Source organism: Sutcliffiella sp. NC1 (assembly GCF_027594365.1).
Taxonomy (GTDB): Bacteria; Bacillota; Bacilli; order Bacillales; family Bacillaceae_I; genus Sutcliffiella; species Sutcliffiella cohnii.
In genome coordinates this window covers 3,833,879-3,891,549 of the sequence record NZ_CP115153.1, presented here as the reverse complement: position 1 = coordinate 3,891,549, position 57,671 = coordinate 3,833,879, and the positions used below count along the sequence as shown (strand labels likewise).

At 35.7% G+C, this 57,671-nt stretch carries 58 protein-coding genes, 1 pseudogene and 1 other annotated feature (2 of these 60 running past the window's edge); of the genes and pseudogenes, 45 read left to right on the top strand and 14 right to left on the bottom strand.

Going from position 1 to position 57,671, the window contains the following annotated elements; translation table 11 throughout:
- The 3 genes from O1A01_RS20215 to O1A01_RS20205 all read right to left on the bottom strand — a co-directional run.
- Positions 1-881: the 5' portion of a glycosyltransferase family 4 protein gene (locus tag O1A01_RS20215; RefSeq protein ID WP_270064831.1), read on the bottom strand. Its footprint begins 262 nt before the window's first position; only the first 881 of its 1,143 coding nucleotides appear in the window; its start codon is at positions 879-881; its stop codon lies beyond the left edge, outside the window.
- A 15-nt stretch (positions 882-896) separates the two neighbouring features.
- Positions 897-1,436: a phosphatase PAP2 family protein gene (locus O1A01_RS20210; RefSeq protein WP_066415536.1), complete on the bottom strand. Its 540-nt coding sequence runs from the start codon at positions 1,434-1,436 to the stop codon at positions 897-899.
- A 265-nt stretch (positions 1,437-1,701) separates the two neighbouring features.
- Positions 1,702-2,220 carry a gamma carbonic anhydrase gene (locus tag O1A01_RS20205; RefSeq protein WP_066415530.1) on the bottom strand — a complete coding sequence of 173 codons (519 nt, stop codon included), beginning with the start codon at positions 2,218-2,220 and terminating at the stop codon, positions 1,702-1,704.
- 75 nt (positions 2,221-2,295) lie between these two features.
- Here O1A01_RS20205 and O1A01_RS20200 point away from each other — a divergent pair, with 75 nt between their 5' ends.
- A complete protein-coding gene (locus O1A01_RS20200; RefSeq protein WP_066415525.1) occupies positions 2,296-3,096 on the top strand; it encodes an alpha/beta fold hydrolase in 801 nt (266 codons plus the stop codon).
- Positions 3,097-3,098: 2 nt separating this feature from the next.
- Positions 3,099-4,172, top strand: coding sequence for a tetraprenyl-beta-curcumene synthase family protein (locus tag O1A01_RS20195; RefSeq protein ID WP_066415523.1), 1,074 nt, complete (start codon positions 3,099-3,101; stop codon positions 4,170-4,172).
- Between the two features lie 85 nt (positions 4,173-4,257).
- Here O1A01_RS20195 and O1A01_RS20190 read toward each other — a convergent pair whose 3' ends face one another.
- On the bottom strand, positions 4,258-4,386 hold the full coding sequence (locus O1A01_RS20190; protein ID WP_268874271.1) for a hypothetical protein: 129 nt from the start codon (positions 4,384-4,386) through the stop codon (positions 4,258-4,260).
- Positions 4,387-5,134: 748 nt separating this feature from the next.
- Here O1A01_RS20190 and qoxA point away from each other — a divergent pair.
- From qoxA to qoxD, 4 genes are all read left to right on the top strand, one after another.
- The gene (gene qoxA, locus O1A01_RS20185; RefSeq protein WP_066419056.1) at positions 5,135-6,040 is read left to right on the top strand and encodes a cytochrome aa3 quinol oxidase subunit II; all 906 of its coding nucleotides are present in this window, start codon (positions 5,135-5,137) and stop codon (positions 6,038-6,040) included.
- Positions 6,041-6,102: 62 nt separating this feature from the next.
- Positions 6,103-8,052 carry a cytochrome aa3 quinol oxidase subunit I gene (gene qoxB / locus O1A01_RS20180; protein ID WP_066419054.1) on the top strand — a complete coding sequence of 650 codons (1,950 nt, stop codon included), beginning with the start codon at positions 6,103-6,105 and terminating at the stop codon, positions 8,050-8,052.
- Entirely contained in the window at positions 8,049-8,645 is a 597-nt protein-coding gene (gene qoxC / locus O1A01_RS20175) for a cytochrome aa3 quinol oxidase subunit III (protein ID WP_066419051.1), read from the top strand. Before qoxB ends, qoxC begins: the two co-directional genes overlap by 4 nt.
- Before the next feature lies 1 nt (position 8,646).
- Positions 8,647-8,931: a cytochrome aa3 quinol oxidase subunit IV gene (qoxD, locus tag O1A01_RS20170; protein WP_066419047.1), complete on the top strand. Its 285-nt coding sequence runs from the start codon at positions 8,647-8,649 to the stop codon at positions 8,929-8,931.
- A gap of 53 nt (positions 8,932-8,984) precedes the next feature.
- On the opposite strand, the gene O1A01_RS20165 is transcribed toward qoxD, so the two are convergent.
- The 3 genes from O1A01_RS20165 to O1A01_RS20155 all read right to left on the bottom strand — a co-directional run bounded on the left by O1A01_RS20165 (position 8,985) and on the right by O1A01_RS20155 (position 10,891).
- Entirely contained in the window at positions 8,985-9,221 is a 237-nt protein-coding gene (locus O1A01_RS20165; protein ID WP_328225855.1) for a hypothetical protein, read from the bottom strand.
- Between the two features lie 141 nt (positions 9,222-9,362).
- Positions 9,363-9,932 carry a tRNA 5-(aminomethyl)-2-thiouridylate-methyltransferase MnmM gene (locus O1A01_RS20160; protein WP_066419044.1) on the bottom strand — a complete coding sequence of 190 codons (570 nt, stop codon included), beginning with the start codon at positions 9,930-9,932 and terminating at the stop codon, positions 9,363-9,365.
- A complete protein-coding gene (locus O1A01_RS20155) occupies positions 9,929-10,891 on the bottom strand; it encodes a tRNA modification radical SAM protein MnmL/YtqA (protein WP_066419041.1) in 963 nt (320 codons plus the stop codon). The genes O1A01_RS20160 and O1A01_RS20155 overlap by 4 nt, the downstream gene beginning before the upstream one ends.
- Before the next feature lie 128 nt (positions 10,892-11,019).
- Between O1A01_RS20155 and O1A01_RS20150 the strand changes: the two genes are divergently transcribed.
- The 10 genes from O1A01_RS20150 to O1A01_RS20105 all read left to right on the top strand — a co-directional run bounded on the left by O1A01_RS20150 (position 11,020) and on the right by O1A01_RS20105 (position 22,070).
- Positions 11,020-11,283, top strand: coding sequence for a YtzC family protein (locus tag O1A01_RS20150; RefSeq protein WP_270064830.1), 264 nt, complete (start codon positions 11,020-11,022; stop codon positions 11,281-11,283).
- Positions 11,284-11,298: 15 nt separating this feature from the next.
- Complete coding sequence (locus tag O1A01_RS20145; RefSeq protein WP_066419036.1) at positions 11,299-11,460, top strand: glycogen biosynthesis protein GlgD; 162 nt, start codon at positions 11,299-11,301, stop codon at positions 11,458-11,460.
- Between the two features lie 238 nt (positions 11,461-11,698).
- Positions 11,699-12,898, top strand: a complete 1,200-nt coding sequence (locus O1A01_RS20140; protein WP_066419069.1) for an MDR family MFS transporter — start codon at positions 11,699-11,701, stop codon at positions 12,896-12,898.
- Positions 12,899-13,017: 119 nt separating this feature from the next.
- Entirely contained in the window at positions 13,018-14,049 is a 1,032-nt protein-coding gene (locus O1A01_RS20135; protein WP_270064829.1) for a hypothetical protein, read from the top strand.
- Positions 14,050-14,187: 138 nt separating this feature from the next.
- The gene (locus tag O1A01_RS20130; RefSeq protein ID WP_066419032.1) at positions 14,188-15,561 is read left to right on the top strand and encodes a sigma-54 interaction domain-containing protein; all 1,374 of its coding nucleotides are present in this window, start codon (positions 14,188-14,190) and stop codon (positions 15,559-15,561) included.
- Positions 15,562-15,793: 232 nt separating this feature from the next.
- Complete coding sequence (locus tag O1A01_RS20125; protein ID WP_066419030.1) at positions 15,794-17,116, top strand: GntP family permease; 1,323 nt, start codon at positions 15,794-15,796, stop codon at positions 17,114-17,116.
- A gap of 16 nt (positions 17,117-17,132) precedes the next feature.
- Positions 17,133-17,909 carry a 3-hydroxybutyrate dehydrogenase gene (locus tag O1A01_RS20120; protein ID WP_066419028.1) on the top strand — a complete coding sequence of 259 codons (777 nt, stop codon included), beginning with the start codon at positions 17,133-17,135 and terminating at the stop codon, positions 17,907-17,909.
- A 66-nt stretch (positions 17,910-17,975) separates the two neighbouring features.
- Complete coding sequence (locus tag O1A01_RS20115; protein WP_235858225.1) at positions 17,976-18,458, top strand: GNAT family N-acetyltransferase; 483 nt, start codon at positions 17,976-17,978, stop codon at positions 18,456-18,458.
- A 109-nt stretch (positions 18,459-18,567) separates the two neighbouring features.
- Positions 18,568-18,808, top strand: a binding site (T-box leader).
- A gap of 112 nt (positions 18,809-18,920) precedes the next feature.
- Positions 18,921-21,338 carry a leucine--tRNA ligase gene (gene leuS, locus O1A01_RS20110; RefSeq protein WP_270064828.1) on the top strand — a complete coding sequence of 806 codons (2,418 nt, stop codon included), beginning with the start codon at positions 18,921-18,923 and terminating at the stop codon, positions 21,336-21,338.
- A 426-nt stretch (positions 21,339-21,764) separates the two neighbouring features.
- Positions 21,765-22,070: a rhodanese-like domain-containing protein gene (locus O1A01_RS20105; RefSeq protein WP_270064827.1), complete on the top strand. Its 306-nt coding sequence runs from the start codon at positions 21,765-21,767 to the stop codon at positions 22,068-22,070.
- A gap of 132 nt (positions 22,071-22,202) precedes the next feature.
- Here O1A01_RS20105 and O1A01_RS20100 read toward each other — a convergent pair whose 3' ends face one another.
- A complete protein-coding gene (locus O1A01_RS20100; protein ID WP_270064826.1) occupies positions 22,203-22,757 on the bottom strand; it encodes a DUF3231 family protein in 555 nt (184 codons plus the stop codon).
- A 162-nt stretch (positions 22,758-22,919) separates the two neighbouring features.
- Here O1A01_RS20100 and O1A01_RS20095 point away from each other — a divergent pair, with 162 nt between their 5' ends.
- Positions 22,920-23,102 carry a sporulation protein Cse60 gene (locus O1A01_RS20095; protein WP_066419016.1) on the top strand — a complete coding sequence of 61 codons (183 nt, stop codon included), beginning with the start codon at positions 22,920-22,922 and terminating at the stop codon, positions 23,100-23,102.
- Between the two features lie 246 nt (positions 23,103-23,348).
- On the opposite strand, the gene O1A01_RS20090 is transcribed toward O1A01_RS20095, so the two are convergent.
- Complete coding sequence (locus O1A01_RS20090) at positions 23,349-24,626, bottom strand: BaiN/RdsA family NAD(P)/FAD-dependent oxidoreductase (protein WP_066419013.1); 1,278 nt, start codon at positions 24,624-24,626, stop codon at positions 23,349-23,351.
- 131 nt (positions 24,627-24,757) lie between these two features.
- Here O1A01_RS20090 and O1A01_RS20085 point away from each other — a divergent pair, with 131 nt between their 5' ends.
- Positions 24,758-25,123 (top strand): hypothetical protein, encoded by a 366-nt coding sequence (locus tag O1A01_RS20085; RefSeq protein ID WP_066419004.1) that lies wholly within the window; start codon positions 24,758-24,760, stop codon positions 25,121-25,123.
- A gap of 100 nt (positions 25,124-25,223) precedes the next feature.
- Complete coding sequence (locus O1A01_RS20080) at positions 25,224-26,855, top strand: putative polysaccharide biosynthesis protein (RefSeq protein WP_270064825.1); 1,632 nt, start codon at positions 25,224-25,226, stop codon at positions 26,853-26,855.
- Between the two features lie 95 nt (positions 26,856-26,950).
- Here O1A01_RS20080 and O1A01_RS20075 read toward each other — a convergent pair whose 3' ends face one another.
- Complete coding sequence (locus tag O1A01_RS20075; protein ID WP_270064824.1) at positions 26,951-27,175, bottom strand: hypothetical protein; 225 nt, start codon at positions 27,173-27,175, stop codon at positions 26,951-26,953.
- A gap of 118 nt (positions 27,176-27,293) precedes the next feature.
- Here O1A01_RS20075 and O1A01_RS20070 point away from each other — a divergent pair, with 118 nt between their 5' ends.
- A complete protein-coding gene (locus O1A01_RS20070; protein WP_270064823.1) occupies positions 27,294-28,007 on the top strand; it encodes a pseudouridine synthase in 714 nt (237 codons plus the stop codon).
- 74 nt (positions 28,008-28,081) lie between these two features.
- Here O1A01_RS20070 and O1A01_RS20065 read toward each other — a convergent pair whose 3' ends face one another.
- On the bottom strand, positions 28,082-28,303 hold the full coding sequence (locus O1A01_RS20065) for a DeoR family transcriptional regulator (RefSeq protein ID WP_094366159.1): 222 nt from the start codon (positions 28,301-28,303) through the stop codon (positions 28,082-28,084).
- 297 nt (positions 28,304-28,600) lie between these two features.
- On the opposite strand from O1A01_RS20065, the gene O1A01_RS20060 reads away from it, so the two are divergent.
- The 15 genes and pseudogenes from O1A01_RS20060 (at position 28,601) to O1A01_RS19990 (ending at position 46,201) form a co-directional block, all read left to right on the top strand.
- The gene (locus O1A01_RS20060) at positions 28,601-29,317 is read left to right on the top strand and encodes an ABC transporter ATP-binding protein (RefSeq protein WP_270064822.1); all 717 of its coding nucleotides are present in this window, start codon (positions 28,601-28,603) and stop codon (positions 29,315-29,317) included.
- Positions 29,314-30,435 (top strand): ABC transporter permease, encoded by a 1,122-nt coding sequence (locus tag O1A01_RS20055; RefSeq protein ID WP_270064821.1) that lies wholly within the window; start codon positions 29,314-29,316, stop codon positions 30,433-30,435. Before O1A01_RS20060 ends, O1A01_RS20055 begins: the two co-directional genes overlap by 4 nt.
- Before the next feature lie 33 nt (positions 30,436-30,468).
- Complete coding sequence (gene pepV, locus O1A01_RS20050; RefSeq protein ID WP_066418993.1) at positions 30,469-31,884, top strand: dipeptidase PepV; 1,416 nt, start codon at positions 30,469-30,471, stop codon at positions 31,882-31,884.
- Positions 31,885-32,032: 148 nt separating this feature from the next.
- Positions 32,033-33,191 (top strand): annotated as a pseudogene (locus O1A01_RS20045) (MFS transporter).
- A 299-nt stretch (positions 33,192-33,490) separates the two neighbouring features.
- Positions 33,491-34,459 (top strand): N-acetylglucosamine kinase, encoded by a 969-nt coding sequence (locus O1A01_RS20040; protein ID WP_066421018.1) that lies wholly within the window; start codon positions 33,491-33,493, stop codon positions 34,457-34,459.
- Positions 34,460-34,503: 44 nt separating this feature from the next.
- Positions 34,504-35,424, top strand: coding sequence for an N-acetylmuramic acid 6-phosphate etherase (gene murQ / locus O1A01_RS20035; protein ID WP_066421012.1), 921 nt, complete (start codon positions 34,504-34,506; stop codon positions 35,422-35,424).
- Between the two features lie 15 nt (positions 35,425-35,439).
- Positions 35,440-36,759 carry an ABC transporter substrate-binding protein gene (locus tag O1A01_RS20030; RefSeq protein ID WP_066421011.1) on the top strand — a complete coding sequence of 440 codons (1,320 nt, stop codon included), beginning with the start codon at positions 35,440-35,442 and terminating at the stop codon, positions 36,757-36,759.
- Positions 36,760-36,948: 189 nt separating this feature from the next.
- Complete coding sequence (locus tag O1A01_RS20025; RefSeq protein ID WP_066421008.1) at positions 36,949-37,866, top strand: carbohydrate ABC transporter permease; 918 nt, start codon at positions 36,949-36,951, stop codon at positions 37,864-37,866.
- Between the two features lie 15 nt (positions 37,867-37,881).
- Positions 37,882-38,772, top strand: a complete 891-nt coding sequence (locus tag O1A01_RS20020; RefSeq protein ID WP_084380723.1) for a carbohydrate ABC transporter permease — start codon at positions 37,882-37,884, stop codon at positions 38,770-38,772.
- A gap of 10 nt (positions 38,773-38,782) precedes the next feature.
- Positions 38,783-39,889, top strand: a complete 1,107-nt coding sequence (locus O1A01_RS20015) for an ABC transporter ATP-binding protein (RefSeq protein WP_066421006.1) — start codon at positions 38,783-38,785, stop codon at positions 39,887-39,889.
- Positions 39,890-39,908: 19 nt separating this feature from the next.
- Entirely contained in the window at positions 39,909-40,580 is a 672-nt protein-coding gene (locus O1A01_RS20010) for a YesL family protein (RefSeq protein WP_066421004.1), read from the top strand.
- Positions 40,581-40,591: 11 nt separating this feature from the next.
- Positions 40,592-41,752, top strand: a complete 1,161-nt coding sequence (locus O1A01_RS20005) for an exo-beta-N-acetylmuramidase NamZ family protein (protein WP_066421002.1) — start codon at positions 40,592-40,594, stop codon at positions 41,750-41,752.
- A gap of 14 nt (positions 41,753-41,766) precedes the next feature.
- Positions 41,767-43,362, top strand: coding sequence for a beta-N-acetylhexosaminidase (gene nagZ, locus O1A01_RS20000; RefSeq protein WP_066421000.1), 1,596 nt, complete (start codon positions 41,767-41,769; stop codon positions 43,360-43,362).
- The gene (gene anmK / locus O1A01_RS19995; RefSeq protein WP_066420998.1) at positions 43,359-44,528 is read left to right on the top strand and encodes an anhydro-N-acetylmuramic acid kinase AnmK; all 1,170 of its coding nucleotides are present in this window, start codon (positions 43,359-43,361) and stop codon (positions 44,526-44,528) included. The genes nagZ and anmK overlap by 4 nt, the downstream gene beginning before the upstream one ends.
- Positions 44,529-44,977: 449 nt before the next feature.
- Positions 44,978-46,201: an IS110 family RNA-guided transposase gene (locus tag O1A01_RS19990; RefSeq protein WP_270064820.1), complete on the top strand. Its 1,224-nt coding sequence runs from the start codon at positions 44,978-44,980 to the stop codon at positions 46,199-46,201.
- Between the two features lie 270 nt (positions 46,202-46,471).
- Here the strand turns inward: O1A01_RS19990 and cysK are convergent, their stop codons facing one another.
- Positions 46,472-47,401: a cysteine synthase A gene (gene cysK, locus O1A01_RS19985; protein WP_270064819.1), complete on the bottom strand. Its 930-nt coding sequence runs from the start codon at positions 47,399-47,401 to the stop codon at positions 46,472-46,474.
- A gap of 114 nt (positions 47,402-47,515) precedes the next feature.
- Between cysK and thpR the strand changes: the two genes are divergently transcribed.
- From thpR to O1A01_RS19955, 6 genes are all read left to right on the top strand, one after another.
- Positions 47,516-48,076, top strand: coding sequence for an RNA 2',3'-cyclic phosphodiesterase (gene thpR / locus O1A01_RS19980; RefSeq protein ID WP_066413238.1), 561 nt, complete (start codon positions 47,516-47,518; stop codon positions 48,074-48,076).
- Between the two features lie 6 nt (positions 48,077-48,082).
- Positions 48,083-48,481 carry a CidA/LrgA family protein gene (locus O1A01_RS19975; RefSeq protein WP_235858078.1) on the top strand — a complete coding sequence of 133 codons (399 nt, stop codon included), beginning with the start codon at positions 48,083-48,085 and terminating at the stop codon, positions 48,479-48,481.
- Positions 48,478-49,158 carry an LrgB family protein gene (locus O1A01_RS19970; RefSeq protein WP_066413237.1) on the top strand — a complete coding sequence of 227 codons (681 nt, stop codon included), beginning with the start codon at positions 48,478-48,480 and terminating at the stop codon, positions 49,156-49,158. Before O1A01_RS19975 ends, O1A01_RS19970 begins: the two co-directional genes overlap by 4 nt.
- A gap of 83 nt (positions 49,159-49,241) precedes the next feature.
- Positions 49,242-50,174, top strand: coding sequence for an NERD domain-containing protein (locus O1A01_RS19965; protein WP_066413235.1), 933 nt, complete (start codon positions 49,242-49,244; stop codon positions 50,172-50,174).
- A 98-nt stretch (positions 50,175-50,272) separates the two neighbouring features.
- Positions 50,273-52,423, top strand: coding sequence for a type I pullulanase (pulA, locus tag O1A01_RS19960; RefSeq protein ID WP_066413233.1), 2,151 nt, complete (start codon positions 50,273-50,275; stop codon positions 52,421-52,423).
- Between the two features lie 148 nt (positions 52,424-52,571).
- Complete coding sequence (locus tag O1A01_RS19955) at positions 52,572-53,369, top strand: phosphotransferase family protein (RefSeq protein WP_174522356.1); 798 nt, start codon at positions 52,572-52,574, stop codon at positions 53,367-53,369.
- A 4-nt stretch (positions 53,370-53,373) separates the two neighbouring features.
- Here O1A01_RS19955 and O1A01_RS19950 read toward each other — a convergent pair whose 3' ends face one another.
- On the bottom strand, positions 53,374-53,652 hold the full coding sequence (locus O1A01_RS19950; RefSeq protein ID WP_066413229.1) for a YtzH-like family protein: 279 nt from the start codon (positions 53,650-53,652) through the stop codon (positions 53,374-53,376).
- A gap of 174 nt (positions 53,653-53,826) precedes the next feature.
- Between O1A01_RS19950 and trmB the strand changes: the two genes are divergently transcribed.
- Both trmB and O1A01_RS19940 read left to right on the top strand, forming a co-directional pair.
- Positions 53,827-54,465, top strand: coding sequence for a tRNA (guanosine(46)-N7)-methyltransferase TrmB (trmB, locus tag O1A01_RS19945; protein WP_066413227.1), 639 nt, complete (start codon positions 53,827-53,829; stop codon positions 54,463-54,465).
- A 109-nt stretch (positions 54,466-54,574) separates the two neighbouring features.
- Entirely contained in the window at positions 54,575-55,423 is an 849-nt protein-coding gene (locus tag O1A01_RS19940) for a YtnP family quorum-quenching lactonase (protein ID WP_066413225.1), read from the top strand.
- A 115-nt stretch (positions 55,424-55,538) separates the two neighbouring features.
- Here the strand turns inward: O1A01_RS19940 and O1A01_RS19935 are convergent, their stop codons facing one another.
- Positions 55,539-55,862, bottom strand: a complete 324-nt coding sequence (locus tag O1A01_RS19935) for a PepSY domain-containing protein (protein ID WP_066413223.1) — start codon at positions 55,860-55,862, stop codon at positions 55,539-55,541.
- 256 nt (positions 55,863-56,118) lie between these two features.
- Between O1A01_RS19935 and O1A01_RS19930 the strand changes: the two genes are divergently transcribed.
- Together O1A01_RS19930 and O1A01_RS19925 are read left to right on the top strand one after the other, a co-directional pair.
- A complete protein-coding gene (locus O1A01_RS19930; protein ID WP_066413218.1) occupies positions 56,119-57,189 on the top strand; it encodes a M42 family metallopeptidase in 1,071 nt (356 codons plus the stop codon).
- A gap of 69 nt (positions 57,190-57,258) precedes the next feature.
- Positions 57,259-57,671: the 5' portion of a DUF84 family protein gene (locus O1A01_RS19925; RefSeq protein WP_235858076.1), read on the top strand. 115 nt of this gene lie beyond the right edge of the window; 413 of the gene's 528 nt are visible here — the first part of the coding sequence; the start codon lies at positions 57,259-57,261; its stop codon lies off the right edge, out of view.

Genomic DNA, 57,671 nt, shown 5'->3' with positions numbered 1-57,671 from the left:
CCACAGGCTAATGCTTCTAACACTACATTACCGAACGTTTCTGTTGTAGACGGAAATACAAAAACGTTAGCGCTAGCATATACTGCTGCCAACTCTTCCCCTTTTAAAAAACCTGTAAAAGTCATGTTTTTTGGTGCAAGTTTCTTTAATTCTTCTTTAAGTGGGCCATCGCCAACTACTAACCAGTGCGAGTTTTGCTTGATTTCTGGAGGTAGGTTTTCAGCAATTTCAGGTAAGAGTAAAACATCTTTTTCCGGTGCAAGTCTACCTACACATAAGAGGATATATTTTTCTTTAATATTATATTTCCCCCTCACTTCCTGTTCATTAAATAATGGATGAAAAACGGTACTATCTACACCTCGTGACCAAATAGCTAACCTTGTAAAACCTTTTTTTGTTAAATGTTCTTCGGTTTGTATAGAAGGAACAAATATTTTTTCTAACGGCCGATGAAACCATCCCATGTATTTCCAAAGAAGTTTAGAAAACAATTGAAGGTCATAATACTCTAAATATTTATCGAAATCTGTATGATACGAACCGACAATGGGGATGTTTAGTTTTTTCGCATAATGCAATCCACATAACCCCATATTAAAGGGAGTAGCAACGTGTATAATGTCAGGCTTAAATCGAATAAGCTCTTCTTTTACTTGTGATGTTTTAGGTAAGGCGAGTCGACATTCTGGATATAGGAAAAATGGAAAACTAGTAAAACGATGAACATGTGTAGAGAAAAATTCTTTTTCGGTACTTTCCGGTGCAAAAACACGGAATTCAATTTGTTCCTTTGTTAAATAATCTGTATAGCGTTTTAAAGTCTTCGCAACCCCATTAACTTCAGGAAAAAAAGTATCAGTGAAAATAGCGATTTTCATTGTATTCCCTCCAAATTAGATAAAATAGGTGTGTATAAAAGCATGAGAAACATATCCCGCTGTACAGCCTAGTAAACAACCGACAATAACATCTGATGGATAGTGCAGTCCTAAATAAATTCTAGAAAGACCGACAGCACAAGCGACAGGCAGTAATAAAATTGATAATGTAGGATAAAAAATAATAAAAGGAACTACAATGGAAAAGATTGCTGTCGTATGACCAGATGGAAAAGAATGATCTTTTAAAGGATTTTGAGTAACGTTAATATGTTCAATTACTAAATAGGGACGTTTCCTAGGTAATAATTTTTTTAATAGAGCAACTGGAATATGGCTAATAGTAAGAGCAACTGCACTTGCTATTGCAGTAGTATGCAGTGAATGAGAAGAAAAAATAATGAAAAGTAGTGAAATTGAAATAGTAAAAGATGCTCCACCTAAATGTGTAACCCCATGAAAAAATGTGTTTAATAGCTTTCTCTTGTAAAATTGGTTAATATACTTAAAAAGGAAGCATTCGAATGTATAAATGTGAGTGAAAAGCTTAGCCATCTTATAACCCCTTTTCATTTCTTTTATAATCATTTTAATAGAGGAATATTTAGGAAATACTAACATGTTGTAAAAAGAATGTTAAAGCTTTTTTCAACCAAAAAATGACCATGTATGAATACATACATGGTCATGTTAAAGCGACTGGCAACAAAATCGCAACAAAATCATTAATACAAAGCGAAAGATTGTATCATTAGCGTATAATTTGAATTTAATTACGATTCATAACAAAATAGTAATAATAGATAATAGTAGAAAATAATTATGATTGGATGGATTTGTAATATTGGCCTTTTTCCACATATTCTCTTCTAATACGTGCCATATCTTTACGATCTTCGTCATTTAAATCTCGAATTACTTTTGCTGGTCTTCCGAACGCTAGCGTATTAGGAGGAATTACTTTGCCGGGAGGTACTAAGCTACCTGCCCCTATAAAAGCTCCTTCTCCTATTTCAGCACCATCTAAAATAATGGAATTCATGCCTATTAGTGCGTCTTTTCGAATAATCGAGCTATGTAATGTGCATTGATGGCCGATTGTAACGTCATCCTCTATAACTAACGGACGATTTGGACTTTGGTGAAGAAGAGACTGATCTTGAATATTTACTCGGTTTCCAATAATAGTTGGAGCGACATCACCGCGTATTACAGTGTGAAACCATATACTACACTGTTGGCCAATTGTAACGTCACCAGTAATTACTGCGAAATCAGCAATATATGTGGTAGAATCAATATTTGGTTTCTTATCTTTGTAAGGATAAAGTTTATACATGTTGGTTACCCCCAATATGCTTTTTCTTTTATCATAACAAAGAAACTTACATATTTACATGTGGGAGTTGAGAATGTGAGACAATGGTTAACAACTGCTGATAACAAAAAAGGTACAATTGTAATTGTACATAGTGCTTTAGATTATCACGGACGATATGAATTACTTATTAAATTTTTCAACCGTTCTGGTTTTCATGTCATAATGGGTGATCTTCCTGGTCAAGGGTTATCGACTAGAAGGAAAGGTCATATAGAAAGCTTTGAGGAATATATAAATGAAGTGGATAAATGGGTAAAGCAAGCATATTTATTAGAACCGCCAGTATTTGTATATGGCCATAGCATTGGCGGGCTTGCTGTTATTAGAACGTTACAAAAAAGACAGGATTTATTAATTCAAGGTGTTATATTATCATCCCCAAGCCTCGAACTTTCTAAAAAACCTAGCAAAGGGATAGAATTGTTTGCGAAGGGATTAGATAAAATTAAGCCTTCGTTACTAATCTCGACAGGATTAAGTATAGAAGATGTTACAAGAAATGAAGAGATGTATCTTATTGGGAGAGAGGACGCGAAATATAGTGCCAAAATCTCCGTTCATTGGTATCGAGAAGTAACGAACGCAATGAAATTAGCTTTTAATGAACAAGATTATTTTCCTTACGAATTACCACTTTTAGTGTTGCAAGCGGGTGACGATCAAGTGGTGGAAAAAGAATCTACTATTCAATGGTTCGATCGTTTAGCGAGTATAAATAAAAGTTATCGTGAATTTAACGGTTTATATCATGAGCTCTTTAATGAACCAGAAAGAAAACAAGTGTATCGCCATATCCTTGCATTTTTACAATTGAACTTGGAAGGAAGTGATTAATCTTGAAGATTCCTACCCATCCAATTAGTCTAATGAAGCGAGTTTATAGAGATGTATTCCCAATTGTCTACCGTGAATTAAGTTATTGGAAAGCGAGAGCAGAAAAAATCCCTAATGATGAATTACGGACGCAAGCATTAGCTAGTATTGAAACAAAGACGTTTCATTGCGAAGGTGGGGCAATTCTTTCATTATTATCAGAAGATGAACTAGAAAAGTGTATTAAATTTATTGTAGCCTACCAAACGATTAGTGATTACTTAGATAATTTGTGTGACAGAAGTACATCACTAGATCCTATCGATTTTCGAGCTTTACATGATGCAATGCCTGATGCACTAACAGTAGGCGCACCGATAAAAAATTATTATGCCTATAGAGAGGATCAAGAGGATGGGGGTTACTTAGCTGATCTCGTTCTTGCTTGTCAATCGGTGTTAAAGGAAAATAAACATTATGCCAGTATTCGGCAAGAGCTATTACAGTTAGCGAACTACTATTGTGATTTACAAGTGCATAAACATGTAGCGGAAGAAGAAAGAGTCCCAAGATTGCAAAAGTGGTTTACTGAAAATAAAAGTACACTGCCTGAAATGGAGTGGTATGAATTTTCTGCTTGCTCAGGTTCCACTTTAGGAATTTTCTGCTTAGTTTCTTCTTCTTTCCATCAATCATTTCAATTAGAGCATGGCAAGCGAATTGTGAAAGGTTATTTTCCGTATATTCAAGGGCTACATATTTTATTAGATTATTTTATTGATCAAGAAGAGGACCAACTTGGTGGAGATTTGAATTTTTGTTTTTACTACCCAGATGAGACAAAACTTTTGGAACGACTCCAGCACTTTTTAGAAAAGGCAGATGAGTTTACTGCAGGACTACCAAACGAAAAATTTCATCGATTAATAAATCGAGGGTTACTTGGTGTGTATTTGTCGGATCGTAAAGTAGCTGAACGTAAGGAAGTATCTACGTTGGCGAAAAAAATTATCCGCTCTAGCGGAGGAACAGCCTTCTTCTTCTATGTAAATGGACGAGCATATCGGACGATACAAAAATGGAGGAAGTCTTCCTAAATAATAAGAAGAAAAAAGCTTTAAGAGGAAAAAATCCTCTTAAAGCTTTTTTTCATTTTTAAAATAGTAGATGTTAAAACACAAACTACCACTCTTTAGTAGTTTCTAATAAATGATCTATTTCAATAAGTTTTATCACATTTTTAGTATCTATTTTGGTCATTTCAGATGTTGCATCTAGCAGTTCATCTATATCCAACTTGGCCATCTTCATAATTAGACCTCCATAAATATTAATAGTATTTAAACATACTATTCGAAACGATATTTATGTTTCTGGGAGTACAAGTTTCTTTTTCTTAGAAAAACAATCTTAGAAATATTATTCTAATATATTTATAAAATGTAGTTATAAGCGCTTTATTTCGACTAAAAATTTCCTCGTCTAGAAAAAGAGCTTAAATTTTTGAACGAATTGTGGCATTTTAGTCAAAGAATTATTGACTATTTTGTGTCATGTTTCACAAACTATTGTTTTCTAGCAGTCTCAAAGAATAACATGTATTAATGAGTAGTAACTCTATAACGATATAATAATTCAACCAACCGTAAAAACATCCCCATCTGTAAGTAAAGTCAAGGAAGTAAGTGTGGAAGTAACGGTTGGTAACACCCCGATTGGTTCAACTAACAATCATTGGGTCCCCCAATGATTGAAGTTTCACTTTATCCCGGTGTAACCATCCGTAAACTTCCACCATTAGTAAGCAATGTCAAGGAAGTAAGTGTGGAAGTAACGGTTGGTAACACCCCGATTGGTTCAACTAACAATCATTGGGTCCCCCAATGATTGAAGTTTCACTTTATCCCGGTGTAACCATCCGTAAACTTCCACCAATAGTAAGTAAAGTCAAGGAAGTAAGTGTGGAAGTAACGGTTGGTAACACCCCGATTGGTTCAACTAACAATCATTGGGTCCCCCAATGATTGAAGTTTCACTTTATTGAAATGGAGGTCCTAATATGAGATTTAAATGGGCTATTTTATTTTTTGTTCTTACTATTGCAACTGTGTTAACAGGTTGTGAGCAAATGATAGTACTAGACCCGAAAGGTCCACAAGCAGCCGTTCAGGCAAGAGATATCATACTTTCAGCTGGAATTATGTTATTTATTGTCCTCGTAGTATTCGGAATGTTAATTTATATGCTTGTGAAATATCGTGCTTCAAAACAAGGTGACGATTATGAGCCACCACATATTGAAGGAAGCCCGCTTGTAGAGGCAATTTTTATTGGTATTCCAATTGTAATCGTTGCGTTCTTATCGGTCGTTTCTGTTCAAAGTAACTATAAAGTAGAGGCTCCACCCGAAGGTTATGAAGCGGAGCCACTAGTTATTTATGCAGCTTCTTCTAACTGGAAATGGCACTTTAGCTATCCAGAAGAGGATATCGAAACTTTAAACTACTTATATATTCCAACAGACCGTCCACTTGAGTTTAAAATATATTCATTTGGAACGATATCAAGTTTTTGGATTCCACAATTAGGTGGACAAAAATATGGAATGGCTGACATGGTTAATACGTTGCACTTAGCAGCAGACGTTCCTGGTGAGTATATGGGAAGAAACGCCAATTTCAACGGTGAAGGGTTTGCTGAAAATACGTTTAATGTGAAAGCAATGTCTCAAGCAGAGTTTGATAAATGGATAGAAGACGTGAAGAATACTGCTCAACCTCTTACGGAGGAGAAATTTACTGAGCTTCTAGAACATGGGCATCTTGGACAAATGACTTTTACAGGAACCCACTTATCGTTCTTACCGCCTCCTGAAGGAGAACATGGTGGACATAATCACGGTTCAAGTAGTACAAACAACGATCATGATGATCACGATAAAGATGAAGAACATCATCACCATTAATTAGTAAACTGCAAGCTTGATAGATAACAAGCTTCTATACTTCCTGAAAGGAGTTAAATTGTATGGAATTCTTTGAAAGATTTGCCATACCTCATCCAAGTCCCGCAATATATGCGTCGATGGTTGCGATAGGTATTACTGTTATTGCGATAATAGCAGGGTTGACGTACTTTAAAAAATGGGGCTACTTATGGAGAGAATGGCTTACAACTGTTGACCATAAAAGAATCGGTATCATGTACCTTATTTCTGCTCTGTTAATGTTATTCCGTGGTGGTGTGGACGCGATTATGATGCGTGCACAGCTAGCGGTACCAGAAAACACAGTACTAGATGCACAACACTATAATGAAGTCTTTACAACTCATGGAGTTGTTATGATTATGTTCATGGCGATGCCTTTCATTATTGCATTAATGAACTACGTTGTACCGCTACAAATTGGAGCAAGAGATGTAGCATTCCCAAGACTGAATGCACTTAGCTTTTGGTTATTCTTTATGGGCGCAATGTTATTTAATATATCATTCGTCATCGGGGGCTCTCCTGATGCAGGATGGACTTCTTATTTCCCATTAGCGGGTACCGAGTTTAGTAAATCTGTCGGTACGAATTATTATATGATCGCTCTTCAGATTGCTGGATTAGGTACGCTAATGACAGGTATTAACTTTATTGCAACTATATTAAAAATGCGTGCACCAGGCATGACACTAATGAAAATGCCTATGTTTACATGGTCTGCTCTAATTACTAACGTTATCATCGTATTTGCTTTCCCGGTTTTAACTGTAGCACTAGCGATGGGAACGATGGACCGTTTGTTTGCAACAAATTTCTTTACATCAGATAATGGTGGGATGGATATGCTTTGGGCCAATCTGTTCTGGGTTTGGGGACATCCTGAAGTTTATATTTTAATCTTGCCAGCTTTCGGTATATATAGTGAAGTTATTTCAACTTTCGCTAGACGTAACCTTTACGGATATAAGTCAATGGTTTGGTCGATGGTTATCATCTCACTATTGTCGTTTACCGTTTGGGTACACCATTTCTATACGATGGGGCAAGGAGCATTAGTAAATAGTATTTTCTCTATTACAACAATGGCAATCGCAGTGCCAACAGGTGTTAAAATCTTTAACTGGTTACTTACACTTTGGAAAGGGAAAATCGAAGTTACTACTCCAATGCTATACTCATTACTATTTATTCCGATTTTTACAATTGGTGGAGTAACTGGAGTTATGCTAGGGATGTCTGCAGCTGACTATCAATATCATAATACGATGTTCTTAGTAGCTCACTTCCATTTAGTAATTATTCCAGGTGTTGTATTTGCGATGTTAGCAGGGCTAACGTTTTATTGGCCGAAAATGTTTGGCTTTATGCTTAACGAAAAAATCGGAAAAATTTCCGCGTGGATTATTGCTATAAGTACACTTGTGGCGTTTATGCCGATGTTTATTTCAGGTTTAGACGGTCAAGCGCGTAGAATGTACACGTATTCTGAATCAACTGGCTTTACAATTTGGAATATGATTTCTTTTGTTGGGGCAATTGGTCTAGCAATTGGATTTATTCTAATAGTATATAACATTTATTACAGCATTCGTTATGCACCGAGAAATGTCGGCTCAGACCCTTGGAATGCACGTTCATTAGAGTGGGCAACACCAAGTCCAGTACCTGAGTACAACTTTGCAATTGTTCCAAACGTAAAATCAAGTCAAGCATTATGGGATGCTAAAAAGCATGGTCATGAGCTATTTAAAGGTAAAATTGAAAAAATTCACATGCCAAATAATAGTGGCGTTCCATTTATAATGGCTAGCATTTTCTTTATTTGGGGATTCTCGTTCATATTTGCGATGTGGATACCTTTAATCCTTTCGACAATAGCTATCTTTGCATGTATGGCTTATCAGTCATTTGAAAAAGACGATGGCCGATATATATCTGTAGAAGAAGTAAAAGAAACAGAAGAAAAATTGGGAGGTACAAAAATATGAAAATAGATCATTCACTCCCTCTTGAATATAGTACGGAAGAAAATCGTTTGAAAATATTAGGCTTTTGGATTTTTCTGGGTGCGGAAATTATGCTTTTCGCAACGCTATTTGCATCGTACTTCGTTTTAGTCGATCGCACTGGCAATGGGCCATCGGGTGCAGAAATATTTGAAATAACACCTGTATTAATCGAAACTATTTTATTATTAACAAGTAGTTTTACGATTGGTCTTGCTATTCATGCAATGAGACTTGGTAGACAAAAAGCGATGCTAGCTTTCTTCGGAATTACATTAGTTTTAGGTTTAGCGTTCCTAGGAGTGGAGATTTATGAATTCTTCCATTATGTACATGTAGGAGCGGGCCTGCAAACTAGTGCATTTACAGCGATCCTACTAACGACTTTAGGGACGCACGGAGCCCACGTGGCGTTTGGGTTAGTATGGGGATTATTTATCATGCTTCAAGTTAAAAAGCATGGTTTGACATCAAAAACAGCTAATAAGTCGTTTATCTTTTCATTGTATTGGCATTTCTTAGACGTAGTCTGGATTTTCATCTTCAGCTTCGTCTACTTGAAAGGAATGATGTGATATGAAAGAGTTATTTCCTCTCAAGCAAGTAATGGGCTTTATTTTTTCATTAGTTTTGACCGCAGTAGCGTTAGCTGTCTTACTGTTTGATATGTCTTTTGCTGTAGGGATGACTATTCTTTTAGTAACAGCTTTCATTCAAGCTGGTCTACAGTTAATACTGTTTATGCATGCTGGTGAATCAAACGATAAAGCATCCATTTATACAAACGTGTTATATGGGATCATTATTGCAATTGTTACTATTTTAGGTACAATGCTTACAATGGTTTGGGGTTATGTTTAAAAAGAAAGAGCAGGAGCGAATATTCGCTTCTGCTCTTTTTATATGTTGTCATGTTATTTTTGTGGGTTTAATTTTTTCGTTGTTTTTTCTAAAACTTCTTCCGTTATAATAAAAAACATTCCCATAAGAAAAATAAATATACCACCCATAACTGTTCCTATACCAATCGGTGTTAATAAACTGGAACCGCTTGCAAATGCGCCGAAAATAAAAGTAATAATACCTATAATTATGACTGTGCCCCCAAAATATTGTACGGCATTAAACATCCCTTTGTTTACATTCATCATTTTCGACCCCCTTATTATAATAATATTATTTTGTTCACAAAAATGTCAATTATTTTTCTTGATTTGTTCATAATTAGTTATTGACTAGGAATAAAAAAACACCTCAATTGATTAACTATGAGGTGTTGAGAATTTTTATTATTATTTTTTTTCAATAGCTATAATGAAGGGAGGAGCATTCACTTGATTTAGGAACCGATATTGTAGAACATTAGCTTGCTTTTGTTCAATTGTACTCACGTATTCAAGAAGTGCGTCTCGTTCTACTGCTCCTTCAGGATGTCCATGATAAACAACTAAAATAATTAAACCTTCTGAAGGCATTATTTTCAAGAGCCTATTAATAGCGTTTACCGTACTATCAGGCGTTGTTGTAATTGTTTTATCTCCACCAGGTAAATAGCCTAAATTAAATATAGCAGCTTTTATTTTGTGATGCAGTGATGCTTCTAAGTGTTGTGATACATTGGCATGACTATCATGAATAAGTGTTACGTTCGTTACATCCTCTTTTTGTAATAGGGTGGATGTATTAGTTAGCGCTTCTTTTTGTATATCAAAGCCATAAACGTGCCCGCTGTCACCAACTAATCGAGCGAGAAATAATGTATCATGTCCATTACCTACTGTTGCGTCTATAGCAATATCACCTTGGCTTAGAGCTAATGTTAATAACTTTTTACTATAAGGTAATACACGTTCTAATTTCATTGGACCACTTCTTTTCGCTTATAGTATTTACCTTGATAGCTATTGCGTCTTTTTAGTTCTGCATCGATATTATTTAATACGGACCATTTATTAACACTCCACATAGGTCCTACCATCAGTTCAATAGGGCCATCACCTGTTATTCGATGCACAATCATCTCAGGAGGAATAATCTCCAGTTGATCAACGACAAGGTTTACGTAATCTTCTTGTGAAAGGAATTGCAACATTCCTTTTTCATATTGCTTTACCATAGGAGTTCCTTTGAGTAGGTGAAGTAAATGAATTTTAATCCCTTGTACATCAAGCTTGGCCACAGCTTTTGCTGTTTCCATCATCATGTCATAATCTTCAAGTGGTAGCCCGTTAATAATATGAGAACAAACCCGTATTCCGTGTTTACGTAATTTTTCTACCCCTTCCACATAACATTTGAAATCATGTGCTCGATTAATGAAAAGAGCTGTCCGTTCGTGTACCGTTTGTAACCCTAGTTCAACCCATAAATAGGTCCTTTTATTTAATTCCGCTAAATATTCGACAACATCGTCTGGAAGGCAATCCGGACGTGTTGCAATAGAAAGGCCAACAACCCCTTCAAGTTCTAATACAGCTTCGAATTTTTCTCGGAGCTCTTCGACAGGTGCGTGTGTGTTCGTAAAAGCTTGGAAGTAGGCCATATACTTTCCGTCTTTCCATTTTTGATGCATTTTATTTTTAATTTCATTAAATTGAGTAATTAGGTCATCTGCTCGATTTCCAGCAAAATCACCAGAACCTGCAACACTACAAAAAGTACAACCACCATGTGCAACGGTGCCATCCCGATTTGGACAATCAAAGCCTCCATCTAACGCTACTTTAAATACTTTATGTCCGAAATGGTTTCGTAAGTGATAATTCCATGTATGGTACCGTTTATCTTCATTTGAATATGGAAACGGATTATTTACTTTCATCCGTCACAACTCCTTCTATTGGGTTTCATCAAGTCATTGTAGCATGTTTCACCAGTTCCACGCTATTTGAATGTTTAGGAAAAAAATGAACAAAATAAACGTAATGAAATTAGGTGAGGTGATGGAAAGTGGCAACGAGAGATTCAGTAGAACAGTTCATTCAACAATGCGAAGATGCTATACGTTATGCAGAAGACCAATATAGTAACGCGGAACAACAAGAGCATTATAATGACACAGAATTTACGAAGGCACAAGAAATGTTAGAACAAACATATAATGACCTGATGCACTTATCATTAAGTTGTAATGCACAACAAAGAGAGCAATTAAATCGAATGAGACTGCAGTTACAGCAACTTCAAAATCAAATGACATTATTAGACCATTAAAGGAGTGTTTTCCCAATGAAAAAACGTTCCAAGCAAAACAATCCCGAACAAAAGACGAAAAACGGTGTGAACAATAAAGTAGAGGCAGCAGCTGACTACAATGTTGTAAAAGACGTGAAAGAAAAGAATAGTAAAAAGGCTCAACCTGTTCGTTCTGATCATCATAATGGACATTAAGAGAGGGGATTCCCCTCTCTATTTTTAGTTTTGGCCAAAAAATTCAATGTTTTATACTAATCCAAACCATTCAAAAAACACTTTAAAGTCAGTTCTAATATATCTACTCTTTTATGAACAATCCCGCATAAAAACAGTGTCAAAATTTCTTTCTTGCCACGAATACGTTTTGCTATTACAATTATTTAGTATTTCGAAATAAGGGAGAAAAAAGGAGGGCAAAAACTTCATGCTAAAAATGCCAAAAGCCCTTTGGTTACTCGTATTAGGAATGGCTATAAATGTAACAGGAAGCTCCTTTTTATGGCCATTAAATACTATATATATACATGATATTCTAGGTAAGTCACTCTCTGTTGCTGGACTTGTTCTTATGTTAAATGCAGGTGCAAGTGTTATCGGTAATTTAACAGGGGGTTATTTGTTCGACAAAATTGGTGGCTATAAGTCGATATTATTAGGGATAGGGATAACGATTGTAGCCTTAATTGGAATGACGTTCAATCATTCATGGACTTACTATATTATCTTTCTAACAATTATCGGTTTTGGTTCAGGGATTGTCTTTCCTTCTATGTACGCGATGGCCGGTTCGGTTTGGAAAGAGGGGGGACGTAAACCATTCAATGCAATGTACGTATCCCAAAATGTCGGGGTTGCTATCGGTGCGGCACTTGGCGGATTAGTTGCAGATTATCGTTTTGACTATATATTTTTAGCAAATACAGTTACGTATGTAATATTTTTAGCTATTGCTATATGGGGATATAAAGGGATTGTCGCAAATCCATCCAAACAAACGACTTTATTAAATCAAACAACTAAAATAAAAGATTATACGAAGCTATATGCGCTATTAACGGTAAGTGTTGGATACTTCTTATGTTGGGTAGGTTACGTGCAGTGGCAAACTACCATTTCGACCCATACGCAAGGGTTAGGAATTTCTTTAAAACAATACAGTCTCCTATGGACAATAAATGGGGCGCTAATCGTTTTTGCTCAACCAATCATATCTTATATTGTTAATAGGTTTACAAAAACGTTAAAAATGCAAATAAACGTCGGTTTAATCATTTTTATGGTATCCTTTGCGGTAGTTGGAGTAGCAGAGCAGTACATGGCATTCGTTGCAGCAATGATTATACTTACAATAGGAGAAATGTTTGTTTGGCCAGCTATCCCAACAGTAGCAAATGAGCTTGCTCCTAAAGGGAGAGAAGGTTTTTATCAAGGTATTGTCAATAGTATTGCAACTGGTGGCAGAATGATTGGTCCTTTATTTGGTGGCTTACTCGTTGACTTTTATGGAATGAATATGCTGTTTATGATCCTAATAATATTAATGTTTATTGGTATATTTACAACAACAATATACGATCGGAAAATTAAACAAAGAGAACAAGGTACTACAAAATTAACGAAAAGTGTGTCTTAATAGATACACTTTTTTAATTTTTTTTCGTCATGTTTATAAAAAAAGACGTATAATATAATTTGTATAATTGGAAAATTAATGGATTTATAACTATTTACATACAGGTGAAGGGAGTAAAAATGATAAACAAAAATAATTTAAAAAATGATGTATTGTTAGTATCAAAAGGTTATGTTAGTTTATCAGAATTAGAGTTGGAATGTTTAGTAGATATTATTGCAATGGATGAAAGAATAGACTTGGCCTTTTTTGGTACTTCGAGAGAAACGGATGGAGTATTTGTATTTACAGATAAAAGGATTGTTTTTATTGCGAGAACAAGGAGTATGAAAGACTTTTTTTGTCTCTATGAAGAATACGATCGCCTGTGCTGTCTTGATAGGCAAACGAATCCTGATGACCCAAGTCTTAATATTCTTTTTATGTTAACTGAGGATGGTGAGATATTTGACATTGATCGGTTAACTAGTGATAGAGCAGAGCTATTATATCGAAAACTATTAAAACTACTTGGTGAAGAGCCTATAGAACATAAGGATAAAAATAAGCGTTCTATGCCTACAATTGTAAAGTTTATTAGCTTACTCGGAATTGTTTTTGTTGTTTTTAGTGTAATTAATATCGTTTTTGATGGTGATGAAACAGGAACGATGGAAACTTCATCTGATGATGTGGAGTTTGTTTCCCATCAAAGAGAAATTAATTTTGTAGAAGATGGTGTAGTTGAAGTAGAAGGAGAAATGAAATTTGAATATAAGGATTATTTCTTTACTGATGCAATAAAGCCACCGAATAGTGAGGATGATTTTGCAACATATTTGATTGATAATGAATTGTTTACTTACTTAATTGTGGAAGCGGAGGTCACAAATATTTCGAAAAACCCATTAAATATCCAGACTAATAGCCCTTTATTTGTCGAACTTGTCGTAGATGATGTCCACAATTATTACCCGATGGTAGATCATTTAACTAATAACGATAGTGAGTTTTCCTATTCAGATGTTGAGCCTTCCGAGACAGTAACAGCTTACTATATGTTCCGAATACCGAAAAAATTTGTAGATTCAGAGGATAGTTTCGTATTGCATTTTGATCGATCGCATGAAAAATTCATTTTGGAATATATAACAAGCCTTCAAGTACGGTAATAGATAGAGAAATAGTTAAAATGGCAACCGCTTTGAACCGGTTGCTTTCTTTTACAATAAACCGAAATTAACACTTTTTATTATTATAAAAGACTGAAGATTATGATATATTAGCGAAAGGAGAGGTGAGACATTGATATGAAAGTGCGCGGTACTCGCTTAACGGATGAAATGATAGATACGATTATTGCAAATGCGTTTGAAGGAATCGTCGTAGTAGATGAAAAAGGATATATCGTTTATATGAATGAAAGTTATAGTAACTTTGTAGAGGTTGAAAATGACGTAGCTATTGGAAAACATGTAACGGAAGTAATAGAAAATACCCGTATGCATCTTGTTGTGCAGTCTGGTAAAGAAGAACTTGCTGACCTTCAATACATAAGAGGCAATTACATGATTGCAAATAGAATCCCAATCTTTAACAAGCAAGGAAAAGTAATAGGAGCTTTTGGAACAATCCTTTTTCGAGATACGAGTGAATGGGATAAGATGAATAGTCACGTAAAGAGTATGATGTCAAGAATTCAAAATTATCTACAGGAATATGAATCACAAACAGGTGTGAAGTATTCGTTAGAAGATATCATTGGGGATTCGGAAGTCATCGTATCTTTAAAGAATAAGGTTAAACAAATTGCCCCTAGTGATGTGTCTGTATTAATTAGAGGTGAAAGCGGAACAGGAAAAGAGCTATTTGCCCACAGTATTCATCAGTTAAGTAACCGCAGCAGTATGCCATTTATTAAAGTGAATTGTGCAGCTATTCCAGAACACTTGTTAGAATCAGAACTGTTTGGTTATGAAGATGGGGCTTTTACTGGTGCTAAAAAAGGTGGTAAAAAAGGAAAGTTTCAATTAGCTGATGGTGGTACTTTATTTCTTGATGAGATAGGTGATATGTCGTTGCCTATGCAAATAAAGTTGCTTAGAGCTCTACAAGAAGGGGAAGTGGAGCCTATCGGGGCGAGTAGGCCAATAAAAGTGGATGTTAGAATTATTGCAGCAACGAATCGGCCGTTAGAAAAAATGATAGAAGAAAAAAGATTTCGAGAAGATCTATATTATCGAATTCATGTTATCCCTTTTTATATCCCATCATTACGTGATAGAAAAGAAGACTTACCGATTTTAGCTAATCATTTTTTGAGGAAAATTAGTAAAAGAACGGGAAAAAGAGTAAGAAATATTTCTCCTGAAGTTTTACAAATTTTCTCTAAATCTCCTTGGCCAGGAAATATTCGTGAGTTAGAAAATGTAATACAAGCAGCCGTTCACTTTTCGGTAGGGGAAACGTTATTAATACAATCTCTGCCGGATTATTTTAAAGACTCCTTTACAATAAATTTAGGAGTGAAAACGTTAAAGGAAACGTTAGAAGAAACAGAAAAACAAGTAATTATCGGTGCGATAGAAAAAAATGATGGAGATAAATTGTTGGCTGCTAAACAGTTAGGGATTAGTAAATCTAGTTTGTATGAAAAAATAAAAAAATATAAGATCACGGTGTAAGTCCAGAATTATGGAAAGAGTTCCAGATTTCTGGACTGTTTTTAATAATGAGATTAGCCGTGCTTTTCATGCTTTTCATAAGTTAGTCAGATAGGTTAGTCCAAATATTCGGAAAAATAAAAACGTAAAAGTGTCAATTTTATGAACAAATGAACCTTCTTAAAGTTGGCACGCATTTTGCATATATAGAAATGAATATTTTTGAAAGCGTTAACACAAAGGGGGATTTGGAATGTTAAGTATGATTGGTTTGATTGGAGGTTTGGCACTACTAATTATTTTAACGATGCGAGGAATGAACCTGTTAGTAGTTGGTCCTATTTCAGCATTAGTAGTAGCTCTAACCAGTGGTATGCCACTGTTTCCACAGTTGGCAGGAGAAGGGGAAGCGAACTTTGTTGGAAGTTACATGGGTGGATTTTCAGGGTTTGTAACGTCATGGTACTTAATGTTCTTATTAGGTGCGATTTTCGGAAAAGTAATGGAAGATAGTGGAGCAGCAGATAGTGTATCCAAATTTGTGGTTGAAAAATTAGGGATGAAATATGCGGTATTAGCGATTGTTGCTGCATGTGCTATTTTAACGTACGGAGGAGTAAGTTTATTCGTTGTTGCGTTTTCCGTTTACCCGATGGCTATTAGTCTATTTAAACAAGCAAATTTACCAAGAAGATTTATACCAGCAGCGTTAGCGTTTGGTTCGGTTACGTTTACGATGACATCGGCTGGTTCTCCAGAAATTCAAAACTGGATTCCGATTGAACATTTAAACACAAGCCCATATGCAGGATGGGAAGTTAGTTTAATTGTTGCTGTATTTATGATGATTTTCGGTTACTGGTGGTTAAAACGAATGATAACAAAGGCAATTTCTCGCGGGGAGAAATTTGAATCACGTGAAAGTGATCCTGTGATGGATAAAGAGAGAGCACTGCCAAACCCGTTTGTTAGTATGATTCCGTTAGGTGTAGTATTAATAATTTCATTTATATTCCATGATGACTTAAAGCAATCAGCACTTATTATTGCGTTAACTGGTGGAGTAGTTTCTACTTATATACTTGGAAGAAAATATTTTAAGTCGTTTTGGGATGCAGTTTCTGCTGGAACGATGGGAGCATTAATCGCAATTGGTAATACTGCAGCTGTTGTTGGATTTGGTGGGGTAGCTCAAAAAGTTCCTGCCTTTGAAGTGGCTGTTAATGCAATGACTAGTATACCTGGTAGTCCGTTAATTGGTGGAGCCATCGCAGTAAGTGTAATTGCCGGTATGACTGGTTCTGCTTCGGGTGGGCAAGCAATTGCATTACCGATTTTAGCTCCACATTATTTAGATATGGGTGTAAATGCAGAAGCACTTCACAGAACTGTTGCGATTTCTTCGGGGGCTCTTGATTCTTTACCACATAACGGATACGTCGTTACAACGGTCCGTGCTATTTGTGGGGAGACACACCAAGCAGCATATGGGCCAGTCGCCGCAGTAACTGTAATCGTACCATTAATTGGATTAGCGATGGCAATTGTATTATTCTCGTTAGGTTTAGGGATTTAAGAAAGAGGTGCATCTAGTGGTAGAAAATAAAGTTGTCGTAATAACAGGAGGCGCACAAGGAATAGGATTTGAAATCGGTAAACACTTTGCGGAAAATGGAGCAAAGGTAGTTTTAACAGATATGAATGAACAGCGTGTAAGAGAAGCTAGTGAATCATTAAATGAAAAAGGATTAATTACAACTAGCTTTCGTTGTGATGTTACGAAAGAAGAAGAAATTATTCAAGTTATTGAGGGCACTGTTCAACAATTTGGGAGAATTGATATATTTATTAATAATGCAGGATTACAGCATGTGGCTATGCTTGAAGAATTCCCAACAGAAAAGTTTGAGTTATTAACGAAAGTAATGTTAATTGCACCATTTATGGCAATTAAACATGTATTTCCTACAATGAAAAAACAACAGTTTGGTAGAATTATTAATATGGCTTCTATAAATGGATTAGTAGGATTTGCGGGTAAAGCAGCCTATAATAGTGCAAAACATGGAGTTATTGGTTTGACAAAAGTTGCTGCACTAGAAGGAGCTGCGCATGGGATAACTGTTAATGCATTATGTCCAGGGTATGTTGATACGCCTTTAGTTCGGAATCAATTAAAAGATTTAGCGACAACTAGAAATGTAGAACTAGAGAAAGTACTAGAGGAAGTCATTTATCCGTTAGTTCCTCAAAGAAGATTACTTACTGTTCAGGAAATTGCGGATTATGCCATGTTCCTATGTAGTGATGCAGCTAAAGGGATTACAGGTCAAGCGGCTGTTATTGATGGTGGTTATACGGTACAATGAAGATGGGCGGTGGTTCTTTATGAGCCACCGCTATTTATTTCTTTAAATATATGGGGAGAAAGACTAGTGGAGACAAAACGGTGCTATTTTACTTTGATTACTTTAGATGATTATTATGATGTTAAGTCACTTTATACGAATAATAAAGTTAGAAAATATTTAGGTGGAGCTATTAAAGAAGAGAAATTCGATCGCATATTTCCATGCATGGTACAAAAAGCTACACATACGTGGGTAGTTAAAGAGAAAAAGACGGAGCAATTTATTGGATTAATAACACTTGATCGGCATCATAATGGAATAGATACAGAAGTTTCATACCTACTTTCACCTCGACAATGGGGAAAAGGTTATGCCTGTGAAGTAGTAAAAGAAATGATTACCTTTGCCTTCGAAAATTTAAAGCTTCCTAGACTAGTAGCGGAAACACAAACTGCAAATGAAGCATCATGCTATTTGCTAGAAAAGTTAGGAATGAATCACGAAAAAACGGTTACTAGATTTGGTGCAGAACAAAGAATATACGCAATTTATCCAGAAAAGGGATAAAGGCAGCCATAAGTGGGAACTATATTTTTAGGCAATTTAATTAATTGTCGAAGAAAGTGTTGCAGTTTTATGTAATATTCTATACAATACAAATTAAACTCAAACTTTAAATATTACGTTGAAAAGGAATAGTAGTGGACGAAAACGAGCATAGAGAGTTGACGGGTGGTGGAAGTCAACAACGAGCGTTCATGAACTCGCCTTGGAGTAGCAAGTGTGAAACCTACTTACAGGAAGTAATGCTTTGCCGTATCGTCCGCGTTAAGGATTTGAGCGAGCATAGATACATTCTATGTTAATGTGGGTGGTACCGCGGGAAGTGTATATACATAATACCTCTCGTCCCTTTTAGGGATGAGAGGTTTTTTATTTTTTTTTATCCCGGTGTAACCGTCCGTAAAACTCTTAAGATTTTTACGGACGCAAACACACCGATAAGTTCACTAATAGGAGGAATGTAAAATGTCATTTCAACATCAAGACATAGAAAAAAAGTGGCAGCATTATTGGGAAGAAAATAAAACGTTTAAAACAACAGAAGATTATTCAAAAGAAAAGTTTTACGCATTAGACATGTTTCCATATCCATCAGGAGCTGGATTACACGTAGGCCATCCAGAAGGATATACAGCAACAGATATTCTTTCTCGTATGAAGCGCATGCAAGGTTACAACGTTCTACATCCAATGGGGTGGGATGCGTTCGGTTTACCAGCAGAGCAGTATGCACTTGATACCGGTAACGACCCTGCTGAATTTACGGAGCAAAATATTAATACGTTTAGAAGACAAATTAAAGAGCTAGGATTCTCTTACGATTGGGATCGCGAAGTTAATACAACAGATCCAAACTTTTACAAATGGACACAATGGATTTTCCTTAAGCTATATGAAAAAGGATTAGCTTACGTAGATGAAGTACCTGTTAACTGGTGTCCAGCATTAGGTACAGTTCTTGCAAACGAGGAAGTAATTGATGGGAAATCTGAGCGTGGCGGTCACCCGGTAGAGCGTCGTCCAATGAGACAATGGATTTTAAGAATTACGGAATACGCTGACCGTCTATTAGAAGATTTAGAAGAACTAGACTGGCCAGAAAGTTTAAAAGATATGCAACGTAACTGGATTGGTCGTTCAGAAGGAGCGAACGTTCATTTTTCTATTGATGGTTACGATGAACAGTTTACAGTATTTACAACTAGACCGGATACACTATTCGGTGCAACGTATGCTGTATTAGCTCCAGAGCACTCTTTAGTTGAAAAAATTACAACATCTGAGCAAAAAGAAGCAGTAGAAGCTTATATCAAAAGTGTCCAAAGCAAAAGCGATTTAGAGCGCACTGAACTTTCTAAAGAAAAATCAGGTGTATTCACGGGAGCATATGCAGTAAACCCAGCAAACGGAGAGAAGTTACCGATTTGGATTGCTGACTATGTTTTAATTTCATATGGTACAGGTGCGATTATGGCAGTACCAGCCCACGATGAGCGTGATTACGAATTTGCAACAAAATTTGAGCTTCCAATAATCGAAGTAGTTGCAGGTGGAGACGTAACGAAAGAGGCTTATACTGGTGATGGAGATCATGTGAATTCTGATTTCTTAAATGGATTAGGGAAAGAAGAAGCGATTTCTAACATGATTGAATGGTTAGAAGCAAACGGTAAAGGGGAAAAGAAAGTTTCCTACCGCCTGCGTGATTGGTTATTTAGTCGTCAACGTTATTGGGGTGAGCCGATTCCAATTATTCATTGGGAAGATGGTACAATGACAGCTGTTCCTGAGGAAGAATTACCGCTAGTACTACCGAAAACGACGGAAATTCGTCCTTCTGGTACGGGGGAATCTCCACTAGCAGCTATTGAAGATTGGGTGAATGTTGTTGATCCAGTTACAGGTAAAAAAGGCCGTCGTGAAACGAACACAATGCCTCAATGGGGCGGAAGCTGCTGGTACTATTTACGATATATTGATCCGAACAACAATGAACAATTAGCAGATCCGGAAAAACTAAAGCATTGGTTACCTGTCGATATTTATATTGGAGGAGCAGAGCACGCAGTACTTCACTTACTATATGCTCGTTTCTGGCACAAGTTTTTATACGATATCGGTGTAGTTCCAACGAAAGAGCCGTTCCAAAAGTTATTCAACCAAGGAATGATCTTAGGAGAAAATAACGAGAAAATGAGTAAATCAAAAGGAAACGTTGTAAATCCTGACGATATTATTGAAAGTCATGGCGCAGATACCCTACGTCTATATGAAATGTTTATGGGACCATTAGACGCATCTATCGCTTGGTCTACAAATGGATTAGACGGATCACGCCGTTTCCTTGATCGTATATGGAGACTATTTATTGATGATAACGGTAAGCTTAGTCATAAAATTGTTGAACATACAGAGGAAGACTCGTTAGAAAAGGTATACCATGCGACAGTGAAAAAAGTGACAGAAGACTTTGAAGGACTTCGTTTCAATACAGCTATTTCACAAATGATGGTTTTCATGAACGAAGCATATAAAGTAGATAGTATTCCGAAAGAATACGTAGAAGGCTTCGTTAAACTTCTATCGCCGATATGTCCTCATATTTCAGAAGAGCTTTGGGAAAAGCTAGGCAATGAAGGAACGATTACGTATGCTGCTTGGCCAACTTTCGATGAGTCAAAGTTAGTTGAAGATGAAGTAGAAATCGTCGTTCAAATTAACGGTAAGCTAAAAGCAAAACTGAATGTACCAGCTGACGCTTCTCGAGAAACGATGGAGGAAATCGCACTTTCAGATGAAATAATTAGTACTCAACTTGAAGGGAAAACTGTTCGAAAAGTAATTGCAGTACCTGGAAAATTAGTGAACATCGTAGCGAACTAAAAAAGCAGAATGGCTCGCTCAGCGGTGACAAGCACAAGGAAAAGTCTGATAGAAGGTCGCTTAATTGACCTTCGTGCCCTCGTGTTGCGATCCCTTGAAGCTGGATAAAGCGCAGGCAGCAGCTGCATAATATAGAAAAAGAAAAGTCTTTAAAGCAAGTGGGAAAACGAGTCGTTGTTTCCCACTTGTTCTGTTTTTATGTAGAGAAATTGCTTAGTACCAGCTAATTTTGAAATCGGTTGGCGCAAAAAGAGTGTTCAATTGGCACAAAAGTTGACCTTGCTGGCAAAAGCTAGTCCAGCAGTTGACTCGAAAAGAGGCATGTAAACAAAACTACTCCTTTTTCTATTTAAAGCCCATACATTGCAAAACATTTTTATTTTTATTACACTGTTTTTAGTTAAAAAGAAAAGTGAGGTACTAACAATGACAGATATTCCAGTAATTACGGCTGAAGAATTAAAAGCAAAGCTAGAAAAAGGGGAAGAGCTTTTATTAGTAGATGTTCGTGAAGACGAAGAAGTTGAAATGGGGATAATACCTCAAGCGAAGCATATAAAAATGGGAGACATTCCCGAAAGCTTAGCTCAATTTGAAAAGGATAAAGAGTATATTTTCATTTGTCGTTCTGGACGTCGTAGTGAAAATGTATGTGCATATTTACAAGACCAAGGCTATAAAGTCCGCAACATGGTTGGTGGAATGCTTGATTGGGAAGGCGAAGTAAAATAACAGTAGAAAATGAAAGCAGAGTATTCGCTTATTAGAATGAACTCTGCTTTTTGTTGCTTTATAGTAAGTACTAACTAGGTCAGTAATTTTTGGACAAGTACTTACATTAAGAGCTATTGTAGTAGAACACTGTTACTTTTGAGGGCTCCCAGGAGGATAATAATACGGGGGAACTTTTAGCCATCCACGTTTCCTCATTAACGTTTTTAGTGTTGCACCAAACACTGCCCATTCAAAGAAAAATTCAATCCACATTGTTCCCACATCATTTCGAATTGCATTAGCTTGTCCTTTTGCACAAAACTGGGAGCATGCTACTAATTTAAATGCTAACCCGTTCGTAATTTCATCATCTGTTAGTTTAACGCCAAGAGGTACATCCGTTGGGTCAGAATTCGGTTTAGTTGACGATACGTCTGGAAATGGTATTCCTTCATTTTTCATAAAATTACTAAGCCTTTTTATTTGTGATTCACAAATTCTCGTTACATCAATAAGTGTTTCCTTTACCTCATCGTCAGAAGTCGTGTTTAGCCCAATTTCCTCGTACCTAATAAACTCCTCTACCATTGTCAAATAGGTCCAACAATCTCCAACTTCTATTACATGTAACGGAGATTTAGGCTCGTTTGTATTATCAAACGAAATTTTCATCATGTTAAATATAGCTTCTAATGGATTCGACATATCTTCACCTCCTATTTCCTATTGTCTTCTTAATCATTATTTCTAAATAAAAGTAAAAAATGTAACCATTTATGTAAGTTTTAAAAAAGTTTAGAATTAGTGGTATAAATTTCAGAATATTAAGTTATAAATAGTAAAAAGAAGGACAAAGGGAGAGGTTCTATGATTCAAGTAAAGGTGTTTGATGAGGATCATGAACAAGTTTTAGAAAAAGAGGTTAATCGTTTTTTAAAAAAAGTTGATGAAGACGATTTGATAGACATAAAGTATCAAGTAGAATGTTTCGTAGATGAAAATGATGATGATTATTATAGGTATACAGCAATGATTATATATCGAGCCTGAAAGTTGGTTATTCTAATTTTCAGGCTCTTTATTGGTTAAGGAAATTATAACTCTGAAAAATTTGTGGATAACTCCTGTCATGGGTTGTTACGTCTAGCTTAGGCGCTTAGGCCCTATCAAACTTCCCTTGTCCGAAGTACGATAAGTCAACATCGACTTAACGCAGTTCCCAAAGCGTTTCCTTTATCACAACCGTAACAGTCCAGTTTTTACGGGCCTGTTCGAAGCGCCTCCGCTTTTGTTCTTTTAGCGATATTTTTGCTTTAGCGCCGTTTTACCAGCATTTAAGCCCGCTAGCCGTCCAGTGACGAGTGCTGCTGTTATATTGTAACCACCAGTATACCCGTGAATATCTAATATTTCTCCACAGAAATAAAGACCATACATCAGTTTTGAAGCCATTTCTTTTGGGTGAATTTCTTTCACAGAAACTCCTCCACCCGTTACAAATGCTTTTTCTAAAGGTAGAGTTCCATTCACTAAAAAGCGAAATCCTTTGCAAACTTTCGCAAAATCTCTTAACTTTTCTTGTGATACTGTGGAACCAAGTGCACTTGGATCTAAATCAACACGCTCTAGTAAGAACAGTAAGTATCGTTCAGGAACAAATCCTTTTAATATATTTTTAACTGCCTTTTTAGGCTCGTCCTTCATTTTTTTATTCAGCTGTTGAAATACTTGTTCTTCATTAATGTCAGGAAGTGCATCAATGCTAACGGTAACTTCTTTCACATTAAACTTTTTTTGCGTCTTCACTACATATTGACTACTTCTTAATACGGCAGGACCGGAAATTCCAAAGTGAGTAAAGATCATATCCATGCGATGAGTGATGACTGTTTTTCCTTTCGGCGTTACTATACTCAATGCAACATCTCGTAAAGATAATCCTTGTAAGGACTTATTTTTAATAAAATCTTCTGAAGATGTGATCGGAACTTCCGTTGGGAAAATTTCTGTTATCGTATGCCCAGCTTTTTTTGCCCATGGATAACCATCACCTGTTGAGCCTGTATGTGGAACAGAAGAACCACCTACCGCAATTACTACGCTTGTTGACTCCATAAATTCTTTCGTTTTTAACATAACACCTTTTACTTTTCCATCTTCATATTCAACTGTTTCAACTGGAGTGTTTGTTCGAATCTCTACGCCTAGTTCTTTAATTGTTTCAATTAACACATTTACTACACTTTGTGCACTATTGGTTACAGGAAACATCCTTCCATGGTCTTCCTCTTTTAGCTCAATTCCTTTTTTCTCAAAGAAAGCAATGATGTCTTCATTACTAAATTCAGAAAAAGCACTATAAAGAAAGCGACCGTTCCCAGGTATATGTTTAATAATTTCGTCAACAGGAAGTCGATTTGTAACGTTACAACGCCCACCACCTGAGATGGCAAGCTTTCTACCTAGTTTATTACCTTTATCAATAAGTAAAACTTTTGCTTTCTGTTCTGCTGCTGCGATTGCCGCCATTAATCCTGATGGCCCGCCTCCAATTACAATTACATCATATTTCATTTTTTTCACCGTCCATAAATAGATACGTTCCTATTATATACAAGATTAGTATGAACACCAATGAAAGACGTTAGACAAGTGATATATTTTCGGTTACTCTGTAGGCAATAATGAAAAAGTGGTGATAAAAGATGAGTAAAGAAGGATTTGTACCAGAAGATGGTGGTTGGACACAATCAAAGGGAGACAAAGTTTTACTTTTGTCCGTACCGACACTTCAAAAATACATAGAGGTTTCTGTAAAAAAATTTTCGTATAAATGGCTATACAATCGGGAGTTAACGAGTTATATACTTGATTTAACGTTCAATGATGAACATAACATACCACTAATATTTCCTCAAACTCATGCAGGTCAATTATTGCTTGATGCGGATGCATATGAGGAGTTTTCAATTGCAATAATAGCAAGTCCGCTAGAAAAAATGGAGGACGACACAGCTTATTTATATTTTCCTAAAATAAATTTAAAGAGAAGTATTCACGCTAAGTGGTAAAAAATATAGTTAGTCAGTTAGTCTTATGCTTTCTACGTGCTTTATGGTAAAATTACTAATTAGGTTTAAAAAAATAGATTATCGTGTGAGAAGGGATTTAATGTCTACATCTAAATTGTTCAGAGGTACAGCAATTTTAACAGCAGGAACGATGTTTTCTCGCCTGTTAGGTTTAGTTTATATATTTCCGTTTTATGCAATGGTTGGAGAAAAAGGTGGGGAGCTATACAGTTACGCATACATACTATATACACTTATGTTAAGTGCCGCAACAATGGGGTTGCCACTTGCGGTTTCTAAATTCGTAGCAAAGTACAACTCTCTAGGTGAATATGGTGTAGGAAGAAAGCTTTTCAGATCTGGATTGTTTACAATGAGTATTACTGGCGTCATAGCTTTTTTAATTCTTTATACTTTAGCACCGTATACTGCGCCAATTATATTAGGACGTGAAGCTAGTGATTACATTCATTCAGTAGAAGATGTTACTCACGTTATACGAATGGTAAGTTTTGCTCTCTTACTTGTTCCGATAATGAGTTTAATAAGGGGATTCTTTCAAGGTCATGAATCAATGGGCCCTACTGCGTTGTCACAAGTTGTGGAGCAATTAGCTCGCATTTTATTCATTTTAGGTAGTGTCTATTTTGTAATTCGTGTAATGGATGGTGACCTGTCCACAGCAATTGGTTTTGCTACTTTTGCAGCATTTATAGGTGCATTAGGTTCGTTACTCATTTTAGTTTGGTATTGGTTTAAAAGAAAACGACATTTAGACAAATTACTTGAACAAGATAAAGGGAATGTGGAAGTTTCCTATAAAGATATGTATAAAGAGTTAATACTTTATGCCGGACCGTTTGTTTTTGCAGGTTTAACATTACCACTTTTTCAATCAGTAGACTTATTTACTTTTAACAGTGCAATGGGATCAGGAGGACATGGGAATACTAATGCGGCGTTTGGTATTATCAATACGTACGCTCATAAGTTAGTGATTATTCCAGTTACGTTAGCGACATCCTTTGCTTTAACGTTGTTACCTACTATAACTAAGTCGTTTGTCAGTGGAAATAATGAACTACTCCAAAAACAAATTAGCAAAGTGTTGCAAGTCTTATTGTTTTTAACACTTCCAGCATGTATTGGCTTAGCGTTACTAGGTGGGCCAGCTTATACAGCCTTCTTTTCCTATGATGAACTTGGTGGATATTTATTAACTTGGTATGCACCAGTAGCAATATTGTTAGCGTTATTTACTGTATCGGCAGCGATCCTTCAAGGAATAAACGAACAGCGTCATACAATATATGCAATTTTATTAGGTTTAGCGGTAAAGTTTATAACAAACTATGTATTCATTATTCAATTAGGTGCAATTGGTTCAATTATAGCAACTGCACTTGGATATATTGTTACGGTTGGTTATATATTATATATCATTCAAAAGAAAACTGGATTTAATTATTCTTTTGTTATGAGGCGTTCACTATTAATTGTTATATTTTTAGCAGCGATGGCGATTGTGGTAATTCCTGTGAAAACTGGACTCGATATGATTTTGCCGTATAGCGCTGGAACGTTAAACTCTTCAATCATTATCGTCATATCAGCAGTAGTCGGAGCGTTCGTATACTTTTTCTTAAGTTTCCGCTCAAAGTTGATATATTATATTTTTGGAGAAAACTTACCGTTTATGGGCAAGTTAAAAAGGTTTAAGCGTTCGCATTAGATTAAAAAAAGAAGACAAACAAAAAAGTTTGTCTTCTTTATATATGAATAAGGTACATACTATTGGCTTTGAAAATAAATAAAACTTACGCTGTTTTAGTTAAAACCTGGGCCAAATCCTCCGCCAAAGCCGCCACCAAAACCTGATTGGCGCTCAAGGCGTGTAACTCGACGATCTAAACGTTGTACTTCTCTTTCTAGACGAGCTAGACGTCTATTAAGTTCACCGAATTGTCCACCAGGAAATCCTCCTCCAGGAGTTCCGAATCCAGGGACAGGAAAAAATTGGCCTTCTAGTTGACGTTGATCTTGATAATACATTCAACATACCTCCTTGTTAATTACATTCTATACATCGTATGAATATAGGGAAAAGGCGGAATCCGCAAATGCCTATTCATTGAAAAAATAGGATAATGCCTATAGAAAGGTGAAGAAAATGAGATTAGATAAATTGTTAGCAAATAGTGGTTATGGGAGCCGAAAAGAAGTTAAGAAGCTTTTAAAATCGGGTGCCGTTAAAGTAGATGATAAAGTAGTAAAAGATGCAAAAAATCATGTGAATCATGAAACACAGTTTGTAACTGTATTTGGAGAAGAAGTGGAATATCGAGAATTTATATACTTAATGTTACATAAGCCGCAAGGAGTGCTATCAGCAACAGAAGACCGTTCTCAAAAAACTGTAATTGATTTGTTAGAGGAAGAAGATGCAATGTTTGAACCATTCCCAGTAGGTCGTTTAGATAAAGATACGGAAGGCCTTCTCCTATTAACGAATGATGGACAATTAGCTCATCAACTGCTGTCTCCTAAAAAGCATGTTCCGAAAACTTATTATGCAGTAATACTCGGAGAGGTAACAGAAGAAGATATAATTGCTTTTAAAAATGGCGTTACGCTAGATGACGGGTATGTAACGATGCCAGCTGACTTAACTATTTTAAAAGCTGGCAATCAATCTGAAATAGAACTTACCATTATGGAAGGGAAATTTCACCAAGTAAAAAGAATGTTTCTTTCCGTAGATAAAAAAGTGACGTACTTAAAAAGAATGAAAATGGGTCCATTGGAGTTAGATGAAGAGTTAAATTTAGGAGAATATCGTGAGTTAACAGACGAGGAAATTAGTCAATTAAAAGGTGAGGAATAAAAGAGAGAACGTTTGCACTTGTTGCAAACGTTCTATGTATTTTAAACTTATATAATTTAATTGTATAAAAATCTTTATGAACTTAACCTAACTTTTTTCTTTGTAGTGGTCCATTTCCCTTTAGAAGGGCTACGAACTAAGTTATTATATGCCAACACATTAAGATCTCGCTGTGCTGTTCTAGGAGTTATTCCAAATTCATCAACGAGTTGTTGTGTCGATACAGTTCCTTTCTCATGAATAAACATGTAGACTGCCTTAATACGGGTTAGCATACGGTTTGTTGATGTTGTCAAAAAACCACTCCTTATCCGTTATTACAAAATGGAACTACTTACAAAAATACATGATGTTAGGATGCTTGTTTGTTATTCATAATTTTACACCATTTCAGTCATAAAATTCTACTTTAATGCATTAATTTACAAATAATTTAAAAAACACAATCCTCCTTTCTTTATAATCAACTATATGAGAGGAAAAATTGTATATTACTATTGTATACTAAGTTATTAGAATAATCTATTTAATGATACAAACTTTGAAACTTCTTATTCTAATAAACGTACTAATGATAGAAGGGTGGGGAAAGAATGAACAGGTTGTTAACGCTAGAAATTGAGAAAGCAGGTTATGATGAAGGAATGTCAATCCTTTCGAATGTGACATTTAATGTAACTAGAGGAGAGTTAGTCGGCTTAATAGGTCCTAACGGTGCTGGTAAAAGTACGACAATAAAAACTATTTTAGGCATGAATGAACATTATAAAGGTACGATACACTTTGATAGTAAACGAGAAATTGCGTACATACCGGAAAAACCAGTATATTATTTTGATATGACATTATGGGAGCATATTGAATTAACTGCTGCCCTTTTACAACTTGAGGAGAAAAGTTGGACTGTAAAAGTAAAAAAACTTTTGAAAACTTTCGAGTTAGAACACGTCATTCACGAAACGCCAGCAACCTTTTCAAAAGGAATGCAACAAAAATCAATGTTAATATTCGCGTTTATGACAAATGCTTCCCTTTACATTGTGGATGAACCTTTTATTGGACTTGACCCAAATGCAACGAAAAAGTTGTTACTATTATTAGAAGAAGAACAAAAAAGAGGTGCTGGCATTTTAATGTCAACGCATGTTTTAGATACTGCTGAAAAAATATGTGATCGTTTTGTTTTATTATTAGATGGGAAAATTGAAGCTACAGGCACGATGGAGGAAATACAAACGACTTGTGGCTTGCTTAATAGTTCACTTCTAGATTGTTTTTATTTTTTATCAAATAAGGAACCGAGTGTATGACGGGAAACGTTTTATTTAAAAGGAGATTACGAAAAGAATGGAATTTTCAATGGTCTAATTTAACTTCCATCGTTGATCGTACAGTACTTCTCTATGGTATTCTTTTTACTGCTTTTATGGGCGCTCTCCTTTACGACTCACTTCCTACTATCTTTGAAACATTAAACGATCTACCGATTAATTTCTTTTTATTTTTGCTCTATCAACTATGTTGGTTTGGGACAGTAAGAATTTTTATGGAATATGCTGATGAGTATTTTTTAATGCAACGAAAAGATGTGTTAAGGTCAATTAAACTACTCAGCATAAGTTACGCCTTATTGACTTACTTAGTTCAAACTTTTCTTATTGTATTTTTACTATATTTTGTTTTAGTCAATATTGAAACAATTAGTTTTTCTGTTTTTTCGTTACTTTTCTTATTTTCATTGCTTCGATTTTGTATTTTAACTTCTCGGAAATTAGTTTCAATCTATTGGAACGGTTGGAAAAGGCCATTCATCGTTTCGTTCTTATATGTTGGTTTTATTTTTGTAGCGTATATAATTGTAAGTCATAATGCTTATATTATAGGTAGTGTTTTTGCTTTTCTGATTATTATTATCAATCTTATTATGATCAAATATAGTAATAGTTTCTTTACAGATGCAGTTGAAAATGAAAAACAACGGTTACGATATGTACAAATGATTTTTCATGCTTCTGAATATGTTCATATCCCAGCAAGCTCTAACAGGACTAAACCGTTACTATTTAGAAAGTCCGAAAAAATATTTTCCGCTCGGACAAAAGAGAATGCATTAAAGGAATTGTATATAAAGTATTTCCTTCGTAATTATCGTTATCCGCTTTCATTGTTTCAGATGATTAGTGTAACAATGGTTGCGATCGTGTTTCTTCCATTATGGATGAAATATGCCTTACTAATTGCTTTTTTCTTTTTTATTAAGGAATGGCTATCAACGGTTTATGATGAAGTAGTAACACATCCTTATTTGCAAATGTACGAAAGCATAGTGAGAGAAGTATCACGAGAAAAAGTAATTCGATTATTTTATATTCCAGCGACGATGGTGGTAGGGGTAATTGTGTTTATTGCGACACTATTGTCGATTTAATTAGTGAAAAGATAGAAAGGATGTTGACTTAAATTGAACAACATTAATTGGAATGAAGAAGTTGCTAAACGTAAAGACGAACTTATTGAAGAGACACAACGTTTTTTAGAAATAGAAAGTGTGTTAAGTGAGAAAGAAGGTAAGCAAACAGCTCCTTTTGGAGAAGGAATTGAGCAATCTCTACAATTTTTATTACATAAGGGTAAAAGTGATGGTTTTGTTGTAAAAAACGTAGACCATTACGCAGGACATATTGAATATGGTGATGGCAATGAGTTAGTAGGTGTCCTATGTCATGTTGACGTTGTTCCTGCGGGAGACGGTTGGACAAGTCCACCATTTAGTGCGGAAATACGAGACGGTAAAATATATGCACGTGGTGCAATGGATGACAAAGGTCCGACTATGGCGGCTTACTACGCGTTAAAAATTGTAAAAGAATTAGGCTTACCACTGTCTAAACGAGTAAGAATTATAATTGGGACGGATGAAGAAAGTGAGTGGCGTTGTGTTGACCATTACTTTAAAAAAGAAGAGATGCCAACAATCGGTTTTGCTCCAGATGCTGACTTTCCAATTATTTATGCTGAAAAAGGAATTGGCGACATTGAATTCAAGTACGAATTAATAGAAACGAAAGAGGAGAACGAAACAATAAAATTACAGGAGTTTGCTTCTGGACAACGTTTGAACATGGTTCCTGATTATGCAAAAGCAATCCTTCAATCAAAGAGCGATACAAATTCTATAGTAGAAGCTTTTGAAAAGTATGTTAAAAAGCATAGTTTAATTGGGAAGGTTGAAGTGGAAGAAAGAAAAGTAGAGTTTGAAATAAAAGGTGTTTCTGCACATGCGATGGAACCGAATAATGGGGTAAATGCTGGTCACCACTTAACGAGCTTTTTAACGATGTTAAATCTTGATTCAAACGGTGAAGCTTTTCTTGGATTTATTGAGAACAATTTAAGTCATGATTCTCGAGGAGGAAAATTAAATATTTCCTATACAGACGATATTACAGGCGACTTAACTGTAAATACTGGGCTAATTCATTATCAAGCTAGCCAAGGTGGTAAAATTGGAGTAAACATTAGATTTCCAGTAACTTGTAAGGTTGAAGATGTGGAGCATCAACTAACGAAGGTTGCTTTGCATAATCAATTTGTTTTAAGTAAATATAATGTTTCTCCACCACATCATGTTGCAAAAGATCATCCTCTTATTCAAACGTTGCAAAAAGTATACGAAGAACAAACAGGTGAAGAAGCGAAATTGCTTTCGATTGGTGGAGGGACATATGCAAGGTCACTAGAGGCAGGTGTAGCGTTTGGACCTCTGTTTCCCGGTAGAGAAGATGTAGCGCATCAAAAAGATGAGTACATTTATATTGAGGACCTATTAAAAGCAACTGCTATTTATGCACAGGCCATTTATGAACTAGCTAAATAAGGAATATTCTTAATGGTATTTCCGTGTTAAAATAAAAAGGTTACTCGTGTAGAGTAGCCTTTTAAAGCTTTAAAGGGCATATTTAAAGTAAAACTTAGTAGTAAATGAATATTTAGAAAAGAAGGTTTAGTCATTGAATGAAGCAACTATGAGAAAGTTTAGCCTTTTTTATTTTCTTACATTTTTTAGCTTTGGGGCATTATCGCCTTTACTTACTGTATATTTACAAGAAAATGTTGGTTTAACAGGTAGTCAAATTGGAATTATTTTATCGATAAGTCCAGTAGTTATTATTTTCATACAACCTATTTGGGGTATGATTAGTGATTATACGCAAAAGCCAAAAGGAATTTTGCTGATAACTCTGTTGTTAACAGCAATTTTTGGAATTCTTTACTCCTTTGTTGGCAGTTTTTATAGTATCGTGTTAATGGCATTCTTATTAGCTGTCACTCAAAGTGCCATTGTACCTATATCTGATAGCATTGCACTTAATGCTGTTCAAAAGACAAAAGGGGATTACGGATCTGTCCGACTTTGGGGAGCGATAGGGTTTGCTGTTGCAGTTTTAATAGCTGGTTGGCTGTCAGATTATTTTTCGTTGAAAGTAATTTTTTACACCTTTTCCATTAGTTTATTTTTAGCACTGCTTGTTACTGCTCGTTTACCGAAAGAAAATCAGTCGGTTAGTGTTAACATAAGAGACGGTATGAATCGATTAGTGAAAATACCAAAGTTTATGCTGTTCCTAGTAACAACGTTTCTAATCTTCGGACCTATTTTTGCGAATAACTTTTATTTTGGGCTATATTACTGAAATTGGTGGAACTGTTGCTGGGGTCGGTATTGCCTTTTTATTTGCAGCAGGAAGTGAAGCACCTTTTATGAAAATAGCGGGTAGATGGATTCATCGCTTTGGGTTAATGAATATTATGATATTCGCTGGCTCTATTGGTGCATTGCGGTGGTTTTTTTACTTTTTAGATCCACCGTTAATGTTAGTGTATGTTACAACAGTGGTCCAAGGCTTATCCATCGGGTTATTTATCCCAGCTGCCCTTCAATATGTTAGAGATTCCACACCGGTAGAAGTGAGAGCCACTGCAGTTTCGTTATACTCTGCTGTTGGGAATGGATTAGGAAGTTGGTTTTGTACACTATTAGGTGGGTATATTGTTGAGTATTATTCCGTGTCTTATTTATATTTATTCTTTGGAGTATTGACTGTACTTGGTATTGTCATTGTGGTCGTCTTAAAAGGGATGGAGAACAAAGGAGAAAAGTTATTAGTCGGAAAAGAAGCCTGAGCGAGGGCTTCTTTTTTTGGTTTGGCGAGCCGCCTCCGCTTTTCGGATTGTCCAGCTCCGGCGGCTAGGTCCGGCTCAAACTTCACTTTTCCTCCGTGCGATAAGTCAACATCGACTCACTACGTTCGTCGTGTTTCCTTTATCTCCTGCGGAAAAGCTCCAGTTTGATTGGACCTGAACAAGCCGCCTCCGCTTTTCTGTTTGAAATAATATTTTACTTTCATAAAATTATATTGACATGTTAGTTCATGGAATTTATACTAAAGGTAATATTTACAAAACTGTTAGGAGAAGCAGCTATGATTATTGGTATTGATGGTGGAGGGACGAAGACGACTGGTATTTTAGTGGATTATAATGGTGTTGTCGTTTCGAAAGCTACAGTCGGTGCATCTAATCCGAACGGTGTAAGAGAAGTTGACATTCGTAATGAGTTAACTTTGTTGTTCTCGCTTTTAACAGAAAAGAAACCGCTTTCAAAGGTAGTGCTCATTTATGCGGGTATATCAGGAGTAGAAAGTGGAGGGAAAAAAGAATGGATGACCTCTCTTATTAAAAGTATAACTGGTCAAAACATTCGTGTAATAGTAGAAAATGATGCGATTACTGCTCTTTATTCGGGAACAAAAGGTAATCCAGGGATAGTGACTATTTGTGGTACTGGTTCTATTACATATGGACTTAACGAGAGTGGTGAACGAAGTAGGGTCGGTGGCTGGGGTTACTTAATTAATGATGGCTGTAGTGGCTTTGCTCTAGGGAAATCATTACTCGAATATGTTTTTTCAGAATATGACAAAGGAAAACTACCTTGTCACTTAACACATGCAGTATTGCAACATTTTAAACGGAATAGTGTCGCAGAGCTGATCCCACACATATATGAGCTAGGGAAATCTAGGGATATAGTTGCTAGTGTTGGAAAAGTAGTTGTACAGTATGCTCGAAATAATGATAAAACATGTCTAGATATTTTAAGGGTAGCTGCAGAGCAGGCGGTAAGTGATATTAATATATTATATAAAAAATTATTTCACTCTACTATTCAAGATACTGTAATACCAATCGTCTTAACGGGAGGAATTGTCGAGCATTCGGAGGAACTCGTTTCATTTATTCGGAAGGAAATAGAGGTATTAAATAAAACGTATCACATTATCCAACCGAACTGTCCGCCAATTGTAGGAACAATATACGCCTCATTAAAAATGTTAAATAAAGAAATTAATACGAGAATAATAGATACGTTAGAAAAACAGCTAGTTTAGTATAATCTTGTCGGTTTATATAGACAATAAAGGTGATGTGATTAATGGGAGTAGAAAACTTACAGAGTATAATAACTGAGCAACAAAATAGAAAGACGCTACAAATAGATAGGCAAAGTACAGAAGAGATACTTTCAATTATTAATGAAGAAGATCAAACGGTACCACATCATATTAAAAAGGAAATAGGTAGTATATCCGCAGTAGTAGACCAAGTAGTTGCTGCTTTTGAAAACGGTGGTCGTTTGTTTTATATTGGTGCTGGTACATCTGGGAGAATTGGTATTTTAGATGCTTCTGAATGTCCTCCAACTTATGGTACACCACCTGAAATGGTTCAAGCTATTATTGCGGGTGGAGAAGAAGCTATTTTTCGAGCGGTAGAAGGTGCAGAAGACAATGAGCAACTCGGTGCAGATGATATCGAAAAATATAAAATAACGAAAAAGGATGTAGTAATAGGAATTACTGCTAGTGGAAGAGCACCTTACGTATTAGGTGCCTTAAAAAAGGCCAAAGCGATAGGTGCAACTACAGTTTCTTTTACTTGTGCAAAAAAAGCAATACTTAATGAAGTGGCAGATTACAAAATTAATATAGAAGTAGGTCCAGAAGTTATTACTGGTTCCACTAGAATGAAAGCTGGGACTACTCAAAAGTTAGTTTTAAATATGATTACTACCTCATCTATGATAAAAATCGGTAAAGTGTATCAAAATTTAATGGTTGATGTTCAGCCTTTAAATAAAAAGTTAGTCGATCGAGCAAAACGGATCATTCAAAATGTTACTGGCTGTACAATGGAAGAAGCATCAAAGCTTTTTGAACAATCTAACGGAAATCCGAAATTAGCTATCATTATGTACAGTTGTGATGTTGATGTTCAAACAGCAATAAATCTATTAAATTCTTCACACGGGTTCGTTTATAAGGCCATTAAGGCTTATAATAATAATATAAACTAAAAGGGGAGTATGTGAATGAAAAGGGGTTTTAGTTTAGCGTTAATTTTATTACTCGTAGCATCTATCATATTAGGTTGCTCCAACAGTTCTTCGTCAGGATCCAAAGACGTTGTAAAAGTATGGACATATCCTGTTCACGGTGATTATGAGCCAGAACTACAAGAGTTAATTAAGTCATTTGAAGCAGAAAACGAAAATATTAAAATCGAGTATGAAGTATTATCATGGGCAGAAGGTCCGCAAAAATTTGATATTGCTTTAAACTCAGGAAATCCACCAGATATTTACTTCGGTAAACCACAAGGTAAATATGTAGACTCTGGGCTTGCTGTTGACTTAACAGGTAAGCTAAATGTAAATGAAAGTGATTATAACGATGTTGCATTAGACCATATGAGAATTGAAGGCGGTTTATACGGCTTACCTATCTACATGTTCCTACATGTATGGGGTGGTAATAAACAGCTTATGGAGCAATATGGAATTGATTATGAGAAAATTCAAACAGAGGGCTGGACTTGGGCAGAATTTAAAGAGTTAGCAGCTAAAGGTGTAACGACGAAAGCTTCCGGAGAGCAACAGTACGGTTTTGTTTTCCAAGGAAATAACGAAGAATTATTAGATCATTTAGCTTTAAATAATGGGCTTCCATATCGTTTCAACGAAGATGGTATTACATGGAACGATGATAAAATATTAGAAACGATGCAGTATATTCGTAGTTTAATAGATGATGGCATTATGCCAAGAGAAACAGCAGCTGTTGATCCAGCTAAACGTATGGAGCTATATTACAACCACCAAGCATTATTTTTCGGCCGTGCCATCCCTTATTTTGATCCAGTAGTGGAAGCACATAATGAAGAAATTAAAGAAGGTAAAGTTGAAGGAGAAGAAGTTAATTTCGTTCTTTTACCAATTCCACATAACGAAGGTCAAGAGCAAGTTTCATTCGGTGGTTCAGAAGGATACATGTTATTCACGCAAAAAAATGCGAAAGAAGACCATGTTAACAACAGTATTAAAGTGTTAGAGCATTTAACTAGTGCTGAAGCTGGTCAATCAGCTGCTGCATTAGCTTTACCACAAGTTCATAAAGATGCTGAAGGTAAGTTTGAAATGCCATTAGCTCCTTATAATGAAGTAGCGGCAGAGGTACTTGCTTCTAAAGTATTACCACCAGCTAAAGTGTCTGCAGCTGCAAAAGCGAAAGATGATCGTTTCCGTACGGAAGTCGTAATCCCTACATTCCAAGGAATATTAAGTGGAGAGGTTACTCCAGAGGAAGCATTAGAAACATTTAAAACTAAAGGAACTGAAATTTTTGCTAAGTAATGAAAAGTGGGGAGGGGGAATGTGCCTCTTCCCCTTTTTCTACAAAACTAGTCATGTATTATAACGTTAGTGTCCTAGGCAATCATAAGCCATTTTCTTCTATAAAAATAATTAGGAAACTGTCTTATGCTTGTCAGGACTGACAGCAAAAAATATGTGCATACGCTTTTAAAAAAAGGAGGGGTTTCGATGTCGAGCAAAGCTGATATAACTGTTCCAAGAAAGTTCGATATCTCCCAATTCATAAAAGATTATGGTTGGTGTTACGCATTTATTGCAATTCCGATAGTGTTGTTTTTAATGTTTACTTTGTTTCCAGTAGGCTATGCATTCATTATGAGTTTTCAAAAATACCATGTATTAGGTTCCACATGGGTAGGCTTAGACAACTATAAAACGATGCTTCAAGATGATATTTTTTGGAAGTCGATGAAAAACACATTTATATTTACGATAGGAACCGTTCCTGTCAATGTTGCTATCACATTATTCCTTGCAGTTCTCATTTTCCCAAGAGCACAAAAAGCCCAAACTTTTTTTAAGGCTTCTCTTTACTTACCTACTGTCGCATCTGGAGTAACAATTGCCCTCGTCTGGTTTTGGATTTATGATCCTACAACAGCTGGTTTATTTAATATGTTTCTAGGGTTGTTAGGGATTGATAACGTCATGTGGCTAGGACAAAGTAGTACAGCCTTACTATCTATTATGTTAATGTCCTATTTAACAGGTCATGGAGCAGGTATTATTCTTTACTTAGCTGCAATGGGTGGTATTCCAAAATCTCTTTATGAAGCAGCTGATATTGATCATGCTTCTAGTTGGTCAAAATTTAAGAATATAACATGGCCATTATTAAAACCGACAACATTATACTTGTTAGTTACTGGTATCATTATGAGTTTCCAAGTATTTATGAGCATTTATTTAATGACCCAAGGTGGTCCTAACTTTGCAACAACAACCATTGCTTATTTAATATATGTACATGCGTTTGAATATTATCAATTCGGTCTGGCAGCTGCAGAATCTTTTGCACTAGGAGCAATTATTATTGTAGCTTCTGTCATTCAATTTAAAGTAATGTCTTCGGATGTTGAGTTCTAGAAAGGGGGCGTCATAATGGAAGTTAAAGTGAATCAAACAGAGTATGCCCAAATCGCATTAAAAAAAGAAAAACAGCGAAATAGAAAAAAGAAAATTTATAGTGTTGTAAGCTACGCAATATTATTGTTTTGGGTTGTTCTTACAATTATTCCTTTATACTGGATGGTTATCTCTTCATTTCGTGATACAACCGTATCCGTTTCATTTCGCCCGGAATGGTTTCCGTCGCAACTTACACTATCAACCTATATTAGGTTTTTAACAGAAACGGATGCATTAAGATGGTTATTTAACAGTTTGTTCGTATCGAGCGTATTAACACTTACAAATGTCATTTTTTCATCTTTAGCTGGTTACGCATTTGCAAAGCTTAAATTTCCAGGGAGAAATACAATCTTCTGGATCTTGCTTAGTACGATGATGATTCCTGCTCAAGTAACATTAATTCCTGTTTACATTATGATTGTTAATATTTTCGGTTTAGTAGATACGTATCTTGCTATTATGCTTCCGATGTTTACAGTAGTAGGAAATATATTTTTAATGAAGCAATATATGTCAACGCTTCCGACAACATTGATTCAGGCTGCAAGAATAGATGGGTGTAGTGAATTTGGTATTTTTCGAAAAGTTATACTACCTATTTCAAAGCCTGGAGTTGCTGTATTAGCGATATTTACCTTCGTATCAACATGGAATGAGTTCTTTTGGCCATTTCTAGTTACGCAATCTAGCTCAATGAGAACGATACAAGTTGGTCTAGCAAGTTTTAAATTCCAAGATGCTACTGATTATGGGGCTATGATGGCTGGTTCAGTACTCGCTGCATTACCTATGTTTATATTATTCTTTGCGTTACAACGATATTTCCTCCAAGGTATTACGATTGGTGCAGTGAAAGGATAGGTGAATTTTTATGGCAAGAATATTGATGGAAAATATAACGAAAACATTTATAGATGATAAACGAGGTGGCACGTTTACAGCAGTAAATGATGCTAGTTTTGAAATAAAAGATAAAGAGTTTTTAGTATTCGTTGGTCCTTCTGGATGTGGCAAAACGACGAGTCTTAGAATGATTGCTGGATTAGAAAGACAAACTTCAGGTAATATCTATATTGATGAAAAATTAGTTAATAATATGCATCCGAAAGATCGTGATATTGCGATGGTTTTCCAAGACTATGCTTTATATCCGCATATGACAATCGAGGAAAATTTGGCGTTCGGTTTAAAAAACATGAAAGTATCTAAGCAAGAAATTAAAGAAAAAATTGACTATGCGACGAAAATATTAGGTTTAGAACAACTTCTTGATAGAAAGCCGAAAGAACTCAGTGGTGGTCAGAGACAGCGTGTTGCGGTCGGACGTGCAATTGTACGTGACCCAAAAGTGTTTTTGTTCGATGAACCACTTTCTAATTTAGATGCTAAACTACGTGTACAAATGAGGATTGAACTTGCGGAGTTACATAGAAGATTAGGCGCAACTATCGTTTATGTAACACACGATCAAGTAGAAGCGATGACGCTTGGCGAACGAATTGTAGTTATGAACCAAGGAGAAATACAACAAATTGCTACACCGAGAGAATTGTACCGAAATCCAGCTAATATGTTTGTAGCAGGATTTATCGGTTCACCACCGATGAACTTTTTTGATTGTGTCTTAGAAACAGCATCAACGATAAAAATTGGTGACTTGACCTTTACTTTACCTGAAAAATTAATAGAACGATATAGAAGTTTTGTCGGGAAGAAAGTAGTATTAGGGTTAAGGCCAGAAGATATATATGATGAAGAATTTGCTTTTTCTGTAAATAAAACAAATAAAGCTCGGATGAAAGTGAAAGCGATAGAACATTTAGGTGGAGAAAATTTAGTTTACTTTCATGTTGGTGAGCGTATTATTACAGCGAAAGTTAGTGGGGAAAGCTTTATAAGAGCTGGTGAAGAGAAAAGCTTCGTATTCAACTTAGAAAAAATGCATCTCTTTGATCCGGTAACAGAAAAACGTATTTAACATAAAGGGAGAGATTAATATGGATGGATTAACACACGTATTACGGATAACGGGAAAAGAGTATTATAAACATATTGTATCGATGGTATTAATAAGTTTAATTATTGCTACGATTGTTAGTCCTTCCGTCTTTCTTATTAAACTTCCTTTTGCTGTACTCTATTTATTACTAATTAGTGGACCTCTTTTAGTAGGAGCTGCATGGACGGTTCAGCAATTATTATTAGATAAAGGTACGTCTGTTTGGAAAACATTTTTTATCGGTATGAAGAAATACTTCTTTTCTAGTATTGCATACAGCATGTTTTTATCGTTTTTCATCATAATTGTGTTAGCTTCTTGGTGGCATTGGAGTCAAGTTGGCGGCACCTTTGCTTTTGGTTTGGCTTGCTTCCAAACGTATTTTTGCGGAATGATTTTTATGAGTCAAATCTATACGTTACCTCTATTAGTAAAGTACGAATATTCATTAAAAAACAGTATTTTTTTAAGTGTAAAATACTTAATTAAAAATCCAATATATACGATGCTAGCATTTATACAAATTGTATCTATCTTTGCTTTATTGTTATTAACAGTAGTTGGATTAGTTATTATTTTCCCGAGTTTGTCGACGCTGTTTAGCAATTTAGTAGCAAGCAATGTGATTGCGAATGACAATGAAGTCGAGTATCACTCTTTAAGTGTGTAAGGAGGAAAAGGATGATTCACGTTTCATATGGGATTGATACGTTTTTAACAAATACATTGGAAAAATGGTCTGGAAAGCGGATAGCACTTGTAACGAACCAAACGGGGATTACGTCTTCTTATCAATCTACTATCGATGTTTTAAATAGGGAAAAATCGATACAGTTAGTTAAATTATTCGCATGTGAACACGGTATACGGGGTAACGTGCAAGCGGGAGTCCATATAGAAAATCACAAGGATGAGAAAACTAGTTTACCTGTTTATAGTTTATACAGTACTTCGAAAAAGGTATCTACAACATTATTAGAAGATGTAGATGCCGTTTTTTTTGATATTCAGGATGTAGGAGTACGTTTTTATACGTATTTAGCAACAGTTAAAAATTTGATGGAAGCTTGTTTACAAACAAATACTTCTCTAGTTGTTATGGATCGACCTAATCCAATTGCACCGTTTACGGATGGAAATATATTAGAGGATGATTTCACCTCATTTGTTGGTCCGTACCGTTTGCCTATTTGTACCGGACTTACGGTAGGAGAGTATGCTCAGTTAATAAAAGTAGAATGTTTTCCAAAAGTAGACTTACATATTAGTAAAATGAAAAATTGGAATCGATCGATGTGGGGAGACCAGTGGAACAATGTTTGGATACCACCATCACCTAATATTCCTCATGCTACAACGACTCTGTATTATCCGATAAGCTGCTTCATTGAAGGAACTAATCTTTCAGAAGGAAGAGGAACTACAAAGCCGTTTGAATGGATTGGAGCACCGTGGTTTAAAGTAGATGAGGTAATAAGTCATTTTACTAAGAAGGAATTAGCAGGAATTAAAATTATACCCACTTACTTTACGCCGACAATGAGTAAGCATCATGGGGAATTTTGCTCTGGCATTCAATTAGTAATAACGGAACGTACTGAAATACATATTGCAAAAACGGCATATGAATTGTTACAAACAATTTTTGCAGTTCATAAAGAAGCAGACTGGCTACCGCCGTTTAAAAAAGGAATGCCCCCCTTTATCGATTATTTGTGGGGAACAGACAAAGTAAGAAAAGGGATAGATGATGGAAAGTCATATTGTGAATTAACGATAGACTGGTCAAAAGGAATAGAAGAGTGGAAAAGTAGGATACAAACAATTTTACTATATTCATAAAGGGGATTGGTGAAATGAAAAACGTAAGAACGATGACATTAAAAGAAAAAATTGGTCAAATGTTTATGGTCGGATTTTCAGAAAAGGAACCGAGTGTCGAAATACAAACGATGATTGAACAATATCATGTAGGGGGAGTTATTTATTTTACGAGAAATATTGAATCTCCTGAGCAAGTTCATCGTTTATCATCACAGTTACAACGATTCGTACCGACAAATCCGTTATTCATTTCGATTGACCAAGAAGGTGGTATGGTCGCTAGAATTACCGAAGGAGTAACGTTGAGTCCTGGTAATATGGCGTTAGGTGCAACCCAAAATAAGGAAGCCGTGTATCAATTAAATAAAATAGTAGCAAGTGAGTTAACAGCTCTAGGTATTAATATGAATTTTTCACCGTGTATCGATGTTAACAATAATCCTAAAAACCCTGTTATTGGTGTGAGGTCTTATGGAGAAGATCCTTATTTTGTTGCTGCCATGGGGAATCAAGCGATTGACGGTTTACAGTCAGAGAATGTTTCTGCTGTTATAAAGCATTTCCCAGGGCATGGCGATACAAATGTTGATTCTCACTTATCACTTCCGGTTATTCCGCATTCATTAGAGAGATTAAAAGAAATAGAGCTAGTACCATTTGCCTCAGCTATTAAGCAAGGGGTAGATGCTGTAATGGTTGCACACGTTTCTTTTCCTGCTATCGAACCAGATAACGTTCCAGCAACATTATCAAAAAGGATGATAAATGGCTTGCTAAGAAATTATTTGCAATACGATGGAGTTGTTATGACCGATTGTATGGAAATGAATGCAATCATAAATTATTACGGAATAGAGGAAGCGACAATACTTGCTATTGAAGCAGGCAATGATATTGTTCTGATAAGTCATTCATTTGATAGGCAGCAAAGAGCAATAAAGGCTGTAATAGGTGCTGTAAATGACGGTCGTATTTCGGAAGACGCTATTAATCAGTCGGTGGAACGCATTTTACGATTGAAACAGAAGCGTCAACTACAAAAAGAAATGCAAAACTGGAATAGTGCTAAAAAGAATATTGCACAATCTGATAACTTAGCTTATGCACAAAAAATAAGTGAACAATCGATAACAGTATTAAAGGATAATGGTGTTTTACCTATTGATAAAGATTCCAACACTTTACTTGTTTCAGTTAACCCTAACGTTGCAACAGAGGTGGATGAAACGTTGGCAACGAATGTCACAATAGGAACATATCTTGGGCAACATATAACGAGTTTAGAAGAGGTTCATGTAACAACAACCGTTACTGATCAAGAAATGACAGAAATAATGTTGATGGCAAAAAATGCGGATAAAGTTATCGTTACAACGTACCAAGCTAGTGCAAACCCTAGTCAAGTATCATTAGTTCAAATGTTATTAAAACAATATAATGAAAAATTGGTGGTTGTTGCTTTAAGAAGCCCATACGATATTGAGCTTTTTCCAAATGTAGCTACATATATTGCTACTTATGAGAGTAGACCATTAGCATTACAGTCAGTTAGTAAAGTATTGATAGGTGAATTACAAGCTAGTGGGCAACTTCCTGTCCAGCTTCCGATGGATGTGTACCGGTCATGATACCTTCTTTACAAAAGCTGTGGACTAAGAATGAAAAAATAGGTATTGGGCTTATGTCTGGAACATCTGTCGATGGGGTGGATGTAGCTGTTATTAAAGTCAGTGGAAATGGGTTAAGTACTAAGTATTCCTTACTAGCTTTTGATACTATCCCTTTTCCAGAAAAATTAACCGAACGAATATTTAATCAGTTTAATCCACAAACAAGCTCTGTTGATGTTTTGTGTAGTATTAATTTTGAATTAGGAACTATATTTAAAGATGCTGCAGAGAAGGTTGTGGAAGCAAGTGAGCTTAGAAAAGAGGATATAGATTTCATTGGATCACACGGACAAACGTTTTATCATATCCCAAAAGAAAAAGAAGGGTTACTTCGCTCTACTCTTCAATTAGGGGAGGCTTCTATTTTAGCACAACATTTTCAATGTCCGGTTGTGTCAGATTTCCGAGTTCGCGATATTGCAGCGGGTGGAGAAGGGGCACCTTTAGTTCCTTATATAGACTACTTAATGTTTGGTCAGCAAGAAAAAAATATCGCTTTGCAAAATATCGGTGGAATTGGAAATGTTACTTTTTTGCCAAAGGGGTTAGAAAAAGAACACGTCATTGCGTTTGATACTGGTCCAGGTAACATGGTAATAGACGAGGCAGTGAAAATATTAACGGGTGGAAAGCTACAATTCGATAATGAAGGTGAAATTGCTAAAAAAGGAACACCTAATAAGGAAACAGTCGCCCGTTTGCTTGAAAATCCCTACTTTTCTTACAACATACCAAAAAGTACTGGAAGAGAGCGGTTTGGTGCTCAATATACGCGAGAGTTAGTCTCTCAATTGAGGGAACAGCAGTTATCGATAGAAGATATTATAGCTACGGTTACGATGTTTACAGCAGCATCTATCATAGATCAATATAAACGGTTTATTCCTCAAGGAATAGATGAATTGATTGTAAGTGGTGGTGGAGCGTACAATAAAACGCTGTTGAAGTATTTAAGTGAGTCTTTTTGTGTGAAGACGCAGGAAGATATCGGGTTTTCGAGTGATGCAAAAGAGGCGATTGCTTTTGCTCTTTTAGCGAATGAAACACTTTCTGGGAATGCTAACAATTTGCCTGTTGCGACAGGGGCGAATGAGTCGGTTGTGTTAGGGAAAATTATTATATAATGAGAAAGGCTTCTCTTCTTTAATAAAAAGAGAAGCCTTTCTATATATTTCGCAAATGGAATCTGTCACCTTGAAATAGGAGTCACTTGGAATTAATCCGTTCCTCTACGCTACGGACATTTGCTTTCCGCGGGCGTGGCTTGAGCCTCCTCCTCGCTCCGCTCGTGCGGGGTCTCAAGGCTCACGCTTCCCCCGCAGTCTTTCATGTATTACAAGCTATACACCACAGAGAATGAAAATGGTTTTTGCGTGGCTATACTAATGCTACGGCTGGATGAGGAAGGTCGTGACTCCTTGGTGTGTGTGAGCCCTCCCCGCAGTCTGACTCCTTCGACCACGGTGCATCACAGATTGTTGCTCCCTTTATGGGAAGCACTCATGGTAGATTAACCCTATTCTGGTTGTTGCACCAGCCTCAAATTTGCTTTGCCGTAGAAAGGATGTTTTCAATGGAAGTAATCATTGAGAATGCTTGTGGTATGGATGTCCACAAGGATAACATTACTGCATGTGCCATTACAGCAAAAGGAAAGGAGATTGAAACTTTTTCAACTAAAACTATATATCTTATAGAGTTGGTGGACTGGGTTAAGAAACACAACTGTACCCATGTGGCGATGGAAAGTACAAGTGTCTACTGGAAACCTATTGTCAATTTACTAGAAGCAGAAGGTATTGAATTTCTAGTTGTGAATGCTCAACATATTAAAGCTGTTCCTGGGCGTAAAACCGATGTGAAAGATGCCGAATGGATTGCCAAATTACTTCGTCACGGTTTACTTAAAGCTAGTTATATTCCTGACCGAAATCAGCGAGAATTACGTGAACTTGTGCGTTATCGTCGTAGCATAATTGAAGAACGTGCCAGACAATATAATCGGATTCAAAAAGTGTTAGAAGGAGCTAATATCAAGCTTGGCTCTGTTGTTTCTGACATTATGGGAGTTTCTTCTCGTGATATGCTTCGATCCATAGCGGAAGGGAATGAAGACCTTGAAGAGTTAACAAACTTTGCGAGAGGAAGAATGAAAAATAAAAAAGATGAATTGAAACTCGCACTTCAAGGGTATATTCAAGAACATCAACGATTTATGATAAAAACGATTATGGATCATATCGATTTCCTAACTGAGCAAATCGATAAACTAGACAAAGAGATAGAAAAAAGGATGGAAGACGATCAAGAAGACATAGATCGTTTAGATTCCATTCCTGGCATTGGAAGAAAAATGGCGGAACAAATGCTTGCAGAAATTGGTCCAAATATAAAAGAGCAATTCCCGACTGCACCCCAACTATGTTCATGGGCGGGTTTAGTTCCAGGAAATAACCAAAGTGCTGGAAAACGTAAGTCATCCAAAACGATGAAAGGAAACAAATATCTTAAATCAGCACTCATTGAAGCAGCTCATTCTGTTCGAGGGTCTAAAAACTACCTTGGTGCACTTTACCGTCGGACTGCTTCACGTAAAGGTAAAAAGCGTGCAGCAGTTGTTGTAGCCCATGCGATGTTACGAATCTCCTATTATCTCTTAACACGAAAGGAAATGTACGTAGATCTAGGAGAAGACTACTTCGATAAGCAAAGACAACAGTCCATTGTTAGACATTCACTACGAAGATTAGAAAATTTAGGCTACACCGTGACACTAGTTGAACCAAAAGTTTCATAAAGCGATCCCAAAAAGTCGATAGATTTTTGAGTATGACGCTCTCCTCAAAAAACAAGAATAAGCTGCGTCTAATTTAGTATTGCCATTTTTCCATATTTTAGTGTTATATTTTCATGGTAGGAGTCAAATGTCCTCCGCTCCGATCCACTCACGTTTCTAAACATTGAAATTATGAAACATAAAACGTGAAAAGTTGTTTCGTATTACGCATTTCCCCTTCTATTGTTTAATCAATAGTTTTTTCCTTGGTGTTTTCTTTATTAGAATTTACTACATCATAAATAAATCAGTTGATAAGTATCTTTCGCCTGTGTCGCAAGCGATGCAAACGACGATGTCGTCCTTGTTGAGTCGTTTTGCTACTTCGATAGCAGAGAAGCATGCCGCACCTGAAGATGGGCCTACAAGTATACCTTCTTCTGATGCTAACCTTCGAGCAGTTTCGTAAGCATCTTCATCTTTAATTTTAAAAATTTCTTCATACACGTCTTGGTTTAGTATTTCTGGAATAAACCCCGGGCTCGTGCCAACTAGTTTATGCTTTCCGGGTTTACCACCAGATAAGACAGGTGAGCCGGCGGGTTCTACTACGTGAACAGTGACGTTTGGATATTTTTCCTTTAATACTTCGCCCGTACCCGTAATCGTGCCACCAGTTCCAGCTGTCGCGACAAAGGCAGATAAAGGCTTTCCTATTTGGTCCATCGCTTCTATAATTTCTTTTGCCGTAGTATGTCTATGAGCATCAGGATTTGCGAAGTTTTCAAATTGCATCGGCATGAAGCTATTAGGAATTTCATTAACAAGTTCTTCTGCTTTTTTTATAGCACCAGGCATTTTATCCTCACCCGGAGTTAAAACAACGTCTGCTCCGTATGCTTTTAATAAATTAATTCTTTCTTGGGACATCGTATCTGGCATAACAAGTATTGCTTTATACCCGCGAGCTGCTGCATTCATAGCTAGCCCAATTCCTGTATTGCCACTCGTTGGTTCGATAATTGTAGCACCAGGTTGGATAAGTCCTTTTTTTTCAGCTTCTACAATCATATTGAAGGCAGCACGATCTTTTACACTTCCGCTTGGATTAAAAAATTCAAGCTTTAAGTAAACCGTTGCCGCGCCTTTCGGAACGAGTCTATTTAATTTAACTAATGGCGTATTTCCAATAAGGTCTGCCATACTGTTTATAACTTTCATTCTAACACGCCTTTCTTTCTTCTATTAATCCAATCTGTATAATTTGTATTTTACCATATAATATTAAAAAGAATAGAAATACGACCATACATAATAAGAGAGGATAAGATACGTATGAATACACAAAAACATTATTTTCTTGCAGTTAAACTTCCTGAAACAATAAAAAACGATTTTGCACTATATACAGAAAAAATAAAAGACGAACTTCCTTTTCAAAGGTGGGTTCATCGTGAAGACTTGCATATTACACTTGCATTTTTAGGGTATGCAACAGAGGAGCAATTACACAACATAAATAAAATAATGCCGTCGATTGCAAAGAAATATGAAGCTCTTTCATTAAAATTAACCACTTTAAATACATTCGGAAAGAAAGAAAGTCCGAGAATTTTATGGTATGGAGTAGAGGACAATAGTGAATTACACGCACTGAGACAAGATATATTTTTGGAATGTGAACGATTAGGTTTTTCTTTAGATAAGAGACCGTTTCATCCGCATATTACGTTAGCTCGAAAGTGGAAAGGGGGAAATTTCTCAGAGGAATTTTTAATACCTTTCCATACAATCAACAGGCTTTTTTTAGCAAGCGAATTTGTTCTTTATCAAACTAATCTTCAATCTGTACCAAAATATGAGATAATACATTCATATACATTTAAAGAGGGGTAACGAAAAGTGAAATGGTTAAAAATAATGTTTCAAATTATCATTCTTTACGGCTTTTATCGAATAGGCGTCGTTATTCAACAAACGTGGAATATTCCGATTCCAGGTAGTGTTATTGGAATGGTACTATTATTTCTATTATTAATGCTAGGAATAGTTAAAGTAAACACCCTCAAAACAGGAGCATCTACATTATTAGTTTATATGCCACTATTATTTATTCCAGCAACAGTCGGTGTAATGGATTACTTTTCCTTATTTGTAGGGAAAGGCTTTTTGGCCATTTTAGCTGTTTTTATTAGTACATTATTAGTGATGCTCATCTCAGGATTGTTAGGTCAAAAAGCAGCCACTTACTTAGAGAAAAAAGAAGAGCAAAATAATAGTAAAGAAGAGGAAACAGCATGAGTAGTTTCTTTATATTGCTAACGATTATCGTATTTTTAGCGATGAGAAAATTGTACATTAAAATAAAGAATCCACTATTGTTGCCAATCGTTACAAGTGTAATAGCTATTATCGTTATTTTAATATTATTTGATTTCGAATATGAGACGTATATGACAGGTGGAAGATGGATTCATGAATTGCTAGGTGCAGCTGTTGTAGCTTTAGCATATCCACTTTATGAACAAAGAAAGAAAATGATAAAATATAAAACTCCTCTTTTCATCGGAATTGGTAGTGGCATCACTTCTGGTATTGTAACAGGCTTCATTTTTGTAAACTTTATTTCATTAGATAAAAGTATTGCTATTTCGATACTACCAAAGTCAGTAACTGCACCAGTTGCAATGGATTTAGCTACTATTTCAGGTGGTATTCCAAGTTTAGCGTCAGTTTTTGTCATGATTGCAGGCGTTAGTGGTGCTGTTTTAGGGCCGTATATTTTAAAAAGTGTAGGGGTAAAGCATTATATTGGAATAGGTATAGCGTACGGGTGTGCATCTCACGGTATAGGTACTGCGAAGGCGATAGAATATGGTGAAAAGGAAGGGGCAGTTAGCTCTATTAGTATGACATTGTCTGCCTTAATCTATGCACTAATTTTACCTCACGCTATTAGTTACTTCATGAGTTTTTAAGGTTCTCACATTAAGATTTACATTATAGGCGATTATAAAAGGCAAGATTTTCTCATCTAAAGGGAAATAAGGAAGGGTTACTTATGGCACAACTGTTAAAATTACAAGATTATATTTCTCGTTATGAAACAGACATATATCGATACTCTAATCAATATATTCGATTTAAGAAGCAGCAGTGGAATGCATTACAACAAGCAAAAGAAAAACTACATACAGAGCCAACTTTTTCTGAGGAGATGGCGGAAGAGCAAAAAGAAACGAGACTATCAAGTCTCTGGAATAATATAAAGCGGAAAAAAGACGAAACACCATTCATAAAAGAGGAACAAAATAATAATGAGAACGGTGAACTCCTTATAGATTACAAACATATTATTCAAAATAGCCGTTCTGAAAAGGAAGAAAAACAATTATTTTTAGATGCGCTATACCCATATCAATTAAGATGGGCGAGTTCTACTATACGAGAGATGTCATTTTTAAATAAAGAATACAAACAAGATCCACTGTTAAAATATTTTTTACAACGTTTTCCGGATACATACTTTTTAATGTATCATCCGATTATTATTGCAAAGCAAGCACCAGTCCAATTAGAACATATTTTCATAACCCCAACGGAAATAGTATGTATGACAGTATTAGAAGAAGGGGAAGGATATGTGTACTTAGGGGAAACCGGTCGTTTTTGGAAGTTGAGGGATGGACAATCAGAGCGTAAGATTGTTAATCCGTTAATTAGTTTAAATAGAATGTTTAACATCGTCCAAAACATAAAAGAGCATTATTCGATTGAAATACCTATAAAGAAGGTTGTTTTATGTAAGGATGGCTATATCGATTTTGCTGACAAACCGTCTGATATTGAATGGATAGATAAACGATCCTACGAAGACTGGTTTACAAAAATGCGAAAAAACACGCTAAGTATGAAACACACACAATTAAAAATTGCTACAAAACTTTTACAACATTGTCAATCTACGTTTGTAGAGCGGCCGGAATGGAAATAAGTAAAGAGTAAATGTTTTATTAATTGTATGCTCATTTTTTCAAGTGATAAAATGGGCATTTCTTTATATGTTATATGTTTAGTAAAGGGGTGATGAAATTGTTAGTAGTAAAAAGAGATTTTGAAGCATTTTTAGACAAAATGGATGAAATAACGATACTTCTTCCGAATAACACTTTTAATGGCGACAGTACTCATTTTACAATAACATACAATGACAAATCAGAGCCTTTAACAATTACGGATGTACAACAATTAGAAAATGCCAAAAAATACGTATGCAGTTCTGCCTTTCCGCTAAAGGTTGAGAATAGCTATACAATAATAGATGAACATAACCGAAAAACGGATCTGCAAATCGGGGCTGTTATAAGAACGGAATTATTTGACGAACTTTTTTTCTATGATAAAAACGACCTCGGTGTAACGTATAGTCAGGAAGAATGTAGTTTCTGCCTATGGGCACCTTCCGCAAGTGCAGTAAAAATAAAAATAACTACCCCTGAAGGAAAAGTCTCGAAATACAGTTTAATTCGATCAGAAAAAGGTACATGGAGAATTACGTTAAAAGGGGATTTAGAAAAGTATGAATATACTTTTTTAGTATGTGTAAATTTAATATGGCGAGAAGCTATTGATCCATACGCAACAGCTGTAACCGTTAATAGTTCTGCGGGAGTTATTATTAATCCAAAAAAAATAAAGGAAGTAAAAAAATTCAGTTTGCCAACTTTGCAAAACCCTACAGATGCGATCATATATGAGCTTCATATTCGTGATTTTTCTGTTCATCCTTCTAGCGGTATGAAGCATAAAGGTAAATATTTAGCTTTTACTGAAAAAAACACAACAACATTAAATGGAAAGCCTTCAGGACTACATTATTTGAAAGATTTAGGTGTTACGCATGTGGAATTACTTCCAGTGAACGATTTTGGTGGAGTAGATGAAGAAAATCCATCAGCACAATATAATTGGGGCTATAACCCAATTTGTTTTAATAGTCCAGAAGGAAGTTATTCAGAAAATCCATCAGATCCTTATAGTAGAATAGTGGAGCTCCAAAAAGCTATTCAATCATTACATGAGGAAGGATTAAAAGTAATTATAGATGTAGTTTATAATCATGTATATGTAAGAGAAGATTCGTCTTTTGAAAAAATAGTACCCGGGTACTATTTTAGACATGATGAACATGGGATGCCATCGAATGGCACAGGAGTTGGCAACGATATTGCTTCTGAACGAAAGATGGTACGAAAGTTTATTATAGACTCCATCGCTTTTTGGTTAACAGAATATGATGTAGATGGCTTTAGGTTTGATTTAATGGGTATTTTAGATATCACTACGATGAACAGTATAAGAGAAAAAGTAGATAGTATTAAACCTGGTTGTCTACTATTAGGAGAAGGTTGGGAACTTAATACTCCTCTTCCTTCCAATGAAAAAGCAATGATTAGCAACAGTAAGCTAACGAATGGAATAAGTTATTTTAATGATTATTTTCGAGATCAAATAAAGGGGAGTACGTTTAATTTGTTTGATCGAGGGTATGTATTAGGAAATAAACATAAAATAATATCGTTAAAGCAAAGCGTTGCGGGGTCTGTAATAAGTGGAAACGAAGGAAAAGGATTGTTTCATAGCCCATCTTGCTCTGTAAACTATGTCGAGTCTCATGACAACCATACGATGTGGGATAAGATGAATGTTTGCCTTGCACATGAAAATGAAGTAGTAAGGAAGAAACGTCAGCAACTAGCAATTTCGATCGTCCTTTTATCACAAGGTATACCATTTCTACATGCTGGCCAAGAGTTTTTTCGGACGAAAAATGGTGATGAAAATAGTTATCGTTCACCTGACAACATTAATTGGTTAGACTGGGCTAGAAAAGACGAGAACGAAAGTACCGTAAAATTTGTAAAAGGGTTAATTTCAATAAGAAAATCCCATGGGGCTTTTCGATTTTCATCGAGAGAGCAAATTAAGGAACATCTAGTATTTTTTAAGGAGTCGGAAAATACGCTAGCTTATCATCTTACAAATGTAAAAAAATATGGAGAATGGAAAGATATAGTTATTATTCATCATAGCGGTTTAGAAAACATAAAAATTGAACTCCCAAACGATCAAGAATGGAAAATGCTTGTATATGATCAAAAATCTAGTATTACGCCACTGTTTTCAGTGAAAAAAATCATTGATATGCCTATAATAAGTACCGCCGTTTTAATGCAACAATAATTGGTTTATAACAAGTACTTGATTTAATAAGAAAATGGAGATAAAATTTAAAAGATAGCTATTGTAAATTGCTCAGTAGCTGTCTTTTTTGTTTAAAACAAATAATGACAAGTTTAAAAATAAATTGAAATGAAAAGTAGTGTTGAAATTGAAGGTGAAATGGTTGGAGCATTTATTAGGTGATGAATGGGAAATAAGCCCGGCAGGTGGCCAAACCGGCGAAGCTTATTCCGCTATAAATCAAGATAAAAGGCTGTTCTTAAAAAGAAATTCCTCTCCATTTTTAGCTGTTTTGTCAGCTGAAGGTATTGTCCCAAAATTAGTTTGGACAAGACGGTTAGAAAATGGAGATGTCATAACAGCACAACATTGGGTAAGTTCGCGTGAGCTTAAACCGAGTGATATGAATATGGAGAGTGTTGCTAAGCTACTTAAGAAAATACATCATTCTAAAGAGCTTCTTGATATGCTAACTCGTTTAGGAAAAGAACCACTTGACCCTAAAATGATATTAGATGATATTCAAAGTCAGCTTTCACCCGAACTTTTTCAATTGGAATTGATTCAAAATGCACTCCAATATTTAAAGCGTGAATTACCTAACATGCATTATCGTGAAAAGGTAGTTTGCCATTGCGATTTAAACCATAACAATTGGCTTCTTTCGAATGAAGACGAGCTTTTTCTCATTGATTGGGATGGGGCAATGATTGCAGACCCAGCTATAGATATAGGAATGCTATTGTACTGGTATATCCCAAAAGACGAATGGAAGGCCTGGTTAGATACGTACGGCCTACCATTAACGGACAGTTTAAAGCAAAGAATGCATTGGTATGTTATAGCTCAAACAATATTATCCATCCATTGGTATACTCAAAAAAATATAGAAAAAGAAAGTTCATCATGGTTACAATATTTAAAAGGCTTACTATCTAATTCGTAATCGATTATGAATATTGGTCGATACTATCAATCCAATTTGTAAGCTGATCTTGGTGAGCTAGCACGTGATCATTCACATTTTTTATATTTCGACCAGTTTGACTATATGAATAAATATCAGAAAGAATATTTTTTACATTTTGATCAATGTCTGCATTTACCATTAATGACTTAATAAGTCGCTCTAACTGTTCATATTCGGCTACAGAACCACAACAATCAAATTGGTGGTCAGCTAAAATATCCTTCAATACGTGTAACTGGTCTTGATAATTTAACGACATACGCATTTACACTCCTTTTCACATGACTATAAATAGAGTTTGACGGTTTTCATATTCTTATACATGACAAAAATCGGTCTTTCCCTTTAGATCGGTTTTTTCCTTTGTTTCATTACATGTATTTATAAATAACAGAAAGTTGTACTATACAAATGAATAAGATGAGGTGCTATCATGAGAATTCGTAATAAGCCTTGGGCAAGTGATTTTATCGCTCAAAATCCACAATACATTATTCCTAATCCTGAGGAGTTAAAAGGGAATTGGCATAAGTTGTTTGGTAACGATAATCCGATTCATATAGAGGTTGGAACTGGTAAAGGAAGCTTCATAACTGGTATGGCTAAAGCAAACCCGCATATTAACTATATAGGAATTGAACTTTTTGAAAGTGTTATTGTAAAAGCTTTAGAACGTGTAATTGAATTAGGGGCTCCTAATGTAAAATTATTACAAGTGAATGCAGCTGATTTGCTAAATTACTTCGCTCCTTCTGAAATAGGGCAAGTTTATTTAAATTTTTCGGATCCTTGGCCGAAAAAAAGACATGAGAAAAGAAGGTTAACTTATAAAGGCTTCCTTGATATATACAAGGAAATTTTAATTGATAATGGAGAAATTCATTTTAAAACAGATAACCGTGGTTTATTCGAATTTTCATTATTAAGTTTTAATGAATATGGTCTGAAACTAAATTATATTAGTTTAGACCTTCATAAAAGTAACTTCGAAGGTAATATAATGACCGAGTATGAGAAAAAGTTTTCTGAAATGGGACAACCTATTTATCGCTGTGAAGTTCAATTTGTATAAAAAGAGAAGCTAGGTCTAATAGGCCTAGCTTTTAACATGTATATTTCTATTAATTGAATAATGCGACTTTACGGTCACGATGATACAATAGGAAAAGGGAGGGAATGCAATGGAAACTTTAAAATTAGGCGCTTGGAAACTGACGTGGTTAGATGGGGGAGTAACACACTTAGATGGTGGAGCGATGTTTGGAGTAGTTCCTAAGCCGTTATGGGACAGAAAATATGGGGTAAATGAAAAAAATCAAATTGAGCTTCGTACAGATCCGATATTGCTACAAACAGGTAATGAAAATATATTAATTGAATCAGGAATTGGTAATGGCAAACTAACAGAAAAACAAAAAAGAAATTTTGGGGTTTTATCTGAATCACATGTTCAAAACAATTTAGAAGCATTAGGGTTAACTGTACATGATATTGATATCATTCTCATGACACATTTGCATTATGACCATTCATGTGGATTAACCGTTTGGGATGAAGAGAAGCAAGATTACCAACCAGTCTTTCCGAATGCAACCATTTACGCTTCCCAAATAGAGTGGGATGAAATGAGAAATCCAAACGTGAGATCAAAAAATACATATTGGGAAATGAATTGGAAAAGCATTCAACATCAAATAAGAACGTTTCAAGAAGAAATTACAATTATCGAAGGAATTCGAATGATTCATACAGGTGGTCATAGTGATGGTCACTCAATTATTGAGATAATAAACGGAGGGGAGATGGTGCTACATCTTGCTGATTTAATGGCAACCCATGCACATCAACCACCACTTTGGGTAATGGCATACGATGATTATCCAATGACTTCTATTTTTGCTAAAGAAAAGTGGTTACAATACGGACAAAAGCAAAATGCTTGGTATACTTTTTATCATGATGCTTATTACCGTGCGATAAAATGGGATGACTCCTTTACGATAACAGATAGTGTTAAAAGGGTTCGTTAATGACCTATTTTTTAAAAGATGTATTATATAAAATAAAAGCGTTGACATGACAGTCAGCGCTTTTTACGGTTAAGGAACAATCAGGAATATTTGAAGTGTTAACGCTCTTATCCCCTTAAACTCCCACAGGATCAAGCTTTTGTACATCTAATATAGTTCCATTCAGCTTATCAACGATAAATTCATATTGTTCTAATTCGCCATTTACTCTTCTCGATATTCCTCCTCGGAATACATCGTGAGGTACTTCATTACGGAAATATTTTTCAGGTACCATATGAATCCAACTTCCATCCACTGGTCCTTTCTGCTTGAAAGCATCTTTCGCAATTTTTAACGCTTTTTCAGGTCTAATGGGCTGATCTTTAGTTGCTTGATGTACAAGGAGAGCAGCAGCTACTCCAACACCAGCACCTAAGAGAAATGTTTTCCACTTCAATATTATCCCTCCTCTTTAGGTAATACTATCTATAGCCTTTTAGCTTTAGTGTATGCTTTAAAAGGATTCTTATTTTAGCTTTAGAAAAGAAATTTTTTATATAACAGTATTAGGCGAATGTCTTCTCCGTTTCATTATACATTTATTTAAAAAGAATTGTAACTAGTAACTGGAAAGAGCGGAAAAAGTTCGGTACAATAATAATAAAAATATTTAGATAATCTAAATACATTAGAAAAGAAAAGGGGAACTACATATGAATAATGAAACGAAGCAATTATTTCAAACGTTAACAGAATTACCTGGTGCCCCGGGTTTTGAACATCAAGTTCGTAAATTTATGCGATCCGAGTTAGAAAAGTATTCGGATGAAATTGTGCAAGATAAACTAGGAAGTGTGTTTGGGGTAAAACGAGGAGATCAAAACGGTCCAACTATAATGGTAGCAGGTCATATGGATGAAGTTGGTTTTATGGTTACGTCGATTACGGAAAATGGAATGCTACGATTCCAAACACTTGGTGGCTGGTGGAGTCAAGTACTATTAGCTCAACGTGTGCAAGTCATTACAGATAACGGCCCGGTTATTGGCGTAGTTGGTTCTATTCCACCACATTTATTAGACGAGGCGAAACGTAGTAAGCCGATGGAAATTAAAAACATGTTAATTGATATTGGTGCTGATAATAAAGAGGATGCTCTACGTATTGGTATTAAACCAGGTCAACAAATTGTTCCAATCTGTCCTTTTACACCGATGGCGAATGAAAAGAAATTGTTAGCGAAGGCGTGGGATAACCGTTACGGTTGTGGTTTATCGATTGAACTATTAAAGGAACTTCAAGGAGAAACAATTCCGAACATTTTATATTCTGGTGCAACGGTTCAAGAGGAAGTTGGTCTTCGCGGTGCACAGACAGCAGCAAATATGATTAAGCCGGATATTTTCTTTGCTCTAGATGCATCGCCAGCTAATGATATGACTGGAGACAAAAACGAATTTGGTCAATTAGGAAAAGGAGCTCTCTTAAGAATATTTGACCGTTCCATGATTACACATCAAGGAATGAAGGATTTTATTTTAGATACAGCAGAATCTAATAATATTCCTTATCAGTATTTCATTTCACAAGGTGGTACAGATGCTGGAAGAGTTCATATTTCTAATGAAGGAGTTCCTTCAGCAGTAGTTGGAATTTGCTCGCGTTATATTCATACACACGCATCTATCGTTCATGTTGATGACTATGCAGCAGCAAAAGAATTATTAGTGAAGCTAGTGAAATCATCAGACCGTTCAACAGTAGAATCAATAAAAGCAAGATAATAAAAAGGAAAGAAAAGCGATGAGGAATTGGCCTCATCGCTTTTCCGATGATTTATGGAGGTAAGAAATTTGGAAACGTTTATTATCGGGTCGAACAACCCTACTAAAATACGTGCATTAAAAAATGCTTTGTCTAGCTTACAAATAGAAGGGAACGTTTTGACAGTAAATGCTCCTTCTGGCGTTAAGGCCCAACCAATCGGGGATGAAGAAACTGCTAAGGGAGCTATTAATCGCGCAAAGAATGCTTTAGTTCTTAACAATGGAACAATTGGAATTGGTCTAGAGGGCGGTGTTGTAATGATGAATGAGACGATATATTTATGTAATTGGGGTGCACTAGTTACTAAAAATGGAGAGGAGTTTAGTGCCAGTGGTGCTAAAATCCCACTACCAATCGAGTTTAAGGATCAATTACTAGCAGGAAAAGAACTTGGAGATTTAATGGATCAATATTGCAGCAAAGAAGGCATTCGAAAAAA

Coding starts and splice junctions, on each gene's coding strand:
- O1A01_RS20210 (WP_066415536.1), bottom strand. CDS start 1,436: ATGGCTAAGCTTTTCACTCACATTTATACATTCGAATGCTTCCTTTTT.
- O1A01_RS20205 (WP_066415530.1), bottom strand. CDS start 2,220: ATGTATAAACTTTATCCTTACAAAGATAAGAAACCAAATATTGATTCT.
- O1A01_RS20190 (WP_268874271.1), bottom strand. CDS start 4,386: ATGAAGATGGCCAAGTTGGATATAGATGAACTGCTAGATGCAACATCT.
- qoxA (WP_066419056.1), top strand. CDS start 5,135: ATGAGATTTAAATGGGCTATTTTATTTTTTGTTCTTACTATTGCAACT.
- qoxB (WP_066419054.1), top strand. CDS start 6,103: ATGGAATTCTTTGAAAGATTTGCCATACCTCATCCAAGTCCCGCAATA.
- qoxC (WP_066419051.1), top strand. CDS start 8,049: ATGAAAATAGATCATTCACTCCCTCTTGAATATAGTACGGAAGAAAAT.
- qoxD (WP_066419047.1), top strand. CDS start 8,647: ATGAAAGAGTTATTTCCTCTCAAGCAAGTAATGGGCTTTATTTTTTCA.
- O1A01_RS20165 (WP_328225855.1), bottom strand. CDS start 9,221: ATGATGAATGTAAACAAAGGGATGTTTAATGCCGTACAATATTTTGGG.
- O1A01_RS20160 (WP_066419044.1), bottom strand. CDS start 9,932: ATGAAATTAGAACGTGTATTACCTTATAGTAAAAAGTTATTAACATTA.
- O1A01_RS20155 (WP_066419041.1), bottom strand. CDS start 10,891: ATGAAAGTAAATAATCCGTTTCCATATTCAAATGAAGATAAACGGTAC.
- O1A01_RS20145 (WP_066419036.1), top strand. CDS start 11,299: ATGAAAAAACGTTCCAAGCAAAACAATCCCGAACAAAAGACGAAAAAC.
- O1A01_RS20140 (WP_066419069.1), top strand. CDS start 11,699: ATGCCAAAAGCCCTTTGGTTACTCGTATTAGGAATGGCTATAAATGTA.
- O1A01_RS20135 (WP_270064829.1), top strand. CDS start 13,018: ATGATAAACAAAAATAATTTAAAAAATGATGTATTGTTAGTATCAAAA.
- O1A01_RS20130 (WP_066419032.1), top strand. CDS start 14,188: ATGAAAGTGCGCGGTACTCGCTTAACGGATGAAATGATAGATACGATT.
- O1A01_RS20125 (WP_066419030.1), top strand. CDS start 15,794: ATGTTAAGTATGATTGGTTTGATTGGAGGTTTGGCACTACTAATTATT.
- leuS (WP_270064828.1), top strand. CDS start 18,921: ATGTCATTTCAACATCAAGACATAGAAAAAAAGTGGCAGCATTATTGG.
- O1A01_RS20105 (WP_270064827.1), top strand. CDS start 21,765: ATGACAGATATTCCAGTAATTACGGCTGAAGAATTAAAAGCAAAGCTA.
- O1A01_RS20100 (WP_270064826.1), bottom strand. CDS start 22,757: ATGTCGAATCCATTAGAAGCTATATTTAACATGATGAAAATTTCGTTT.
- O1A01_RS20095 (WP_066419016.1), top strand. CDS start 22,920: ATGATTCAAGTAAAGGTGTTTGATGAGGATCATGAACAAGTTTTAGAA.
- O1A01_RS20090 (WP_066419013.1), bottom strand. CDS start 24,626: ATGAAATATGATGTAATTGTAATTGGAGGCGGGCCATCAGGATTAATG.
- O1A01_RS20085 (WP_066419004.1), top strand. CDS start 24,758: ATGAGTAAAGAAGGATTTGTACCAGAAGATGGTGGTTGGACACAATCA.
- O1A01_RS20080 (WP_270064825.1), top strand. CDS start 25,224: ATGTCTACATCTAAATTGTTCAGAGGTACAGCAATTTTAACAGCAGGA.
- O1A01_RS20075 (WP_270064824.1), bottom strand. CDS start 27,175: ATGTATTATCAAGATCAACGTCAACTAGAAGGCCAATTTTTTCCTGTC.
- O1A01_RS20070 (WP_270064823.1), top strand. CDS start 27,294: ATGAGATTAGATAAATTGTTAGCAAATAGTGGTTATGGGAGCCGAAAA.
- O1A01_RS20060 (WP_270064822.1), top strand. CDS start 28,601: ATGAACAGGTTGTTAACGCTAGAAATTGAGAAAGCAGGTTATGATGAA.
- O1A01_RS20055 (WP_270064821.1), top strand. CDS start 29,314: ATGACGGGAAACGTTTTATTTAAAAGGAGATTACGAAAAGAATGGAAT.
- O1A01_RS20040 (WP_066421018.1), top strand. CDS start 33,491: ATGATTATTGGTATTGATGGTGGAGGGACGAAGACGACTGGTATTTTA.
- murQ (WP_066421012.1), top strand. CDS start 34,504: ATGGGAGTAGAAAACTTACAGAGTATAATAACTGAGCAACAAAATAGA.
- O1A01_RS20030 (WP_066421011.1), top strand. CDS start 35,440: ATGAAAAGGGGTTTTAGTTTAGCGTTAATTTTATTACTCGTAGCATCT.
- O1A01_RS20025 (WP_066421008.1), top strand. CDS start 36,949: ATGTCGAGCAAAGCTGATATAACTGTTCCAAGAAAGTTCGATATCTCC.
- O1A01_RS20020 (WP_084380723.1), top strand. CDS start 37,882: ATGGAAGTTAAAGTGAATCAAACAGAGTATGCCCAAATCGCATTAAAA.
- O1A01_RS20015 (WP_066421006.1), top strand. CDS start 38,783: ATGGCAAGAATATTGATGGAAAATATAACGAAAACATTTATAGATGAT.
- O1A01_RS20010 (WP_066421004.1), top strand. CDS start 39,909: ATGGATGGATTAACACACGTATTACGGATAACGGGAAAAGAGTATTAT.
- O1A01_RS20005 (WP_066421002.1), top strand. CDS start 40,592: ATGATTCACGTTTCATATGGGATTGATACGTTTTTAACAAATACATTG.
- nagZ (WP_066421000.1), top strand. CDS start 41,767: ATGAAAAACGTAAGAACGATGACATTAAAAGAAAAAATTGGTCAAATG.
- anmK (WP_066420998.1), top strand. CDS start 43,359: ATGATACCTTCTTTACAAAAGCTGTGGACTAAGAATGAAAAAATAGGT.
- O1A01_RS19990 (WP_270064820.1), top strand. CDS start 44,978: ATGGAAGTAATCATTGAGAATGCTTGTGGTATGGATGTCCACAAGGAT.
- cysK (WP_270064819.1), bottom strand. CDS start 47,401: ATGAAAGTTATAAACAGTATGGCAGACCTTATTGGAAATACGCCATTA.
- thpR (WP_066413238.1), top strand. CDS start 47,516: ATGAATACACAAAAACATTATTTTCTTGCAGTTAAACTTCCTGAAACA.
- O1A01_RS19970 (WP_066413237.1), top strand. CDS start 48,478: ATGAGTAGTTTCTTTATATTGCTAACGATTATCGTATTTTTAGCGATG.
- O1A01_RS19965 (WP_066413235.1), top strand. CDS start 49,242: ATGGCACAACTGTTAAAATTACAAGATTATATTTCTCGTTATGAAACA.
- O1A01_RS19950 (WP_066413229.1), bottom strand. CDS start 53,652: ATGTCGTTAAATTATCAAGACCAGTTACACGTATTGAAGGATATTTTA.
- trmB (WP_066413227.1), top strand. CDS start 53,827: ATGAGAATTCGTAATAAGCCTTGGGCAAGTGATTTTATCGCTCAAAAT.
- O1A01_RS19940 (WP_066413225.1), top strand. CDS start 54,575: ATGGAAACTTTAAAATTAGGCGCTTGGAAACTGACGTGGTTAGATGGG.
- O1A01_RS19930 (WP_066413218.1), top strand. CDS start 56,119: ATGAATAATGAAACGAAGCAATTATTTCAAACGTTAACAGAATTACCT.